The 55401-nt window shown below is 67.0% G+C and carries 54 protein-coding genes (2 of these 54 running past the window's edge); 38 read left to right on the top strand and 16 right to left on the bottom strand.

Features of this window, described 5'->3' with window-relative positions:
• The 7 genes from AC3FJ6_RS19900 to AC3FJ6_RS19930 all read left to right on the top strand — a co-directional run.
• On the top strand, nucleotides 1-384 hold the 3' end of the coding sequence (locus AC3FJ6_RS19900) for a tripartite tricarboxylate transporter substrate binding protein (protein ID WP_488773416.1). The gene continues 540 nt to the left of window position 1, outside the view; the window shows 384 of its 924 coding nt (coding positions 541-924); its start codon lies off the left edge, out of view; its stop codon occupies nucleotides 382-384.
• 48 nt (nucleotides 385-432) lie between these two features.
• A complete protein-coding gene (locus AC3FJ6_RS19905) occupies nucleotides 433-1131 on the top strand; it encodes an RraA family protein (protein ID WP_488773417.1) in 699 nt (232 codons plus the stop codon).
• The gene (locus AC3FJ6_RS19910; RefSeq protein WP_488773418.1) at nucleotides 1128-2072 is read left to right on the top strand and encodes a hydroxyacid dehydrogenase; all 945 of its coding nucleotides are present in this window, start codon (nucleotides 1128-1130) and stop codon (nucleotides 2070-2072) included. Before AC3FJ6_RS19905 ends, AC3FJ6_RS19910 begins: the two co-directional genes overlap by 4 nt.
• Nucleotides 2073-2198: 126 nt before the next feature.
• Nucleotides 2199-3203 (top strand): Bug family tripartite tricarboxylate transporter substrate binding protein, encoded by a 1005-nt coding sequence (locus tag AC3FJ6_RS19915; RefSeq protein WP_488773419.1) that lies wholly within the window; start codon nucleotides 2199-2201, stop codon nucleotides 3201-3203.
• A 9-nt stretch (nucleotides 3204-3212) separates the two neighbouring features.
• Nucleotides 3213-4136 carry an SMP-30/gluconolactonase/LRE family protein gene (locus AC3FJ6_RS19920; RefSeq protein WP_488773420.1) on the top strand — a complete coding sequence of 308 codons (924 nt, stop codon included), beginning with the start codon at nucleotides 3213-3215 and terminating at the stop codon, nucleotides 4134-4136.
• Entirely contained in the window at nucleotides 4133-4990 is an 858-nt protein-coding gene (locus AC3FJ6_RS19925) for an amidohydrolase family protein (protein WP_488773421.1), read from the top strand. Before AC3FJ6_RS19920 ends, AC3FJ6_RS19925 begins: the two co-directional genes overlap by 4 nt.
• Before the next feature lie 30 nt (nucleotides 4991-5020).
• Entirely contained in the window at nucleotides 5021-6025 is a 1005-nt protein-coding gene (locus AC3FJ6_RS19930; RefSeq protein WP_488773422.1) for a Bug family tripartite tricarboxylate transporter substrate binding protein, read from the top strand.
• Nucleotides 6026-6064: 39 nt separating this feature from the next.
• Here the strand turns inward: AC3FJ6_RS19930 and AC3FJ6_RS19935 are convergent, their stop codons facing one another.
• A complete protein-coding gene (locus tag AC3FJ6_RS19935; RefSeq protein ID WP_488773423.1) occupies nucleotides 6065-7627 on the bottom strand; it encodes a serine hydrolase in 1563 nt (520 codons plus the stop codon).
• Between the two features lie 305 nt (nucleotides 7628-7932).
• Here AC3FJ6_RS19935 and AC3FJ6_RS19940 point away from each other — a divergent pair, with 305 nt between their 5' ends.
• The 4 genes from AC3FJ6_RS19940 to AC3FJ6_RS19955 all read left to right on the top strand — a co-directional run bounded on the left by AC3FJ6_RS19940 (nucleotide 7933) and on the right by AC3FJ6_RS19955 (nucleotide 11128).
• Entirely contained in the window at nucleotides 7933-9078 is a 1146-nt protein-coding gene (locus AC3FJ6_RS19940) for a DUF4382 domain-containing protein (protein ID WP_488773476.1), read from the top strand.
• A gap of 28 nt (nucleotides 9079-9106) precedes the next feature.
• Nucleotides 9107-9268 carry a hypothetical protein gene (locus tag AC3FJ6_RS19945; RefSeq protein WP_488773479.1) on the top strand — a complete coding sequence of 54 codons (162 nt, stop codon included), beginning with the start codon at nucleotides 9107-9109 and terminating at the stop codon, nucleotides 9266-9268.
• Between the two features lie 373 nt (nucleotides 9269-9641).
• A complete protein-coding gene (locus AC3FJ6_RS19950; protein WP_488773424.1) occupies nucleotides 9642-10235 on the top strand; it encodes a tetratricopeptide repeat protein in 594 nt (197 codons plus the stop codon).
• A gap of 65 nt (nucleotides 10236-10300) precedes the next feature.
• A complete protein-coding gene (locus AC3FJ6_RS19955) occupies nucleotides 10301-11128 on the top strand; it encodes a CsgG/HfaB family protein (RefSeq protein WP_488773425.1) in 828 nt (275 codons plus the stop codon).
• Between the two features lie 61 nt (nucleotides 11129-11189).
• Here AC3FJ6_RS19955 and AC3FJ6_RS19960 read toward each other — a convergent pair whose 3' ends face one another.
• Nucleotides 11190-11924 (bottom strand): ABC transporter substrate-binding protein, encoded by a 735-nt coding sequence (locus AC3FJ6_RS19960; protein ID WP_488773426.1) that lies wholly within the window; start codon nucleotides 11922-11924, stop codon nucleotides 11190-11192.
• 258 nt (nucleotides 11925-12182) lie between these two features.
• Here AC3FJ6_RS19960 and AC3FJ6_RS19965 point away from each other — a divergent pair, with 258 nt between their 5' ends.
• Nucleotides 12183-12560, top strand: a complete 378-nt coding sequence (locus AC3FJ6_RS19965) for a hypothetical protein (RefSeq protein WP_488773427.1) — start codon at nucleotides 12183-12185, stop codon at nucleotides 12558-12560.
• On the opposite strand, the gene AC3FJ6_RS19970 is transcribed toward AC3FJ6_RS19965, so the two are convergent.
• Nucleotides 12554-13141, bottom strand: a complete 588-nt coding sequence (locus tag AC3FJ6_RS19970; protein ID WP_488773428.1) for a histidine phosphatase family protein — start codon at nucleotides 13139-13141, stop codon at nucleotides 12554-12556. The genes AC3FJ6_RS19965 and AC3FJ6_RS19970 overlap by 7 nt on opposite strands.
• A gap of 254 nt (nucleotides 13142-13395) precedes the next feature.
• On the opposite strand from AC3FJ6_RS19970, the gene AC3FJ6_RS19975 reads away from it, so the two are divergent.
• The 5 genes from AC3FJ6_RS19975 (at nucleotide 13396) to AC3FJ6_RS19995 (ending at nucleotide 17018) form a co-directional block, all read left to right on the top strand.
• Nucleotides 13396-13620, top strand: coding sequence for a CbtB domain-containing protein (locus AC3FJ6_RS19975; RefSeq protein ID WP_488773429.1), 225 nt, complete (start codon nucleotides 13396-13398; stop codon nucleotides 13618-13620).
• 12 nt (nucleotides 13621-13632) lie between these two features.
• Nucleotides 13633-14370 carry a CbtA family protein gene (locus tag AC3FJ6_RS19980; RefSeq protein ID WP_488773430.1) on the top strand — a complete coding sequence of 246 codons (738 nt, stop codon included), beginning with the start codon at nucleotides 13633-13635 and terminating at the stop codon, nucleotides 14368-14370.
• 127 nt (nucleotides 14371-14497) lie between these two features.
• Nucleotides 14498-15253, top strand: coding sequence for a bifunctional NADP-dependent 3-hydroxy acid dehydrogenase/3-hydroxypropionate dehydrogenase YdfG (gene ydfG / locus AC3FJ6_RS19985; RefSeq protein WP_153948318.1), 756 nt, complete (start codon nucleotides 14498-14500; stop codon nucleotides 15251-15253).
• 118 nt (nucleotides 15254-15371) lie between these two features.
• The gene (locus AC3FJ6_RS19990; protein WP_488773431.1) at nucleotides 15372-16454 is read left to right on the top strand and encodes a catalase family peroxidase; all 1083 of its coding nucleotides are present in this window, start codon (nucleotides 15372-15374) and stop codon (nucleotides 16452-16454) included.
• A gap of 12 nt (nucleotides 16455-16466) precedes the next feature.
• On the top strand, nucleotides 16467-17018 hold the full coding sequence (locus tag AC3FJ6_RS19995) for a cytochrome b (RefSeq protein ID WP_488773432.1): 552 nt from the start codon (nucleotides 16467-16469) through the stop codon (nucleotides 17016-17018).
• Nucleotides 17019-17054: 36 nt separating this feature from the next.
• Here AC3FJ6_RS19995 and AC3FJ6_RS20000 read toward each other — a convergent pair whose 3' ends face one another.
• Nucleotides 17055-17804: a creatininase family protein gene (locus tag AC3FJ6_RS20000; protein WP_488773433.1), complete on the bottom strand. Its 750-nt coding sequence runs from the start codon at nucleotides 17802-17804 to the stop codon at nucleotides 17055-17057.
• Nucleotides 17805-17861: 57 nt separating this feature from the next.
• Complete coding sequence (locus AC3FJ6_RS20005; RefSeq protein ID WP_488773434.1) at nucleotides 17862-19148, bottom strand: MFS transporter; 1287 nt, start codon at nucleotides 19146-19148, stop codon at nucleotides 17862-17864.
• Nucleotides 19149-19311: 163 nt separating this feature from the next.
• On the opposite strand from AC3FJ6_RS20005, the gene AC3FJ6_RS20010 reads away from it, so the two are divergent.
• Entirely contained in the window at nucleotides 19312-20229 is a 918-nt protein-coding gene (locus AC3FJ6_RS20010) for a LysR family transcriptional regulator (RefSeq protein ID WP_488773435.1), read from the top strand.
• Between the two features lie 36 nt (nucleotides 20230-20265).
• On the opposite strand, the gene AC3FJ6_RS20015 is transcribed toward AC3FJ6_RS20010, so the two are convergent.
• Nucleotides 20266-23394 carry an efflux RND transporter permease subunit gene (locus AC3FJ6_RS20015; protein ID WP_488773436.1) on the bottom strand — a complete coding sequence of 1043 codons (3129 nt, stop codon included), beginning with the start codon at nucleotides 23392-23394 and terminating at the stop codon, nucleotides 20266-20268.
• 408 nt (nucleotides 23395-23802) lie between these two features.
• Here AC3FJ6_RS20015 and AC3FJ6_RS20020 point away from each other — a divergent pair, with 408 nt between their 5' ends.
• The 6 genes from AC3FJ6_RS20020 to AC3FJ6_RS20045 all read left to right on the top strand — a co-directional run bounded on the left by AC3FJ6_RS20020 (nucleotide 23803) and on the right by AC3FJ6_RS20045 (nucleotide 31330).
• Nucleotides 23803-25107 carry a dicarboxylate/amino acid:cation symporter gene (locus AC3FJ6_RS20020; protein WP_488773437.1) on the top strand — a complete coding sequence of 435 codons (1305 nt, stop codon included), beginning with the start codon at nucleotides 23803-23805 and terminating at the stop codon, nucleotides 25105-25107.
• Between the two features lie 4 nt (nucleotides 25108-25111).
• Nucleotides 25112-26026: an amino acid ABC transporter substrate-binding protein gene (locus AC3FJ6_RS20025; protein ID WP_488773438.1), complete on the top strand. Its 915-nt coding sequence runs from the start codon at nucleotides 25112-25114 to the stop codon at nucleotides 26024-26026.
• 327 nt (nucleotides 26027-26353) lie between these two features.
• Nucleotides 26354-28666 (top strand): FdhF/YdeP family oxidoreductase, encoded by a 2313-nt coding sequence (locus AC3FJ6_RS20030; protein WP_400396113.1) that lies wholly within the window; start codon nucleotides 26354-26356, stop codon nucleotides 28664-28666.
• Nucleotides 28667-28688: 22 nt separating this feature from the next.
• Nucleotides 28689-29519, top strand: a complete 831-nt coding sequence (gene fdhD, locus AC3FJ6_RS20035) for a formate dehydrogenase accessory sulfurtransferase FdhD (RefSeq protein WP_488773439.1) — start codon at nucleotides 28689-28691, stop codon at nucleotides 29517-29519.
• Between the two features lie 51 nt (nucleotides 29520-29570).
• Nucleotides 29571-31007, top strand: coding sequence for an aminotransferase-like domain-containing protein (locus AC3FJ6_RS20040; protein ID WP_488773440.1), 1437 nt, complete (start codon nucleotides 29571-29573; stop codon nucleotides 31005-31007).
• The gene (locus tag AC3FJ6_RS20045) at nucleotides 31004-31330 is read left to right on the top strand and encodes an ArsR family transcriptional regulator (protein WP_488773441.1); all 327 of its coding nucleotides are present in this window, start codon (nucleotides 31004-31006) and stop codon (nucleotides 31328-31330) included. Before AC3FJ6_RS20040 ends, AC3FJ6_RS20045 begins: the two co-directional genes overlap by 4 nt.
• Before the next feature lie 55 nt (nucleotides 31331-31385).
• On the opposite strand, the gene AC3FJ6_RS20050 is transcribed toward AC3FJ6_RS20045, so the two are convergent.
• From AC3FJ6_RS20050 to wrbA, 3 genes are read right to left on the bottom strand one after another with little or no spacing between them, the layout of a single operon-like run.
• Entirely contained in the window at nucleotides 31386-32810 is a 1425-nt protein-coding gene (locus tag AC3FJ6_RS20050; RefSeq protein ID WP_488773477.1) for an FAD-binding oxidoreductase, read from the bottom strand.
• A gap of 14 nt (nucleotides 32811-32824) precedes the next feature.
• Nucleotides 32825-33223 (bottom strand): DUF2069 domain-containing protein, encoded by a 399-nt coding sequence (locus AC3FJ6_RS20055; protein WP_488773442.1) that lies wholly within the window; start codon nucleotides 33221-33223, stop codon nucleotides 32825-32827.
• Nucleotides 33220-33816 (bottom strand): NAD(P)H:quinone oxidoreductase, encoded by a 597-nt coding sequence (wrbA, locus tag AC3FJ6_RS20060; protein ID WP_488773443.1) that lies wholly within the window; start codon nucleotides 33814-33816, stop codon nucleotides 33220-33222. The genes AC3FJ6_RS20055 and wrbA overlap by 4 nt, the downstream gene beginning before the upstream one ends.
• Before the next feature lie 282 nt (nucleotides 33817-34098).
• Here wrbA and AC3FJ6_RS20065 point away from each other — a divergent pair, with 282 nt between their 5' ends.
• Nucleotides 34099-35430, top strand: coding sequence for a YihY family inner membrane protein (locus AC3FJ6_RS20065; RefSeq protein WP_488773444.1), 1332 nt, complete (start codon nucleotides 34099-34101; stop codon nucleotides 35428-35430).
• A gap of 34 nt (nucleotides 35431-35464) precedes the next feature.
• Here the strand turns inward: AC3FJ6_RS20065 and AC3FJ6_RS20070 are convergent, their stop codons facing one another.
• Genes AC3FJ6_RS20070 through AC3FJ6_RS20080 form a run of 3 tightly spaced genes read right to left on the bottom strand, consistent with a single transcriptional unit; the run spans nucleotide 35465 to nucleotide 37944 of the window.
• Nucleotides 35465-35782 (bottom strand): Mpo1-like protein, encoded by a 318-nt coding sequence (locus AC3FJ6_RS20070; RefSeq protein ID WP_488773445.1) that lies wholly within the window; start codon nucleotides 35780-35782, stop codon nucleotides 35465-35467.
• Between the two features lie 36 nt (nucleotides 35783-35818).
• Nucleotides 35819-36634 carry an alpha/beta fold hydrolase gene (locus tag AC3FJ6_RS20075; protein WP_488773446.1) on the bottom strand — a complete coding sequence of 272 codons (816 nt, stop codon included), beginning with the start codon at nucleotides 36632-36634 and terminating at the stop codon, nucleotides 35819-35821.
• On the bottom strand, nucleotides 36634-37944 hold the full coding sequence (locus AC3FJ6_RS20080) for an O-acetylhomoserine aminocarboxypropyltransferase (RefSeq protein ID WP_488773447.1): 1311 nt from the start codon (nucleotides 37942-37944) through the stop codon (nucleotides 36634-36636). Before AC3FJ6_RS20080 ends, AC3FJ6_RS20075 begins: the two co-directional genes overlap by 1 nt.
• A gap of 234 nt (nucleotides 37945-38178) precedes the next feature.
• Here AC3FJ6_RS20080 and AC3FJ6_RS20085 point away from each other — a divergent pair, with 234 nt between their 5' ends.
• The 5 genes from AC3FJ6_RS20085 (at nucleotide 38179) to AC3FJ6_RS20105 (ending at nucleotide 43913) form a co-directional block, all read left to right on the top strand.
• Complete coding sequence (locus AC3FJ6_RS20085; RefSeq protein ID WP_092595912.1) at nucleotides 38179-38634, top strand: CBS domain-containing protein; 456 nt, start codon at nucleotides 38179-38181, stop codon at nucleotides 38632-38634.
• Between the two features lie 160 nt (nucleotides 38635-38794).
• Nucleotides 38795-40699 (top strand): MFS transporter, encoded by a 1905-nt coding sequence (locus tag AC3FJ6_RS20090; protein ID WP_488773448.1) that lies wholly within the window; start codon nucleotides 38795-38797, stop codon nucleotides 40697-40699.
• Nucleotides 40700-40701: 2 nt separating this feature from the next.
• On the top strand, nucleotides 40702-41478 hold the full coding sequence (locus AC3FJ6_RS20095; RefSeq protein WP_488773449.1) for a glutathione S-transferase family protein: 777 nt from the start codon (nucleotides 40702-40704) through the stop codon (nucleotides 41476-41478).
• A gap of 120 nt (nucleotides 41479-41598) precedes the next feature.
• Nucleotides 41599-42702, top strand: coding sequence for a chorismate synthase (gene aroC, locus AC3FJ6_RS20100; protein WP_153948339.1), 1104 nt, complete (start codon nucleotides 41599-41601; stop codon nucleotides 42700-42702).
• Nucleotides 42648-43913: an MFS transporter gene (locus tag AC3FJ6_RS20105; RefSeq protein WP_488773450.1), complete on the top strand. Its 1266-nt coding sequence runs from the start codon at nucleotides 42648-42650 to the stop codon at nucleotides 43911-43913. The genes aroC and AC3FJ6_RS20105 overlap by 55 nt, the downstream gene beginning before the upstream one ends.
• On the opposite strand, the gene AC3FJ6_RS20110 is transcribed toward AC3FJ6_RS20105, so the two are convergent.
• Both AC3FJ6_RS20110 and AC3FJ6_RS20115 read right to left on the bottom strand, forming a co-directional pair.
• Entirely contained in the window at nucleotides 43910-45013 is a 1104-nt protein-coding gene (locus AC3FJ6_RS20110) for an NAD(P)/FAD-dependent oxidoreductase (RefSeq protein WP_488773451.1), read from the bottom strand. The two genes, AC3FJ6_RS20105 and AC3FJ6_RS20110, sit on opposite strands and share 4 nt — an antisense overlap.
• Before the next feature lie 39 nt (nucleotides 45014-45052).
• The gene (locus AC3FJ6_RS20115; protein WP_488773452.1) at nucleotides 45053-45754 is read right to left on the bottom strand and encodes a FadR/GntR family transcriptional regulator; all 702 of its coding nucleotides are present in this window, start codon (nucleotides 45752-45754) and stop codon (nucleotides 45053-45055) included.
• Between the two features lie 301 nt (nucleotides 45755-46055).
• On the opposite strand from AC3FJ6_RS20115, the gene AC3FJ6_RS20120 reads away from it, so the two are divergent.
• Entirely contained in the window at nucleotides 46056-47021 is a 966-nt protein-coding gene (locus AC3FJ6_RS20120) for a flagellar brake protein (RefSeq protein ID WP_488773453.1), read from the top strand.
• A gap of 71 nt (nucleotides 47022-47092) precedes the next feature.
• Here the strand turns inward: AC3FJ6_RS20120 and AC3FJ6_RS20125 are convergent, their stop codons facing one another.
• Nucleotides 47093-48772, bottom strand: coding sequence for an electron transfer flavoprotein-ubiquinone oxidoreductase (locus AC3FJ6_RS20125; RefSeq protein WP_153948345.1), 1680 nt, complete (start codon nucleotides 48770-48772; stop codon nucleotides 47093-47095).
• A 433-nt stretch (nucleotides 48773-49205) separates the two neighbouring features.
• On the opposite strand from AC3FJ6_RS20125, the gene AC3FJ6_RS20130 reads away from it, so the two are divergent.
• The 5 genes from AC3FJ6_RS20130 (at nucleotide 49206) to AC3FJ6_RS20150 (ending at nucleotide 53470) form a co-directional block, all read left to right on the top strand.
• Nucleotides 49206-49991, top strand: coding sequence for an SDR family oxidoreductase (locus tag AC3FJ6_RS20130; protein ID WP_488773454.1), 786 nt, complete (start codon nucleotides 49206-49208; stop codon nucleotides 49989-49991).
• A gap of 108 nt (nucleotides 49992-50099) precedes the next feature.
• Nucleotides 50100-50699: a TRAP transporter small permease gene (locus AC3FJ6_RS20135; RefSeq protein ID WP_488773455.1), complete on the top strand. Its 600-nt coding sequence runs from the start codon at nucleotides 50100-50102 to the stop codon at nucleotides 50697-50699.
• Entirely contained in the window at nucleotides 50696-52000 is a 1305-nt protein-coding gene (locus tag AC3FJ6_RS20140; RefSeq protein WP_194946531.1) for a TRAP transporter large permease, read from the top strand. Before AC3FJ6_RS20135 ends, AC3FJ6_RS20140 begins: the two co-directional genes overlap by 4 nt.
• Before the next feature lie 40 nt (nucleotides 52001-52040).
• Nucleotides 52041-53069 carry a DctP family TRAP transporter solute-binding subunit gene (locus tag AC3FJ6_RS20145; RefSeq protein WP_488773456.1) on the top strand — a complete coding sequence of 343 codons (1029 nt, stop codon included), beginning with the start codon at nucleotides 52041-52043 and terminating at the stop codon, nucleotides 53067-53069.
• Nucleotides 53069-53470, top strand: coding sequence for an acyl-CoA thioesterase (locus AC3FJ6_RS20150; protein WP_488773457.1), 402 nt, complete (start codon nucleotides 53069-53071; stop codon nucleotides 53468-53470). Before AC3FJ6_RS20145 ends, AC3FJ6_RS20150 begins: the two co-directional genes overlap by 1 nt.
• A 241-nt stretch (nucleotides 53471-53711) precedes the next feature.
• Here the strand turns inward: AC3FJ6_RS20150 and AC3FJ6_RS20155 are convergent, their stop codons facing one another.
• Entirely contained in the window at nucleotides 53712-54257 is a 546-nt protein-coding gene (locus AC3FJ6_RS20155; RefSeq protein ID WP_153948350.1) for a PAS and helix-turn-helix domain-containing protein, read from the bottom strand.
• Between the two features lie 157 nt (nucleotides 54258-54414).
• On the opposite strand from AC3FJ6_RS20155, the gene AC3FJ6_RS20160 reads away from it, so the two are divergent.
• Nucleotides 54415-55113 (top strand): CoA transferase subunit A, encoded by a 699-nt coding sequence (locus tag AC3FJ6_RS20160; RefSeq protein WP_488773458.1) that lies wholly within the window; start codon nucleotides 54415-54417, stop codon nucleotides 55111-55113.
• An 11-nt stretch (nucleotides 55114-55124) separates the two neighbouring features.
• Nucleotides 55125-55401 carry the 5' portion of a CoA transferase subunit B gene (locus AC3FJ6_RS20165; protein ID WP_153948352.1) on the top strand. The gene runs 362 nt beyond the window's last position, so only the first 277 of its 639 coding nucleotides appear in the window; its start codon is at nucleotides 55125-55127; its stop codon lies beyond the right edge, outside the window.

The following is a 55401-nucleotide window of genomic DNA, read 5'->3' on the forward strand; positions in this document are numbered from 1 at the left end:
GGCCACCACATCGACGTGATGGCCATGAGCACGACCGAATTCACCGAGGCCGACCGGGCGTCGAAGGACGTGAAGGTGCTGGCGCAACTGGGCACCGAGCGCCGCCCCGGTCTGCTGGCCGATGTGCCGACGGCCCGCGAGCAGAAGCTCGACATCACGATCTCGTCCGAGCGTGGCTTTGCGGCACCGCGCGGCCTGCCACCCGAGATCGCCAGGCGTCTGCAGGACGCCATCGAGGCCACGACGAAAGACCCCGAATTTCTGGCCCGCGCCGTCAACGAGGCGCGCGGCATCTCCTACCTGTCCGGCACGGCGTGGACCCAGCACATGGCCACGCAGCGCGGCAAGTTCGAAAGCCTGTGGAAGCTCGCTTCCACAAAGTAATCCCCCGAGTTGGACCCCCTTGTTTGTCCGTCATATCTGGAGTCGTACATGAGCACCCAAGCCAAAGCATCCCCCGCCATCCGCCGTGATTTCGAGCGCGTTTCGCCCGAACTGGTGGCGCGCGCGTCGAAGTTCCAGGCCGCCATCCTGGCCGATGTGGTGGGCCGTCGCGGCACGCTGAATGCCCGCGTGCAGGGCCTGTCGCCGGCCATGAAGGTGTGCGGCCCGGCACTGACCGTCGAAGTGCGTCCCGGCGACAACCTGATGTTCCACGTGGCGCTGGCGCTGGGCAAGCCCGGCGATGTGATCGTGGTGGACGGCAAGGGCGACCAGACGGCCGCGCTGTGCGGCGAGATCATGGCCACGCAGGCGCAGGCTTCGGGACTGGCCGGCTTCGTGATCGATGCCGCCGTGCGGGATTCGCACGAACTGGCCCATGGCAAGTTTCCGATCTTCTCGGCCGGCACCAATCCGTGCGGCCCCACCAAGGCCATTGGCGGCCTGGTGAACTGGCCCGCTTCGGTGGCGGGCGTGGCCGTCAATCCGGGCGACCTGATCGTGGGCGACGCCGACGGCGTGGTCGTCATCCCGCGCGAAGACGTGCCGGCCATCCTGGAACTGGCGCAGAAGAAGGTGGATGCCGAAGCCAAGCGCATTGCCGCCATCAAGGCCGGCGACCTGCGTCCGGGCTGGCTCGACAAGGAACTGCGCGCCGCTGGCGTGCTGGCCGAAGGGGAATCGCTGTGAGCATCGCGAAGAAACCCGTACTGCTGGTCACGGGCAATGACCTGGCGCCGCAGGCGCTGGAACTGCTCAAGGATTTCGAGGTGGTCTTCGCCGGCAAGCAATGCAGCGAGGAAACCGTGCTGGCGCTGGCCCTGGAAAAGGACCCCGTGGCCATCATCGTGCGCTACGGCAAGGTGGGCGCGACGGTCATGGATGCCGCGCCGTCGCTGAAAGTGATCTCCAAGCACGGCAGCGGCATCGACGTGATCGACCAGAACGCCGCCGCGCAGCGCGGCATCGCCGTGAAGGCGGCGGTGGGCGCCAACGCCGCCGCGGTGGCCGAGCACGCATGGGCACTGATCCTGGCCTGCGCCAAGGCCGTGCCGCACCTGAACGCGCGCATGCGCGCCGGGCATTGGGACAAGGCGATCCACAAGAGCATCGAGCTGAACGGCCGCACGCTGGGCATCGTGGGCCTGGGCGAGATTGGCCGTCGTGCCGCCGTGACCGGCGTGGCGCTGGGCATGCGCGTGATGGCGTTCGATCCCTATGCGAAGACGGTGCCCCAGGGCGTGACGCGGGTGGACAACCTGCCGCAGCTGTATCGCGAGGCCGATGTGGTGTCGCTGCATTGCCCGCTGACCGACGACAACCGTGGCATGCTGAACCGCGAGACGCTGGCCCAGTTCAAGGACGGCGCGATCCTGGTCAACACGGCGCGTGGCGGCCTGATCGACGAACCGGCGCTGGCCGAGGCGCTGGCCAGCGGCAAGCTGTATGCGGCCGGCCTGGACAGCTTCGCGGTGGAGCCGATGACCGTGCCGCATCCGTTCCAGCAGATCGAGAACCTGATCCTGTCGCCGCATATCGGCGGTGTCAGCGACGCGGCCTACGTGAACATGGGCGTGGGCGCGGCGAAGAACGTGCTGGCCGTGCTGCGGGACGCCGCCACGGCGGTATAACGGCGTAACGGTGTAACCGTGTAAGGGTGTCACGGTGTAAGGGAAGCCCCGGCTTCCACAGACAGAAACAGGCATCGCGGCGGGTTTGGCGTCAGCCATACCCGTCACAGTTGCCAGGAGACAACGATGTTGCATCGCGCATTTTTTCCCTCATTGTTCCGTTCGTGTGCCCGTCTGGCGGTACCGCTGGCCGCCGCCGCGACACTGGCCGGCCTGGGCGTGCCAGCGCTGGCGGCGTATCCCGACAAGCCGGTGCGGATCGTCGTGCCCAACCCCCCGGGCGGCGCCGTCGATGTGGTGACCCGCAAGGTGGCGCAGAAGCTGACCCAGCAGACGGGCCAGAGCTTCGTGGTCGAGAACAAGCCGGGTGCCTCGGGCACGATCGGCACCTCGCAGGTGGTGAACGCGCCGGCAGACGGCTACACGCTGCTGGCCAACGACAATTCGTACACCACGCTGCCCTATGTCTTCAGGAAGCTGAACTGGGACCATCAGACCGCGCTGGTGCCCATCGCACCGTTTGCGTTCTCGCCGGTGGTGGTGGGCGTGAAGGCCGATTCGCGCTTCAAGGACCTGCAGTCGCTGGTCAGCTACGCCAAGGCGCATCCGGGCGAAGTGACGTTCGGCTCGGGCGGCCCCGGCAGTTCTCCGCATTTTGCCGCCGAGGCGTTCCAGCAGGCCGCCGGCATCAAGCTGATGCACGTGCCGTACAAGGGTGCCGGCGAGGCCATGGTGGGCCTGCTGGGAGGCAGCGTCGACCTGCTGGTGGTGTCCACGCCAACCGCGCTGGCGCCGGTCAAGGGCAATCAGATGCGCTTGCTGGCCATCAGCGGCAAGAGCCGTGTCGATGTGTTCCCGAATGTGCCGACGTTTGCCGAAGCCGGCCTGCCGGCCTTCAGCCTGTTCAACTGGTCGGGCCTGGCCGCGCCGAAGGGCACGCCGAAGGAAGTCGTCGACCGCCTGCAGGCCGAAGTCCACAAGGCGCTGCAGTCGCCCGACATGAAGGACTTCCTGGCCAGGATGGGCTCGCAGCCGGGCAATCTGGACAGCCCCGCGTTTGCGCAGCTGATCCAGCGGGAAACTGCGCAATGGGCCACCGTTGCGCAGAAGGCCAATATCGAAAAGCAATAAGGGGTCGCGATGCTGCTGCTTCAGCCTCCCACCGTCCGTGACGCCGCAGTGCTCACCCGCCTGCCCGACGCGTTTCGCCGGCACGATCGGGACAACGCCTGGTCGCTGGCCAATCGCGGCGGCGCGGCCACCGATTCGTTCCTGGAAGGGCCCGTCTGGTCGGACGGCCATCTCTGGGTGACAGACATTCCCTACGGCCGGATTTTTCGCGTATCGCTGCAGGGCGACTGGGAACAGATTGCCGAGTACGACGGCGAGCCCAACGGCATGAAACGTCTGGCTGGCGGCGATTTCCTGATTACCGACTACCGCAATGGCTTGATGCGCCTGGATGCCCGTACCGGCACCGTCACGCCGTTCCTGGCGCGGCGCAATTCGGAGCGATTCCGGGGCGTCAACGATCTGACCTTCGATTCGGCCGGCAACCTGTATTTCACGGACCAGGGCCAGACCGGCATGCACGACCCCACGGGGCGCGTGTATCGGCTGGCGCCCGATGGCAGGCTGGATGTGCTGCTGGCCAACGCGCCCAGCCCCAACGGCCTGGTCCTGTCGCTGGACGAGAAGGTGCTGTACGTGGCCATGACGCGCGGCAATTGCGTGTGGCGCGTGCCGCTGCAGGCCGATGGCTCGGTCAGCAAGGTCGGCCAGTTCTTCACGTCGTACGGGCCGAGCGGCCCCGACGGGCTGGCCATGCGCGCCGATGGCTGCCTGCTGGTGGCCAATCCGGGGCTGGGCTATGTCTGGGTGCTCAACCACCGCGCCGAGCCGGTCGAAGTCATTCGCACGCCGATCGGGGCATCGCTGACCAACCTGTGCTTCGGCGGGGCCGACGGCAAGACGCTGTTGATGACCGAATCCACCACCGGTTCGATCCTGTGCGTGCCGATGCCGGAAGGCGGTGCCCCGGTGCATGGGGGACGTCTGGCATGAGCACCGGCGCAAGCCCCGCCGCCGCATTCGCAGGGGCCTGCGACTGCCATGTGCACGTCTATGACAGCCGCTATCCGGTGGCGCCGGGCGCGACGTTGCGGCCGCCCGATGCGTCGGCCGACGACTATCGCCAGGTCCAGCGCCGGCTGGGCACGCAGCGCGCGATCGTGGTGACGCCTTCGACCTATGGCACCGACAACGCCAGCACGACAGACGCCATCGCGGCACTGGGCCCGTGCGCACGGGGCGTGGCCGTGGTGGCCGCCAATGTCGCCGACGACGAACTGGCGCGGCTGCACCGGGCGGGCGTTCGCGGCATCCGGCTGAACCTGACGCTGGCCGCGCCCGTATCGCTCGACGATCTGCCCAAGCTGGCCGCGCGGATTGCCGCATACGGATGGCATGTCCAGCTCAACCTGCCACCCCAGTGGCTGCCCGACGCGGCCGGCATGCTCGCTGCGCTGCCGGTGCCGATGGTGTTTGATCACTACGGCCACTTGCCGCCTGGCAAGCCGGAGGCAGAGCCGGCCTTCCGCGTGATCGCCGGCCTGGTGGCGGCCGGCAAGGCGTGGGTGAAGCTGTCCGGGCCCTATATCGAATCGCTGGAAGGCGCGCCGCACTACGGCGACATGCGGCCGCTGGCTGCGCGCTTCCTGAAGCTGGCGCCCGAGCGCATGCTTTGGGGGTCGGACTGGCCGCACCCCACGGCGCAGGCCAGAGGCAGTCGTCCGATCGACGATGCCGCCGTGCTGCACACATTCGTGGATTGGTGTGGATCGTCCGATACGGCGCAGCAGGTGCTGGTTCGCAATCCGCAATCGCTTTACGGGTTCGGGGACATGGCCCCAGCCTGAGTCGTACCGCAAAAAAGAACTGGAGACATGATGTTCACATCGCTTTGCCTGTCGGCCCGCATGCGCAAGCTGGGCCTGTCGGTCTGCCTGACCGCCGCATCGTTCGCTGCTGGCGCGGTCCATGCGCAGACCGACTGGCCTGCCGGCAAGGTCATCAACTACATCGTGCCGTACCCGGCCGGTGGCACGACAGACATCCTGGCGCGCCTGGTCGCGCAGAAGGTGGGCCAGGCGCTGCACACCACGATCGTGGTCGAGAACCGGCCCGGTGCCACCGGCGCCATCGGCTCGGCCTTCGTGGCCCGCGCCGCGCCGGACGGCTACACGCTGCTCGGGGCATCGACGGCCTCGCACGCGATCCACCCGGCGCTCAATCCCAAGCTGCCGTATGACGCGGTGAAGTCGTTCACGCCGGTGGCGCTGCTGGGCACCATCCCCAGCGTGCTGATCGTCGGACCGAACAGCCCGTACAAGAGCGTCAAGGACCTGGTGGCAGCCGCCAAGGCCAAGCCCGGCACCGTGAGCTATGCGTCGGGCGGCAACGGCACGATCCTGCAGATGTCGGCGGAACTGCTGCAGCAGCAGGAAAACGTGCGCATGAACCACGTACCGTACAAGGGTGACGTCCCGGCGATCCAGGACGTGATGGCCGGCCACGTCGATTTCATGTTCGCGCCCACGGCGCCGATCCTGCCGCATGTGCAGGCCGGCAAGCTGCGTGCGCTGGCCGTGGCTACCGCAGCGCGGGTGCCAAGCCTGCCAGCCGTGCCGACGATGGCCGAAGCCGGCGTGGCGAACTTCGAGGCCGAGCAATGGCAGGGCATTTTCGCGCCGGCCGGCACGCCGCCCGCCGTCGTCCAGCGGCTCAACGCCGAGATCAACCGCGCGCTGCAGGACCCGGACGTCAAGGCGCAACTGGCCAAACTGGGGATCAAGGTGGTGGGCGGCGCGCCCGAGCGGCTGGCCGAAATCCAGAAGACCGATATCGCCAAATGGAGCCGCGTGGGCAAGGCCGCCAACATCACGCTCGAATAACGCCGCGCGCGCCGTAGGGCCTGGCGGCGTGTCTTCCCCTCACCGCGAAAACACCCCTAGCCCCTCGTGATCGTAGTACTCCAGCCACACCCGGTCGCTGCCAAAGACGGCTTGCGAGATCGTGCCGGGTGTGGCGTTTTCGTTGTGGAGGGTGAACGTGAAGTTGTCGCCGTCCCAGTGCGTGAGCGGCAGCGTCAGCGGCCGGGCGCCAAGCGTCATCACCAGTGCGCCGCCTTGCTCGGTGACCTGCAGCGACCCGTAATAGTCGTTGCGATAGGTGCCGGTGTAGGTTGACAGGGCCCGTGCCGGCAGCGGGCTGGCTGGCGGCGGCTGGCCGACCAGGCGGCCCTCCGGCAGCAGCAGTGACGCCAGGGCATCGGTGAAGATGGCGCCCCAGTCGCGGCGGAAGGCGCCGTATTGCACCAGGTCGAAGAACTGCGCGTTCAGTGTCTCGGGGATGCCGATGGGGTAGCCGTTGGTCAGCGTGACGATGGCCAGGTTCAGCGACGGCACGGCCGTAAAGGCGGTGGCCGCGCCCACCGCGAAGGCGCCCGAATGGCTGTAGGACGTCAGGCCCAGCTCGGTGGTGCCGACATTGAAGCCATAGCCGTACCAGCTTGCCGGCCGGCCGTTGACGGGCGGGCCGCTTTGCATCTGCTGGTCCAGCGCGGGCGCCAGCGCAGCGGCATCGACGATGCGCTGGCCGCCGAACTCGCCCCTGGCCAGCAGCATGATCAGCCATTTCGCGAGGTCGTTGACCGACGAACTGACGCCGCCGGCCGGCGATTGGGCATCGGGCATGGTTCCCAGCCCCTGCACCCAGGCGCCGTTCACCTTGACGTGGCCAAGCGCACGGTTGTCGCGGGCGGCAAAGTCGGCGTAGCGCGAACTGGTGCGTGTCATGCCCAGCGGCTGGTAGATGGCCTGTTCCGACAGCGTGGCCCAGTCGATGCCGGCGGCGGTTGCCACGGCTTCGGCCCCGGCCGTCATGCCGAAGTTGGTGTACGCGTAGGCGGTGCGCAGTGGGTGGACGGGCAGGAAGCGCAGGCGTGTCAGTACCTGGCGGCGGTCGTAGCCCATGTCTTCGAGCCGGTCGCCGGCATGGTCGGGCAGGCCCGACCGATGCGCGTAGCAGTCGCCGACGGTCACGGCCTGGGTGGAATCGGCATCGGACAGGGCAAACCACGGCAATTGCGCGATGACGGGCGTGTCCCAATGGATGCTGCCGCGCCCCACCTGCCGTGCCACCACCGTGGCGCCGATCGGCTTGGAAACCGATGCCAGCTGGAACACGGTATCGGCATCAACGGGCGCGGGGTCGGTCACCAGCCGCCGGCCGAATCCCCTGGCATACACCGTCTGGCCGCCGTGCACCACGGCGACGGCCATGCCGGGCACGCCGGAGCTGGTCATCAGGTTGGTCGCCAGCGTATCGACCTGGGCGATGGCCCGCGTGATCTGCGCATCGGGAACGGGAGAGGGCGCTGGCGCAGGCGCGGGGGCCGGGGCGGAATCGCCGCCGCCGCAGGCGGGCAGGGCGGGGATCAGCACGCCGCCCAGCGCGGCACCTAGGAAGCGGCGACGATCTCGCAGTGTGCCCACGGCGGTTCTCCTGGCTGGAAATGCTGATAACGCTGCAAAAGGGGGCGCGGCTCGCGCACGTGGATAAGCATCACTGTAGGCGAGCCGGTCGGTGGCGAACGTGCTGTGGCCCACTTAGGGCCTGCGGGCGATGCCGATCTGTTTCATTTTCGTTACGAATCGTTGCAAAAGCAGGTCCGCGCTGGCGTGCGCCGAGCCTATGCTTTGGGCACCACCGCGCCCTGAGGAGAGGCCCTGTCATGACAATCAGAAGCCAGCAGCTCGATCTGCCCAAATTCCTGGCCCGTAGCCTGGCCATATTGCCGATGCCGTTCCTGGTCGTCGCGTGCGGCGGCGGCGACGGCGGCAACGACAACACAACGTCCACCAACGGCACGTTGCATGTGGCGATGACCGATGCCCCGGCCTGCGGCTTCGACCACGTCTTTGTCACGGTCAGCAAGGTGCGGGTCAACGCCAGCAATGCGGCAGGCGACAACGACAGCGGCTGGACGGACATCGCCCTTGCCACGCCGCAGCGGGTCGATCTGCTGTCCCTGAGAAACGGCGTGCTGTTCGACCTTGGGCGGGCGCCGCTGCCCGCCGGGCAGTACCAGCAGGTGCGGCTGGTGCTGAGCGCGAACCAGGGCAATTCGTTGGCCAATGCGGTGGTGGTGTCCGGCACGACGGCCGAACTGCCGCTGGCCACGCCCAGCGCCACGCAGAGCGGGTACAAGATCATCCAGCCCTTCACTGTGCCGGCCAACACGCTGGTCGACCTGATTCTGGACTTCAACGCTTGCAAGTCGATCGTCCAGCAGGGCAATGGCGGATACAGCCTGAAGCCTGTGGTCACGGCCACGCCGATGACCGTCAGCGGGTCGATTACCGGCTTTGTGGCGCCCGCGCAGGCTGGCGCCACCGTCTACGCGGAGCAAAACGGCAAGATCGTTCGCGGCACCGTGGCCGATGCCAGCGGGAAGTTCGTGCTGACGCCGCTGGTGCAGAGCAGCACAGGCGGCAACTACGACGTGGTCATCGTCGACAACAGGCTGCCGTCCGGCCATGCCACCGGCATCATCGGCGCGGTGCCGGTGACGGCCAGTGCCACGACATCGGTCGCCACGGCCGGGTCGCCGATCACGCTGCCGGCTTCGACGACCAACACGGTGTCCGGCAAGGCCACGGCTTCGGCGCAGGCTGACGTGCGCGCACTGCAGTCCATTGGCTCGGCGTCCTACGAGATTGCATCGACCAACGCCAACCTCGATACCGGCGCGTACTCGCTGGCCTTGCCGGCCGCGGCGCCGCTCGCCGGCACCTACAGCACGACGCTGCCGATTGCGTTGTCGGCCGTGTCGTCGGCCGCCGGCCAGTACTCGGTGCAGGCCACCAGCGCGGGCGGCGCGACGCAGACCAGTCCTGTCAACGTGTTCAACGGCGGCCAGTCCGGCGTCAACTTCAGTTTTTAAACCCGGTGACTGACAGGCTCAGTCGCCCATGCAAACCATGAAAACCATCCTCATCATGCTTGTTACCAGCGCCACACTACTCGGCGGCTGCGCCTACTACGCGCCAGACAGCGGGCCGGCGGCCCGTCCGCAAGGCGGCCCCGGCAACGGATTCTGTCCGCCGGGCCAGGCGAAGAAAGGCAACTGCTGATCCGCGGCAAGGCCCGGACGCAACGGCAGGCCGGTCACTCGACCGGCCTTTTTGTTTTGCCGCGCAGCAGCGTAGTGCAAACGAGAAGCGGCGGCCGCAGTGCAACCATACATAAGCGCCGCTCGACCAGGCAGGGGCGCGCGCCGGAGCGTTACCCACAGGGTGGGTAGACGGCTGGCTACATGTTCCCTGGATGCAAAAGCGAATGATTACTGTTGCGTATTGGGCACGCCCGTCTGCTCCGGGTGCTGGCAATGGGTACAAAGTATTGCAATCGCTACATGTACTATGGTTACAATCTAAACGTTTGCTTACAATGTGCTGTTGTAGCAAAACGAATAAAAACTAAACAAATCTTCGGGGTGGTCGTTTCATGCGTTTCTTTACTCATTTGGTATTTACGGCAATTGTCGGCCTGGCCGCCTGTGCCCAGACGCCGGAATCGCAGTTGTCGCGGTCGCCCACCGTACGCCTGTGCAACGGCAACGCCTGCGCCGAGCAGGACCGCCGTGTCGCCACTTTCACCCCGGCAGGCCCGACCGAATCGGACCGGCGCATGCAGGCGCTGGCGGAAAAGGCGGAAGGTAATCCCAACGCCGCCTACGACCTGGGACTGCGCCTGCTGCGCGGCGACGGCGTGGAGCGCAACACCTACCAGGCGCTGGAATGGATGCGCAAGGCTGGCGACAACGGCCATGTGCAGGCGCAACTTGCGCTGGGCCGCCTCTATCTGATGGGCTTCGAGGAAATGGGCGCCGACCCGGCCGAAGCCGAGGCATGGCTGACCCGTGCCGCTTCCAAGGGCAACAAGGAAGCCGCGGCGCTGATTCCGCAGGCCCAGGCCGCCAAGAAGGATGAACAGGCCCTGTACCGGGTGCGCGAAGCCTATCGCACGTCGTGGTACGCGTGGTACAGCAGCTATCCGTATTACTGGGTCTGGGGCCCCTCCGGCTGGTACCAGCGTTAAGCGCCGGTCGCCATTTCTTCCCTTCCCGATTTTTCCCTTACTTCCGTCAACAGGAACGCGATTTCATGTCCAAGACAATCTCTCTGCGCGCGGCCGCACTGGCCGCGTCGATGGTGCTGGCCGGCTGCGCCAACATGGGTGGTGGCTCGATCAGCACCGGCACGGCGCCTACGGCGGCCACCGGCGCAGCAGGCGGCGCAACCAGCGTGAACGCCAACCCGACGCTGGAGCGTTGCGACACGCCGCTGGGCACGCTGGCCGTTGACGATGGCCGGGGCAAGGAATGGTATGCAAGCTTTGGCGCCGCCACGAAGATCACGACCATCGAGCCGCTGATCCGCCTCGCCGTGCAGCAGTCGAACTGCTTCGTGATCACGTCGGTGGGCAACAACCGCACGGAAAGCAAGCTGTCGAACATCACCGACAAGCAGCGCAACTCGGGTGAATTCCGCGCCGGCTCGAAGCAGCAGAAGGGTCAGCGCGTGGCCGCCGACTACTACATGGAGCCGGCCATCATCATCGACAACGACGCCACGGGCCAGCTTGCCGCCGGCGTGGGCAGCCTGTTCGGCGGCGTTGGCGCGCTGGTGGGTGGCGCCATGGCCAGCAAGGCTTCGGTGGTGACGCTGACCATGTTCGACATCCGCTCGGGCGTGCAGCTGTCGATCTCGGAAGGCAATGCCACGGCGACGAACTTTGGCGCGGCGATGGGCGCGTTCGGCGGCGGTGCGGCCGGCGGGCTGGGCGGTTTCTCGCGCACGCCGGAAGGCAAGGCCACCGTGGCCGCGTTCATGGACGCCTACAACAACATGGTGGTGTCGCTGCGCAACTACAAGGCACAGGAAGTCAAGGGCGGCCTGGGTCGCGGCGGCCAGCTGAAGGTCGGCTCGTAATCCTGCCGGCGCGGGAAGCCAGGGCCACCCAGCTTTCCGCATCCCGCTCCTGGCGGCGGTTTCAGCCTTCCGCCGGGGCCACGTTGGCACCCTGGATGTTGTGCTTCTGCAAGGCGGCGGCCACCTGGCCCGACGCCTTCATCTCCTCGACGAATTTCGCCAGATAGGCCGCAGCGGCCTCGCCGCGCGACTTGTGCACGCCCATCGCCTGGCGGATCACCATGAACCGCTCGTCCAGCAGGCGCAGGCCCGTCATGCCGGCGGTGTCGGCCTCCAATTGCTGCTTCACGCCGGCAGCCACATCAAGCCGCTCTTCCAGGAAGGTCTTGACGACCGCCTGCGACGACGGTGCGCGCACGATTTCGGCGTGTTGCAGTTCGCGGGTCAGGTAGAGGTCGTAGGCGCTGCCCTTGCCAACCACCACGCGGGTGCCGGCACGGTCCACGTCGGCGTTGGCGCGTACCGGCGAGTCGTCGCGCACCATGTAGTAGCCTTCGATCAGCACGTACGGCGCCGTGAACGCAATGGTCGCGCCGCGCTTGGGGTCGATGGCGAAGAAGCCGATGTCGGCTTCCTCGTTCGATACCACGTCGACGGACTTGCCCGCCGTTTCCACCACCACCAGTTCCAGCTTCACGCCAAGCCGTGCAGCCAGCGCCGTGGCCAGGTCCACGGAGACGCCGCCGGCACTGTTGCCATCCTTGCGATGCGCCAGCACAGGGTTGCCCAGATTGATCGACGCACGCAGCACGCCGGTCGGCGCGAAGGCATCGAGAATGGCCTTGTCAGCAGTCATGTCGTTCCTGTCGATCGTCGCTTTCAACGGATGCGTCCGAGGTGTCGTGCATCACCACGCGGCCCGGCAAACATACCGAAGTGATGTTGTAGGCGCAAAACGGGCCTTCGGGAGCGGGGGGACGTCGTTTGCATCGCGCGATATTGCATAGCCATTGATAAAAACGCAATGAAGGTTGGCCTTCAGGCCAATGGAGCGCCGCCCGGGTGGGCAGTAGAGTGCATCGCATCAAAGGCGCCCAACGTGCGGGAGATATCGATGATCCGGCCCTTGCGCTTCACCATCCTGGCGTGTCTGGCTCCCGTGCTGCTCGCGGCGTGCAATACCGCGCCGATTCCACCTGGCAAGTCGGTATCCGTGCAGGCGGCGCTCGACAACATTACGCGCGACATGTGCGCGTTCCGCCAGAAGTTCGCGCAATCGCCACAGGGCACCGCGATCGATAGCTATACCGTCGAACTGGTGCTGACCGTCGATGCCGAGCGGCAGCCGCCGGTGGCCGTGGCGCCCGATATCGCGTTCATGCCGACCGTGACCTACGGCAACACGCTGATGATGGCCAAGGACAGCCGGCTGGTGGTGACCTTCCGCAATACCGACCAGGGCGGGGCGGCGAACTGTCCGCCGACTCAGTAACGGGGCGCGTCGGGCTGTGCCACGACCGGTACGGCGACCGACGTCAGGCGCCACGCATCGCCATGGCCTGACAGCGTCGTCAGCGTCAGCGGCGCGATATCGATTTGCATGATGGCCCGCGCCGGCGCGCCGAGGGCGTGCGCGACGACGGCCCGGATCACGCTGGCGTGGGTCACGGCCAGCGTATGGCCAGGGGCGCGGCGCGACAGCCACAGGCCGGCACGTTCGTAGACACCGGCCAGCGATTCGCCACCGTGCGCGTGCATGTCCGGATCGGATAGCCATGCCGCCAGCGCGTCGGGCTCGGCGGCGCCGATATCCTTGAGCGACTGGCCGCGCCAGCGGCCGTAGTCCACTTCCCGCAACGCGTCTTCCGCTGTCACGGCCAGGCCGAGGGCCCGCACGGTGTCGCGGGCACAGGCCATCGGGCTGCACAGCACGCGGTCAGGCTGCCCGAGCTTGCCCGCCCTGCGGGCGATCTGCACGGCGGCGCCTTCCTCCAGCGCGTCGTCGGCCGGAAAGCGTCCGGCGCGCAGGGCGGCCGTGGCGGGTACGCAGAGCAGGGTGAGGCGGCGGGTCATGTTGGCTGGCAATGGTCTGGCTGATGCGGATGGCTGACGGCTGATGCGCAAGGGCGGCAACGATTAGGTGGATCGGCAGCCCCTCGACTAGAATGCACGGATTCCGAAGAGAGGAAGCCGGTGAGATGCCGGCACGGTCGCGCCACTGTATCCCGGGCTGCCCGCGTGTGATCGCGGGGGGTGCCGGCAAGTCAGACCTTCTCCTCGGGCACAACCATCCGTCTCGGGACGCGTCATCCTCAAGGAGAATCCTCATGCACGCAAGCGCCACTCTCGCGCCGGCCATCGCGCCGACCATCGCGCCGGTCACGATCCCTGTTCGCGAACTGCTGCCCTGGGCCATCTTCGGCGGCATGCTGCTGCTCCTGGCCATCTATTTCGTGGGCGTGGAAGAGGGCGCCGCCGCCATCTTCAACACCATGTACGTGCATGAGTTCGTGCACGACGGTCGCCATCTGCTTGGCTTTCCCTGCCACTGACAAGGCCCCCTCATGGTGAGAAGTCTGCTGGTCCGCGGCATGATCGCGGGCTTTCTGGCCAGCCTGCTGGCCTTTGCGTTCGCGCGCGTGGTGGGTGAGCCGCAGGTGGAGGCGGCCATTGCCTTCGAGGAACAGGCGACCCACGCGATGGGCGGCAGCCATGCGCACGAGATGCCGGAACTGGTCAGCCGCGACACGCAGTCGGGCGTCGGCCTGTTTGTCGGGCTGGGTGTGTTCGGCGCCGCGCTGGGCGGCCTGTTCGCGCTGGTCTTCGCGTTTGTCCACGGCCGTCTGGGCGCCCTGGGCGTGCGGGCCACCTCGGGCCTGCTGGCGCTGCTGGGCTATATCGCAATCGTGCTGGTGCCATTCTTCAAGTACCCGCCGAATCCGCCGGCCATCGGCGATCCGTCCACCATCGGCCTGCGTACGGCGCTGTTCTTCACGATGATCGGCGTGTCATTGGCGGCCATGGTGGTGTCGGTGGTGGCGGCACGCCGGCTGGGCGCGCACCGCGACGGCTGGACGGTGAGCCTTGCGGCCGGCGCGATCTTCGCGGTGCTGGCCACGCTGGCGCATGCGCTGCTGCCGGGCATCGACGAGGTGCCTGCGCATTTCCCGGCCACGCTGCTGTGGCAGTACCGCGTGGCGGCGTTCGGCATCCAGGCGGTGCTGTGGGCGGCGCTGGGGCTGTTGTTCGCCCGTCTGGCCGATCCGGTCATGGCGCCGGGCCGCCGCGCGTCGCGCGCGTAAGGTCGGCCCGCCCCCGGGGTCATCCTGCCGCGCGCCGCGTAATATCGATCTGCATCCGCTGACACGCGGGTTTGCGGGCAACGGTGTAGTATCCGGGGCCCAACCTGATTCAAGCTGGAGAGCCAACATGATCGTATTCGTCACCGGAGCCACTGCCGGATTCGGCGCCGCCATCGCCCGCCGCTTCGTCAACGCCGGCCATCGCGTCGTCGCCGCCGGCCGCCGTGAAGACCGGCTGCAGGCCCTTGTCGACGAGCTGGGTCGCGACAACGTGCTGCCGCTGGTGCTGGACGTGCGCGACCGTGATGCCGTATTCGCCGCCGTGGCGGGCCTGCCGGCCGACTATGCCCAGATAGACCTGCTGGTGAACAACGCCGGCCTGGCCCTGGGCCTGGAGCCCGCGCACCGGGCCGACCTGGACCAGTGGGAAACGATGATCGACACCAACGTCACGGGCCTGGTGACCATGACCCGCGCGGTGCTGCCGGGCATGGTCGAGCGTAACCGTGGCCACGTGATCAACATCGGTTCGGTGGCGGGTGCCTATTCGTACCCGGGCGGCAACGTCTACGGCGCCACCAAGGCCTTCGTGCACCAGTTCTCGTTGAACCTGCGTGCCGACCTGACCGGCACCCGCGTGCGCGTGACCGATGTGGCCCCGGGGCTGGTCGGCGGCACGGAGTTCTCCAATGTGCGCTTCAGCGGCGACCAATCGCGCGTGGACAAGGTCTACGAAGGCGCCGACGCGCTGACCCCCGAGGATATCGCCGAGACCGTGTTCTGGGCCGCCACGCTGCCGGCGCGCGTCAATATCAACTACCTCGAAGTGATGCCGGTGACACAGTCGTTCAGCGCCCTGTCGATTACCCGCGAGAAACCGTAAGCGGTTTCGGATTCGCCCGGCCTCGTCAGGCTGCCGGGCGATTTTTTTTCGGGCGGGGGGAATAGCCGCCTGGTGTTGCGCGTATACCGGATGAGTTCTCACACATCGGGAGTACGCATTGACCGACAACACCCCCCCATCACCATCGCGCACGCGCATCTGCGTGCCGTGCCGCCTGGGCGCCATCGGCGCCGTGGTGCTCGTCCTGGCCGGCGGCTTCGCCTATACCGGCGGGTGGATCGCGCCGCACCGGCTGTCCTCCCAGGCCATCGTCAACCAGTTCCAGCGCAACGACGGCGTGCACGAAGGGTTTCGGCGCAATCACGCCAAGGGCGTCTGCGTCGAAGGCTATTTCGACAGCACGGGCGCGGCCGCGCAACTGTCGAAGGCCGGCGTGTTTGCCCAGGGCCGCACGCCCGTGATCGGGCGCCTGGCCATTCCGGGCGGCAATCCGCAGGCGCCCGACGGCAGCGTGCCGATCCGCAGCTTCGCGCTGATGTTCAAGCAGGCGGACGGCCAGCAGTGGCGTACCGGCATGAATTCGGTGCCACTGTTCCCGGTGCATACACCCGAGCAGTTCTATGGGCTGCTGCAGGCCAGCCAGCCCGATCCGGCCACGCACAAGCCCGATCCCGCCCGCATCAAGGCCTTCGCCGAAGCCAATCCGGCGCTTGGCGCGTTCCAGGGCTGGATCAAGAGCCATCCGCCGTCATCGAGCTTCGCCAATGGCGCCTACTACAGCGTCAACGCGTTCTATCTGGTCGATGCGGCCGGCAAGCGGCAGGCCGTGCGCTGGTCGGTGCAGCCCGAGCTGCCTTATGCACCGGTCACCGACGCCGCGAAGGGCGAGGCATCGTTCCTGGCCGCCGATCTGACGCAGAAGCTGGCCGCCGGCCCGTTGCGCTGGCGTCTGATGCTGACGCTGGGCGAGCCCGGCGACCCCGCCGACGATGCCACGCAGGCCTGGCCCGATGACCGCCGGCAGGTGGACGCCGGCACGCTCGTGATCGAGCGCGCCAGTTCGCAGGCCGATGGTGGCGTTTGCCGCGACGTCAATTTCGATCCCACCGTGCTGCCGTCGGGCATTGCCGCGTCGAACGATCCGCTGCTGGCGGCGCGCTCGGCGGCCTATGCGGTGTCCTACCAGCGCCGCACACGCGAGGAAGCCCTCGACGCGCACGGACAGCAGGCATCCCGATAAAAGGAACCAGGCATGAAGGCTACGCATACACAATTCAGCGGCTTGCAGAAGCTGTTGCACTGGCTGATGGCCGTGCTGATCCTGTCGATGCTGTTTGTCGGGGTCGGGATGGTCTTTACCGTTTCGCGCGCGCACGACACGCTGGTGGCGCTGCACCGGCCGCTGGGCATCGCCTTGCTGCTGCTGGTGATCGTCCGCCTGGCGGTGCGCCTGCGGCGTGGCGCGCCGCCGCTGCCGGACAGCATTCCCGCCGCGCAGCGCGTCGTCGCCAAGGCATCGCACTACGTGCTTTACGCGCTGATGCTGGCCATGCCGCTGATCGGCTGGGGCATGCTGTCGGCCGGCGGCTATCCGGTGACGATGGCCGGCGGCTTCCACCTGCCGCCGATCCTGCCGGCCAACGTGACGCTGTTCGCGTGGCTGCGGACCTTGCACACGTGGCTGGGGCTGACGCTGTTCGCGGTGGTGCTGCTGCACCTGGCCGCCGCGCTGCTGCATGCGCTGGTGCTGCGCGACGGCGTGTTCCAGGCCATGGCCCCGGGCGGACGCCGGCAGTATCGATGATCGGGCTGTTGGCTTCCGAAGCCACCGGGGATCCCATCAACCCGGCACGGCTTCGGTCCCGAACGCCGCCAGTTCCTTGACCAGGCTGCTGGCCGCCAGCTCCACCAGGGCGCGGCCTTTTTCCGGCGTGGCCTGGTTCGGGTCCGAACCCATGCGGCCGTCGGGGAAGCGGGCGCGGAAGTCCAGCGCCTCGCGGATCGGGCCGGACGGCGCGATGCGCGGCGAATAGTCGGCGTGCTTGATCGCATGCGCGTACGCGTACTGCGTGACGGCGATCTCCGATGGCGTCGCGTGCGCGCCGTGGCCGGTCGGGAACATCTGCCTGGCCAGTTCGTTCACGCCTTCCAGGTCCCACCAGTTGGTGAGCTTCATCGCAAAGCCGGCACGGCGCCCGGCGAAGCTGGACTCGGCATAGATCTCGGAAAACGCGGCTTCCACCGACGCGATATTGCCGCCATGGCCGTTCAGGAACAGGATTTTCTCGAAGCCGTGGCGGGCCAGCGAGCGGGTCCAGTCCACGATGGCCGCAATGAACGTCGTCGGGCGCAGCGAGATGGTGCCGGCAAAGCCCAGATGATGCTGGGCCATGCCGATGTTGAAGGTGGGGGCCACCAGGATGTCGGCCTGCTGCTCGGCCGCGCGGCAGATGATCTCCGGACACATCCAGTCGGTGCCCAGCAGGCCAGTGGGCCCGTGCTGCTCGTTGGAGCCGATCGGGATGACGATGGTCCGGCTGCGCTTCAGGTATTGCTCGATTTCAGACCAGGTGGACAGGTACAGCAGCATGTTTGACTCCTTGTCGTACGTGGGGTGTGGCGGGGAGGGCTTCGGATTGGGTGGGGCTCAGTGTCGTGCGGGCAGCCGGTTGGCCAGGATGATCAGCGCGGCGGCGAGCGGCATGGCGGCGATGATCAGCACGCCCGGATGCAGGCTGCCGCTGGCCGACTTGGCCCAGCCGATGATGGCGGGGCCCCAGAAGCCGCCGGACAGCCCGATGGTGTTGATCAGCGCGATGCCGCCGGCAGCCGCCGGCCCCTTGATGTATTCGGACGGCATGGCCCAGAACACCGTGTAGGTCATCCACAGCGTGGTGGTGCCCAGCGTCAGCAGTGCGATGGTGGCCGCCAGGTTGCCGTCGGCCAGGGTCGAGCCGGCCAGCAGCGCGGCGCCGGCCAGCGCCGGCACGGCGGCGTGGTAGCGGCGCTCGCGCTTGCGGTCCGAGCGGCGCCCCATGTAGAGCATGCCGATGGCACCGCCCACATAGGGCAGGGCCGTGTACCACCCCAGCCGCACGGTGTCGTTGACGCCCTGTGCCTTGATCAGCGTCGGCAGCCAGAAGCTCAGCGCATAGATGGCGGCGATCACGCAGAAGTACGCAAACGCCAGCACATAGACCCTGGGGTCGCGCGCCACGGCGCCAAACGCATGCTTGTGCGCGGCGGGCACGGCCAGTTCCTGTTCGAGCCGGCGCTTTTCGTCGGCGGTGAGCCAGTTCGCGTCGGCGGGCCGATCGGGCACCAGCTTCCAGGCCAGCACGCCCAGCACCAGGCAGGGCAGGCCCTCGACCAGGAACATCCATTGCCAGCCGGCCAGCCCGGCATGGCCAGCCAGCGCGGTCATCAGCCATGCCGACAGCGGACCGCCGACGATGCCGCCGATCGGACCGGCCAGGAACACGATGGCGATGGCGCGTGCCATGCGCTGCGGGCCGTACCAGCACGACAGGTAATAGATCATGCCCGGCGCAAAGCCCGCTTCGAACACGCCAAGCAGGAAGCGCATGGCGTAGAACGTGGGCACGTCGCGCACGAACAGCATGCAGGCCGACGTAATGCCCCAGAGCACCAGGATGCGGCTGAACGTCTTGCGCGCGCCAATGCGCGGCAGCATCAGGTTGCTCGGGATCTCGAACAGCACGTAGCCGATGAAGAAGATGCCGGCGCCCACGCCGTAGGCGGCATCGGAAAAGCCCAGGTCGCCCTGCATCTGGAGCTTGGCAAAGCCGACATTGACGCGGTCCAGGTACGCAAACAGGTAGCAGACCAGCAGGAACGGCAGCAGCCGCAGGTTGATCTTCTGGTACAGCGCGGCGGTGCCGTCTACGGCGGCGGGGTTCGACATCACTAACATTTGCCAGTCTCCAGAGCGTTGTGATGGTTGTGGGATTGGCTTCGATAGTGGCAGCCGCGTAGACTGACACCAACAGCAACAAAGTTCACACTTCGTTCTTCTGAAGGCAACGCAGAGGCGCTTCGCGCACTGAAAGTGGCGTTCGGATAACAAAAGGCAAGCGATGCGCGAAATCAATCAGCAGCGGCTGCGATATTTCCGGGAAGTGCTGGCGCACGGCACGATCCGGGGCGCGGCCGAGAGCCTCAATACGTCGCCGTCGGTCATCACGCGCCAGATCCGGCTGCTGGAAGAGGAACTGGGCACCACGCTATTCGAGCGGCAGGCGCGCGGCGTGCGGCCCACCGAGGCGGCCGCGCACCTGCTGGAGTTCTGGCGCGGCTACCGCTCGCACCAGGAAAAGCTCGAAGACCAGCTGCATGCGCTGATGGGGCTGCAGCAGGGCATGGTGCAGATCGTGCTGAGCGAGGGCTATGTCGATGCACTGGTCAACGAGGTGGTGGCGCCGTTCTGCGCGCAGTACCCGATGGTCGATATCCGCATGGAGATCCTGCCCGTGGACGACGTGCTCAACGAGGTGGCCGAAAGCCGCGCCCATATCGGCCTGGCCTACAACCCGCCGCTGCACCCGCGCATCGAATACCGGGCCAGCTCGGCGCAGCCCATCGTGCTGCTGACGCGTCACGACCACCCGCTGGCGCTGCGGGGCGGGCCGGCCACCATCCACGACGTGATGGACTATCCGCTGGCGCTGATGCCCGAGTCCTACGGCATCGGGCACGCGGCCAGGATGCTGGAATTCGCCGAGAACATCCGCATCCGGCCCACGCTGGTCACCAATTCGCTGTCGGCGCTCAAGCAGTTCGTGGCCTGCGACGATTTCGTGACGCTGATCGGCCAGTTCGCCGCCTACCGCGAGGTGGCCGCCGGCAGCCTGGCCACCGTGCCGATCGACCATCCGCTGTTCCGGGGCACGCAGGCCCGGCTGCTGGTCAAAGCCGGCCGCCCGCTGCCGGCGGCGGCGCTGGAGGTGCTGGCCTTTATCCAGCAGCGCATGGGCATCTTCGCCGAAGGGGGCTGAGCGGGGCCGCGGAAACGCTGGCCAGCCCGCACGGCGTCAGGCGCCGGTGGTGTCGGCCGTCGGGGCGGTTGTCGCCTTCCTGGCCGCCGACCATCGCGCAATCCACGCATACAGCAGCGGAATCACCAGCGTGCCCAGCAGCGTGGCGCCCAGCATGCCGCCCAGCACGCCGGTGCCCACCGCGCGCTGCGCGCCGGCGCCGGGCCCCGTGCTGATGGCCAGCGGCACCACGCCCAGGATGAACGCCAGCGACGTCATGACCACGGGCCGCAGCCGCTGACGGGCCGCCTGGGTCGCGGCCTGCACGCGCTCCATGCCGCCGCGCCGCAACTGCTCGGCGTACTCCACCACCAGGATCGCGTTCTTGGCCGCCAGTCCCATGATGACGACCACGCCCACCTTGAAGTAGACGTCGTTGGGCAGCCCGCGCAGCCAGACGGCGGCGGCCGCGCCCATCAGGCCCGTGGGCACGATGGCCAGCACGGCCAGCGGCAGCGTCCAGCTTTCATAGAGCGCCACCAGGCACAGGAAGATGAACAGCAGCGACAGCGCGAACAGCCACGGCGCCTGCGTGCCGCTTTGCTGCTGCTCGAACGCGCGGCCGTTCCAGCGTACCTCGTAGTCGGCGCCCAGTTCCCGGACCATGGTTTCGAGTCTGGCCATCGCCGCGCCAGTGCTGACGCCGGGTGCCGTATCGGCGTTGATCCGCACCGATGTCAGGCCGTTGTAGCGTTCCAGCGTCGATTCGCTGTTGCCCCATTCCAGCGTGGCGAATGCGCCCAGCGACACCATCTGGCCGCTGGCGTTGCGTACGTGCACGCGCGCCAGGTGGGCCGCCTGCATGCGGAACGGCGCATCGGCCTGCAGGATCACCCGGCGCACGCGGCCTTCGCGGGCCAGTTCGTCGATATAGCGCGAGCCGATCGTGGCCGACAACGCGTGATGGATCGCCTCGGCGTCCACGCCGAAGCTCTCGGCCTTGCGATAGTCGATGGCCAGGTCCAGCGCCGGCGTGGGCTGGCCGGCGGTGGCGCGGACCTCCGCAAACAGGGGATCGGCCTTGGCGCGCGCGATCAGCTTGTCGCGGGCGGCGTAAAGGTCCTGCCGGCCACCTTCGCGGCGCGTCACCAGGCGCATGTCGAGGCCGCTGGTGCTGCCCAGTTCGGGCAGGGCGGTGCCGTTGTACGGATAGAGCTGGGCTTCGCCCCGGCCGGGCCACGCTTCCAGGCCCTTGCTCAGGCGCGCCAGCACCACGTCGGCCGCATTGGCGCGGCCACGCTGCTGCCAGTCGTCGAGCGACAGGAACACGCTCGCGCGCTGTTCACCGGAACCGCCATTGTTCCAGCCCAGCAGCGAGAACGTGGTCTTGATCGGGAATTTCTCCTGCGTCATCCACTGTTCCAGCCGGGCGATGGTCTCGCGCGTCTGGGCCTGGGTGCTGCCCGGCGGCAGTTCCACGTCGATCACCAGCTCGCCGGTGTCTTCCTCGGGCAGGAAGCCGCCCGGCAGCTGCCAGAGCACCAGCGCGCAGGCCGCCGTCATGGCCAGGTAGACCGCCAGCCAGCGCAGGCGCCGTTGCTGCAGCCGGTGGACCCAGCCGGCATAGCGCGTGGTAAAGGCGGCGAAGCGGGCCTCGAACCAGGCCAGCGGGCCGCGCGCGGGGGCGGCGCCGTGGCGCAGCAGCGTGGCGCACATGGCGGGCGCCAGCGTCAGCGCAAAGAACAGCGAGAACGCGATCGAGATGGCCAGCGTCATGGCGAAATGGCGGTAGATCACGCCCACGGCGCAGTCCATGAACGTCATCGGCACGAACACGGCGCACAGCACCAGCGTGACGGCCAGCAGCGCGCCCGAGACCTCGCGCATCGAGCTCGACGCGGCCGTGAAGGCATCCACGCCGTCCTCGCGCATGATGCGCTCGACGTTTTCCACGACCACGATGGCGTCATCCACCAGGATGCCGATGGCCAGCACCACGCCAAACAGCGTGATCACATTCAAGGACAGCCCGAACGCCTGCAGGCAGGCCACCGTGCCCAGCAGCGACACCGGCACCACGACGCACGGGATCAGCGTGGCGCGCAGGTTGCCCAGGAACAGCCACAGGATCAGGAACACCAGCACCGTGGCCTCGCCCAGCGTCACCAGCACGCGGGTGATCGAGTTCTGCACGAAGTGGGCGGTGTCATAGGAGATGTCGTACGCCACGCCGGCCGGAAAACCCCGCGCGGCCTCGTCCAGCGCCGCGCGCACGGTGCGCGAAGTGGCCAGCACGTTGGCGCCATCGGCCAGTTTGAGGCCCATCGATGCGGCTTCGCGGCCATTGAGCGACGAGGTGTAGCGGAAGTCGGCGGCGGCCATTTCCACGCGCGCCACGTCGCGTAGCAGCACCGCCGAACCGTCCCTGGCTGGCCGCAGCACGATCCGTTCGAACGATTCCGCGTTGGCCAGCGGCGCGGGGGGACGCACGATGGCCTGGAACGGTTGCCCGGGCGCGGCGGGCGCGCCGCCAAGCTGGCCGGGCGTGACGCTGCCGTTACGGGCGCGGATGGCAGTCTCGACATCGGCGGTGGTCAGGCCGTAGGCGTGCAGCTGGTCGGGGTTGAACCAGACACGCAGCGCGTATTCGGCGCTGTACGGCTCCACCTTGCCGATGCCGGGCAGGCGACGCAGCATGGGCAGCACCGTGCCGGCCGCATAGTCGGCCAGCGCGGTCTCCGACATCGTGCCGGTCTTCGAGATCAGCGACACGTACATGAACGGGCTGGCGCTGGCCTGGTCGACGTAGACGCCGCTGCGGCGCACCACCTCGGGCAGCAGCGGCTCGGCCTGCGCCACGCGGTTGCGCACGTTGACCTGCGCCAGTTGCGGATCGGTGCCCTGTTTGAACCCGATGGTGACCGTGGCCGTGCCGGCCTCGCTGTTCGAGTCGATGTAGAGCAGCCCCGGAATGCCGTGCATCTGCTGCTCCAGCACGGCGGTCACGCGGTCTTCCACGGTGCGCGCGGTGGCACCCGGGTAGTCGGCGTACAGGATCACCATGGGCGGGGCCACCGCCGGGTATTGCGCCACCGGGATGCGGTTCAGCGCGACCAGGCCCGCGACCATGGTCAGGATGGCCAGCACCCACGCAAACGCGGGCCGGCGGAGGAAGAAATGCGCCATAGATGACGAACGACTGCTAACACCGTGCATCGCGCCCGGCCATGCGGCGGCGCGCCGAGACTCGGCGGGGGTTGGGTGGGTATCGCAATATCTGCCGCCGCTGGGCGGATGGGGGCCGGGCGGTCGGTGGGCCGGTGAGGCCCGGGGGCACGGTCAGCGCGGCCCGATGGCTCGGTCGGGCGGCGCAGCGCGCGCTTTTGGGTATGACGCTCCGGCCGCATCGGGCCGGTGGCGAGTGTGGCGAATTATAAACATCGCCCTGTGTTGGTGCAATCAAAGGAAATGCGATGCGCAGGCAGGCGGCGGCATGGGCTGTTTCAGGATTTGCCCATGGCACACCCGCGACCTATCGTTACAGGTGCAGACCTCGGCGCAGGACTTCCATACGGCCGCCCCCAAGGAGACGTCATGAGCAAGAAGTCGAATATCACGACCTGGATCCTGATCGCGATGATCCTGGGCGCAGTGGTTGGCTATGCCTGCAACACGGCGTTTCCCGATCCGAAGGTGGCCAAGGATATCGCCGGGTATATCTCGATCATCACCGACGTCTTCCTGCGGCTGATCAAGATGATCATCGCGCCACTGGTCTTTTCCACGCTGGTGATCGGTATCGCGCACATGGGCGATGCCAGCACGGTAGGGCGCGTCGGGGTCAAGGCGCTGGGGTGGTTCATTACCGCGTCGCTGGTATCGCTGACGCTGGGCCTGATCATGGCCACGCTGCTGCATCCGGGCGTGAACATCGGCCTGCCGCTGCCCGACGTGGGTGCCGCCACCAACCTGAAAACCAACGCGTTCACGCTCAAGGATTTCGTGGCCCACCTGGTGCCCAAATCGGTGGCCGAGGCCATGGCCAACAACGAGATCCTGCAGATCGTGGTGTTTTCAATCTTCTTCGGCACGGCGATTGCCACGCTGGGCGAGCGCGGCGCGCGCATGGCCGCCGTGATCGAGGATCTGGCGCAGATCATGCTGAAGATCACCGGCGCGGTGATGTGGCTGGCCCCGGTCGCGGTGTTCGCGGCGATTGCATCGACGGTCACCACGCAGGGGCTGGGCATCCTGATCACGTTTGCCAAGTTCATGGGCAGCTTCTACCTGGCGCTGTTCGTGCTCTGGGGGCTGCTGACGCTGGCCGGCTTCGTGTTCCTGGGCAAGCGCGTGTTCGAACTGGTGCGGCTAATCCGCGAGCCGTTCCTGCTGTCATTCTCGACGGCCAGTTCCGAAGCCGCCTATCCGAAGCTGCTCGACTCGCTCGACCGCTTCGGCGTGAATCGCAAAATCTCCAGTTTTGTACTGCCGCTGGGCTACTCGTTCAATCTGGACGGCTCGATGATGTACTGCACGTTCGCGGTGCTGTTCATCGCCCAGGCCTATGACATCCACCTGCCGATGGGCACGCAGATCACCATGCTGCTGTTGCTGATGCTGACCTCGAAGGGCATGGCGGGCGTGCCGCGCGCGTCGCTGGTGGTGATCGCGGCGACGCTGAACCAGTTTGGCATCCCCGAGGCCGGGCTGCTGCTGATCATGGGCGTGGACCAGTTCCTGGACATGGGCCGCTCGGCCACCAACGCCGTGGGCAATTCGATTGCGGCGGCCGTGGTGGCCAAGTGGGAGGGGCAACTGACCACCGGGCCGGTGCCCGAGACCGAGAAGGACATTCCGGGCGAGGAACCCCGCGTCAAGCCCGGCACGGCGGAGGCCTGACACCATGCGCGCCCCTGTCTGGAAGGTGGCGGCAAGGCGCCTGGCCGCGCTGGTGCTGCTGGGCTGCGGCGCGCTGGCCGCCCACGCGCAGGATGCCGTAGCGCTGTCCGGCACGCTGAAGAAGGCCAGGGACACGGGCGTGCTGACCATCGGCTACCGGGAATCGTCGCTGCCGTTCTCGTATCTGAACCAGGCCAGGCGGCCGATCGGCTATTCGATCGATATCTGCCAGGCCATTGTCGAGGCCGCCGCGGCCGAGATCAGCCGCAACCTGACCGTGCAATGGGTGCCGGTGACGTCCGAAAATCGCTTCGACGCCATCACGTCGGGCAAGGCCGACCTGGAGTGCGGATCGACCACGCGCAATGCCGAACGCATGCGCACGGTGGCGTTCTCGCCGGTCATCTTCGTGGCCGGCACCAAGCTGATGGTGCCGCGCAATTCCCCGGTGAAGACGTTCCGCGACCTCAAGGGGAAGACCGTGGTGGCCACGGCCGGCACCACCAACGCCAGCGCCATCGAGGATCTGTCCACGCGCTTCAACCTGGGCATCAAGCTGATCCGCGCTCGCGACCACGCCGATGCCTTCGAGGTCATGCGCCACGGCGGCGCCGATGCCTACGCCGGCGACGACGTGCTGCTGTACGGCTTCCTGGCCCACTACAACGCCGGCAAGCAGTTCATCGTGACCAGCGAATTCCTGTCCTACGACCCCTACGGCATCATGCTGCGCCGGGGCGACCCGCAGTTCGCCGCCGTGGTCGACAAGGCCGTGCGCGACCTGATTACGTCGGGCGAGCTGGGCCGCCTCTACAAGCAGTGGTTCCTGAACCGGCTACCCACCGGCGAGCGCCTGGGCATCCCGATGAGCGCCCAGCTGGAGGACATCATCGACGCCACGCCGCAGCAGCCGGAGTAGGGGATGAGCGTGGCATAAGCAGCAGTAATCGCCATAACGCTTCCTATAACAAGCATATCGAGCGGGTGTAATCGATAACGCACACGTCTTTGGCGGCTCAAAATGATGAGGAATCGGCGTGAATGCCCCCCTCTCATGCCAAATCGATAAGCACAGTTTCGGGTTTGTGCACTGCGATGGCGCAAACTGTACTCTTCCGGCTGTGCCTGTTCTGTACGTCCCCCGCGTCACATTCCGGGCCTAGTCTGCAAGCATCGCAGCGAGCGCCCGGACATCACACGGAAAACCGGGCCGGGCACTCGGGCCATTGTTCTGGAAGTCGCCCCCATGAGTACTCCCACGCCCGAAAAGGGGCATATCGCCCCCTATACGCACCCGGCCGCCGGCTGGGGTGCGCTCAAGCAGGTCGCCATCAATCTGGTCAAGGAAAAGGTGGCCGGCGGCAAATACCGGACGCTGTTCAAGCAGAACCAGCCGGATGGTTTCGACTGCCCGGGCTGCGCCTGGCCCGACCGCCAGCACGCGTCCACGTTCGAGTTTTGCGAGAACGGCGTCAAGGCCGTGGCCGCCGAGGCCACCAGCAAGCGTGTGACCAACGCGTTTTTCGCGCAGTACACGGTCACCGAACTGATGCAGCAGTCGGACTACGAACTGGAACAGCACGGCCGCCTGACCCATCCCGTGCGCTACGACGCCGCCACCGACAAGTACGTGCCGGTGGCCTGGGATGACGCGTTCCGCCTGATTGCCGATCACCTGCGCCGCCTGGACACCCCCGACGCCGCCACGTTCTACACCTCGGGCCGCGCCAGCAACGAAGCCGCGTTCCTGTTCCAGCTGTTCGTGCGCATGTACGGCACCAACAACTTCCCGGACTGCTCGAACATGTGCCACGAGGCCACCAGCCGGGGCCTGCCGGTGACGGTGGGCGTGGGCAAGGCCACCGTGCTGCTCGACGACTTCCAGCTGGCCGACACGATCATGGTGTGGGGCCAGAACCCGGCCACCAACCATCCGCGCATGCTCAACGAACTGCGCGATGCGTCCAGGCGCGGCGCGAAGATCGTGTCGATCAACCCGCTCAAGGAGCGTGGCCTGGAGCGTTTTGTCAGCCCGCAGCATGTGACGGAGATGCTCGGCGGCAGCGGCACGCAGATCGCGTCGATGTTCGTGCGGCCCAGGCTGGCCGGCGACTTCGCGCTGCTCAAGGGCATCGGCAAGCGCGTGATCGAGCTTGACGACGCGGCCGTGGCCACGGGCGGCAAGCGCGTGGTCGATATCGCCTTCGTCAACGAACATACGGCCGGCTACGAGGCATTCGCCGCCGACCTGCGCGCCGAAAGCTGGGCCGACATCGTGGCCGAATCGGGCGTGACGCGCGAGGATATCGACGCGCTGGCCGACGTCTACGTGAACAGCGAGCGCACCATCATGTGCTGGGGCATGGGCCTGACGCAGCACAAGGAAAGCGTGCGCACGATCCAGTTGCTGTCCAACGTGATGATGCTGCGCGGCAATATCGGCCGGCCCGGGGCGGGCCTGATGCCGGTGCGCGGCCATTCGAACGTGCAGGGCGACCGCACGATGGGCATCGAGGAACAGCCCGACGATGCCTTCCTGGACCGCCTGGGCGCCACGTTCGGCTTCGAGCCGCCGCGCCACCATGGCCAGGATGTGGTGGCCGCCATCAACGCGATGCTCGAAGGCAAGGTCAAGGTGTTCGTGGGCCTGGGCGGCAATTTCTCGATCGCCACCCCGGATACCCCGCGTACCTGGCAGGCGCTGCGCCAGTGCGACCTGACCGTCAATATCGCCACCAAGCTGAACCGCAGCCACCTGGTGATCGGGCGCGATGCGCTGCTGCTGCCGACGCTGGGCCGCACCGAGGTGGACGAGCAGGGCGGCGTGCCGCAGGGCGTGACCGTGGAAGACTCGGTCTGCATGGTGCATATCTCGTATGGCATGAACAAGCCGGCGTCGCCGCACCTGCTGTCGGAAACCATGATCGTGGCGAAGATGGCCGACGCCACGCTGGGGTCGAACAAGGTGGACTGGCTGTGGTTCGCGCAGGATTACGCACGCATCCGCGACGCCATCGAAAAGGTGATTCCGGGCTTCGAGCGCTACAACGAGCGCGTGGCGCAGCCGGGCGGCTTCCACCTGACGCCGGCCTCGCGCAACCGCGTGTGGCGCACGGCCTCGGGCAAGGCCGAATTCCTGGTGCACGCCATCGACCGCGACACGCCGATCAAGCGTGCCCGGGCCAGGTACGGCGACGACCTGCTGGTCATGATGACCACGCGCTCCCACGACCAGTACAACACCACGATCTATGGCCTGGACGACCGTTATCGCGGCGTGTTCGGCCTGCGCCGCGTGGTGTTCATCAACCGGGCCGACCGCGAGCGGCTGGGGTTTGCAGAGGGCGAACGCGTCAATATCACCAGTGTCTGGGAAGACGACGTGACGCGCCATGTGCAAGACTTCCTGCTCGTCGACTACGACATTCCGGCCGGCTGCCTGGGCGCCTACTATCCGGAGACCAATCCGCTGGTGCCGCTGGAAAGCATCGGCGACCGGTCGGGTACGCCCACGTCGAAGTCGATTCCGGTGCTGCTGCAGCGCGCCGGCCAGGGCTGAAGACCACCGCAGGGGGAAGTACATGGCCGAACGCGGCTATATCGCGCGCGAGATCCGCCGCCACCAGGGCGACGCCGTCGCGCTGGAGATCGACAACGTGGCCGAGGAAGTACCGGTCGCGCTGGTCTACAACGACATCTCGCACGCGGTGATGATGGCCACGCCGCTGGACCTGGAGGCGTTCGCGGTCGGCTTCTCGCTGACCGAGGGCATCGTCGACAGCGTCCGCGAGATCTACGACGTCGAGGTGCAGCCCGGCTGCGATGGCATCGAGGTCCGCCTGCGGATCAGCCAGCGTGCCTTCATGGCCATGAAGGCACGGCGCCGCACGCTGGCCGGCCGTACCGGCTGCGGCGTCTGCGGCATCGAGAGCCTGGCCTTGCTCGACCTGGTGCCCGAGCCGCTGGCGGCAGTGCGCACCATCGCGCCGACGGCGGCCATGATCCGGCACGCGGCCGATGCGCTGCGTGCCCGCCAGCAGTTGATGGCGGCCACCGGCGGCGTCCACGCCGCGGCGTGGTGCGCGCCCGACGGCCAGTTGCGTGCCGTGTTCGAGGACGTGGGGCGCCACAACGCGCTGGACAAGCTGATCGGCCATCTGGCCCGGGCGCACGAAACCTTCGGCGACGGGTTCGTGTTCCTGTCCAGCCGGGCCAGCTACGAACTGGTGCGCAAGGCCGCCCGCATGCAGATTCCGATGCTGGCGACGATCTCGGCGCCGACCTCGCTGGCCATCCGCATCGCGGAACAGGCCGGCGTGCGGCTGCTGAGCTTTTGCCGCCAGGATGGCTTCGTCGAATACACTTCGCCTGAATCCGTATTAGCATCCGATTCGCTGGTGGCCGCAGGCTGACGCCTGGGTTGTCCGGCGCCCCCCGGACCCTCCAGTAAAGGCGAAGACCCGTTGGCAACCGCAACCCTGTACGAAAAGCTCGCGGCCGATATCGAGGCCCTGGTGCAGCAGGGCGTGCTGCTGCCCGGCGAAAAGATCCCGTCAGTGCGCCAGGCGGCCCAGCACCACCGGCTGAGCATCACCACGGTCATCCGCGCCTATCTGCTGCTGGAATCGCGCGGCATCCTGGAAAGCCGGCCCCAGTCGGGCTACTTTGTGCGCGCCCGGCCCGGCGAGCCGGCCATCGACCTGCAGCCCTCGCGGCCGGCCGCGCGGCCGTCGGCTGTCGATGTCAGCGCGCTGGTGCTGTCCACGCTGCGCTCGATCCGCGCCGACGACGCCGTGCCGCTGGGCTCGCCATACCCCGACCCGAAGCTGTATCCGTGGCAGCGCATCATCCAGTACGCCAACGCCATCGGCAAACGCTATGACACCTGGAGCGTGCTCGATGACCTGCCGCCGGGGTCGCCCGAGCTGATCCGGCAGATCACGCGCCGCTACCTGGAAAACGGCTACACGGTCGATCCGAACGAGGTTGTCGTGACGATTGGCGCGACCGAGGCCATCAACCTGTGCCTGCAGGCCGTGGCCAGGCCGGGCGACACGATTGCCGTGGAGTCGCCCACCTACTACGCGATGCTGCACGCCATCGAACGGCTGGGCATGCGCGCCGTGGAGGTGGCCACCGATCCCGTGGAAGGCATCGACGTCCAGGCGCTGGCCCGGCTGATCGACGAGCGGCCCGTGGCCGCCTGCATGGTCATGCCGAACTTCCAGAATCCGCTGGGCTTCCAGATGTCCGACGCGCGCAAGCAGGCGCTGGTGGCCCTGCTGACCGAGCGCGACATCCCCGTCATCGAGAACGACGTCTATGGCGAGCTGTACTACGGCGACGCCCATCCAACTTCGCTGAAATCCTATGACACGGCCGGCATCGTGCTGCACTGCTCGTCGTTCTCGAAGACGCTGACCAACGCCTACCGCATTGGCTGGGCACTGCCCGGGCGCTACAGGGAGAAGGTGGAGCGGCTCAAGTTCCTGAACACGCTGACCACCTCGACGATTCCGCAACTGGCCATCGCCGAGTTCCTGCGCCGCGATGGCTACGACTATCACCTGCGCCGCGTGCGCAAGGCCTACGCCCAGCAGGCCAACATCATGGCGGCCGCCGTGCGGCGCTTTTTCCCGGCAGGCACGCGCGTGTCGCGCCCGGCCGGCGGCTATGTGCTGTGGGTGGAACTGCCCGAAGAGGTGGACGCCATGGCGCTGTACCACGCCGCGCTGGAGCGGCGCATCACGGTGGCGCCGGGGCATATCTTCTCGCCCGTGCCCACCTACACGAACTGCATCCGCCTGAACTACAGCGGCGCGTGGTCCGAAGCCATGGAATCCGCCGTGATCACGCTGGGCAAGCTCGTGGCGACATTACAAGAAAGGGAGACGACATGACCAACGACGCAGCAGACGACATGCCGGAAGGCGAGGACGATGCCCTGGACCCCGTGGTGGGGGCGATCCTCAAGACGCTGTGGGACCACGGCCAGCGCGGCGCGGACAAGGATCTGTCCCTGGCCCGGCTGAGCAAGCGCGCCAGCGTGCAGATGAGCGTACTGCGGCGCGTGCTGACCCAGCTGGGCGCCGCCGAACTGGTCGACACGGTCATCGAGGAAGACGGGCGCGGCACGGCACGGCTGACCGAGGAAGGCCAGGCGGTGTGCGCGCAGCTGTTTGGCGAGCCGGATGGGGACGGCGCGGCACCGGTGCTGCATTGAAGCCGGCGATGTCTCCCCCCTCCCGTTGGAGGGAGAAAGGGGCGCCGATCTCCCCTCACACGACCTTGCCCGGATTCATCAGTCCCTGCGGGTCCAGCGCCTGCTTGATCGCGCGCATCATGGCCAGTTCGACGTCGCTCTTGTAGCGGCGGTTTTCCTCCAGCTTCAGCTGGCCCAGGCCGTGTTCGGCCGAGATCGAGCCGTTGTGGGCGTGGACGCTGTTGTGGACGATCAGGTTGATGGCGTCCTGATGCTTGAGGAACTGGTCGTTGTCCACACCGACCGGCGGCGACACGTTGTAGTGCAGGTTCCCGTCGCCCAGGTGCCCGAACGTGACCATGCGCGATCCGGGGAAGGCGTCCTGCAGCAGCGCGTCGGTGGTCTCGATGAAATCGGCCACGCGCGAGATCGGCACGGCGATGTCATGCTTGACGTTCTTGCCTTCCTCCACCTGGGCCAGCGGAATATGCTCGCGCAGGTTCCAGAAATCGCGCGACTGCTGCACCGATTCCGCCACCACCGCGTCGGTCACCACGCCGGCGTCGAAGGCCGCTTCCATCATGGTCTCGAAGATGTGCCGGGCGTGGTCTTCGCTCTCGCTGTCGGACAGTTCCAGCAGCACCAGTTGCGGATGGTGCTCGCTGAACGGATAGCGCAGCTGCGGAAAGTGCCGGGTCACCAGGTCGATACACAGGGCCGACATCAGTTCGAAGCCGGTAAGCATGGCGCTGGCGTGCGACTGGGCGATGGCCAGCAGGGCCAGCGCGGCGCGCGGGCTCTTGACCGCGGCCAGCGCCGTCACGCGGGCGCGCGGCGCCGGGAACAGCTTCATCACGGCGGCGGTGATGACGCCCAGCGTGCCTTCGGCGCCGATGAACAGGTCGCGCAGGTCGTAGCCGGTATTGTCCTTGCGCAGGCCGCGCAGGCCGTCCCAGACCTCGCCGCGCACGTTGACCACCTCCAGCCCCAGGCACAGTTCGCGCGTATTGCCATAGCGCAGCACGGCCGTGCCACCCGCGTTGGTCGACAGGTTGCCGCCGATCGTGCAGCTGCCCTCGGCCGCCAGCGACAGCGGAAACAGCCGCCCATGCTCGCGCGCCACGTCCTGCAACTGCTGCAGGATCACGCCGGCTTCCACGGTGATGGTGTTGTTGAGCGGGTCCACCTGGCGCACGCGGTTCATGCGCTGCAGCGACAGCACCACCACGCCCTGCGCGGCGGATTCGCCAGCTCCGGGCGTGGCGCCGCCGCACAGGCCCGTATTGCCCCCCTGCGGCACCACGGCCAGCCGGTGCGCGTGGCAGGCGTGCATCACGGCGGCCACTTCCTCGGTGGTCCCGGGGCGCAGCACGGCCAGCGCGTCGCCGGTATAGCGGCGGCGCCAGTCGGTCAGGTATGGCGCCTTGTCGGCCGCATCGGTCAGCACGTTTTGCGGACCGATGGCGGCGCGGCAGAGATCGAGGAACGAGTCGGAATGCACGGCGGTCATGGCAGTCAGGAGGGTTGGGACGTTTTGGCGATGGCCTTGGCGCGGCGCTTGTAGGGCCGCAGGTACAGGATCGTGGCGACAAAGAACACCAGCGTCAGGGCCACCTCGCCCCAGGCCAGCCACGACGACGGGGCGCGGTCGCTGGTGGCGCGCACGATGCCCTCGGTGAAGTACAGCAGGATCAGCATCGACGACCACTGCATGGTGTAGCGGTTGCGTGTCCAGACGCCGCGCAGCACCGGCAGCAGCAGCACGCACTTCAGGACCAGCCACGATCCGCCCGGGCGCAGCGGCGCCAGGAACCATTCCCAGGCAATGCACAGCGCGATCAGCGCGATCAGGCTGGCCAGGCTCAGGCGCCAGAGCGGCTGGCTGTGCAGCGCGCGATCGTCGGGCGTCTTCATCGTGCGGCCAGCTTCAGGGCCGTCTGCGCCAGCCGGCGGCCCATGGCCGTGGCCAGCGCGGCTTCCTGGTCGGTGACCGGGCCGTGGTTGTCGACGTGCGCGTGGTGGCTGGGGCCGTAGGGCGTGCCGCCGGCCGTGGTGGTCATCAGGCCGGGCTCGGAATAGGGCAGGCCGACGATCACCATGCCGTGGTGCAGCAACGGCAGCATCATCGACAGCAGCGTGGTTTCCTGGCCGCCATGCAGGCTGCCGGTCGACGTGAACACGCAGGCCGGCTTGCCCGTCAGCGCGCCCGACAGCCACTGGGCGACCGTGCCATCAAGGAAATACTTCATCGGCGCGGCCATGTTGCCGAAGCGGGTGGGGCTGCCCAGCGCCAGGCCGGCGCATTCCTCCAGGTCGCGCAGTTCCGCATAGGGCGCGCCTTCGGGCGGAATGTCGGGCGCGGTGGCCTCGCAGACGGTGGATACGGGCGGCACGGTACGCAGGCGGGCCTGTGCGCCGGAGACGCTCTCGATGCCGGTGGCGATCAGTTCGGCGAGTCTGCGGGTGGCGCCGTGGCGGCTGTAGTAAAGGACGAGGATGTCGGTCATGAGCGGGACAGGCGCGCCGGGCAGGGACCGGCAGGGGCCGGCGCCATGGATAAGGGTGGAGAACGGCGCAAACGGCGCAAACGGTGGAATCAGCGTGAATCGGCGTGAATCGGCGTGAATCAGCGGAATCGGCGCCGCGGGACGATCCGCGTATTATAGTTGGGGCGCCGCCGGAAGTGACGCCCCCGATGCCGTGCCGGCCATGCCGGCGCCCCTGGCCCGGCGCGCAAGCGATGGACCGGCGTCGCATCCTTATTTGAAATCCACGGAGAAAGCCCCCGCATGTCCGCCGTCCGCATTGCCCGCCTGCGCAGGGAATGGAACCTGCAGAAGGTGCGCGCACTGGCCCGCTACGCGCTGCGCCGCGCCGGCGAAAACCGGCTGCCCCAGGTGGCCGCCAGCCTGACATTTACAACGTTCCTGTCCGTGGTGCCCGTGCTGACCGTGGCATTCGCGCTGCTGGCCGCGTTCCCGGTGTTTCGCGAGTTTCGCGGCCAGATCGAGGGCTTCCTGTTCCAGAACCTGATCCCGGGCGGCAATATCAGCGATTCGGTGTCGCGCTACCTTGGGCAGTTTTCCAAGAGCGCGCGCGGGCTCACCGCCCTGGGCCTGGGCGGCCTGATGGTGACGTCGGTACTGACCATGCTGACCGTGGAAGACGCGCTCAACGCCATCTGGCGCGTCAAGCGGCGCCGCCCGCTGGCGCAGCGGGTACTGGTGTTCTGGGCGGTGCTGACGCTGGGGCCGGTGCTGATCGGCGGCAGCCTGTCGGTCAGTTCGTACCTGATTTCGGTCTCGATGGGCTACGTCGGCAACCTGCCCTTCGGCATGAGCCTGCTGGTCGGGCTGATACCGATCGGCCTGACCGCGCTGGCCTTTGCCTTCCTCTACATGGCGGTGCCGTATGCCTACGTGGACTGGCGCGACGCGATCTTCGCCGGCATCGTGGCCGCCGTGGCCTTCGAAGTGGCCAAGCGCGCCTTTGGCTATTTCATTACCCATATTCCGACCTACACGGCCGTCTACGGCACGTTTGCCGTGCTGCCGCTGTTCCTGCTGTGGATGTATGTGAGCTGGCTGGTGACGCTGCTGGGCGCAACCATCGCGGCGAACCTGCCGGTGATCCGCGAAGGCCACTGGCGCCGCCGCACGTTCGCGGGCAGCGAGTTCTTCGACGCGCTGGGCGTGCTCTACGTGCTGTACCGCGCCCGCGAGGAAGTGCCGCGCAGCGTGGGAGAACTGGACATGGGGCGCAAGCTGCGGGTGGAGGCCGACTACCTGGCCGGGCTGCTGGCCAAGCTCAAGGCGCTGCACCTGGTGGGCAAGCTGCAGCAGGACCATGGCCAGGCGCACTGGGCGCTGCTGTGCGATCCGTCGCAGGTCACGCTGCGCACGCTGCACGACCGGCTGGTGCTGAACATGGCGCGCCTGCCGCGCACGGCGCTGGCGCAGCAGATGCAGGGCGTGGAAGTGCTGCGCGGCATCCTGGACAACCCGCAGCTGGACCAGCCGCTGGAAGCCGTGTTTCGCCAGCAGACCGCAAATGCGGCCGCCAACGAAGCGGCCGGCCCGGCAATCCAGGCGGTGCCGCCCGGCCGGCACGGGCAGGGCTGAGCGCGCCGCCGACGCCCCGCGTGCAGGCCCGGATTCAGAACGGGATCTTGCCGCGCAGGATATCGGCGTACATGACCCAGTCGCCCATCAGGCTGTAGAACGGGTGCCGGAAGGTGGCCGGGCGGTTCTTCTCGAAGCCGAAATGCCCGACCCAGGCAAAGGCATAGCCCGATACCAGCGCCGCCAGCAGCCACCAGGCGTTGCCGGTGACCACCAGCGTGACCAGGCAGGCCAGCGCCAGCGTGGAACCCGCGAAATGCAGCCGCCGGCAGGTGCGGTCGCGGTGCTCGCTCAGGTAGTACGGATAGAAATCGGCAAAGCTGGCGAATTCCTTGGCATGGACCTGGGCCATCGCAGTCTCCTGATTTTTGGTCTTTTTCCCATCTTTCTACAGTGTAGACCTTGCAAACGCGGCCAGCGCGTCGAGCACCTCGTCCGGTCTTTCGCCCATCATCGCGTGGCCGCTCGGCACCGTCACGACGCGGGCCTTGGGCATCTTGCCGGCCAGCGCCTGGGCCGCCTTCGGCGAGGTCATCATGTCCTTGCTGCCGACGATGAACAGCGCCGGGCAGGTCACGGCCGCGGCGGCTTCGTCGCCGTGGGCATAGCCATTGCAGGCCGAGAAATCGGTGTGGAACACATGGGCGCCGGGGTTGCGGGCGCTGACGCGCTCCATCAGCCGCTGGCTGCCGCCATGCATCCACGCGCCGGGCCCCGGCGACGACGGCTTGCTGGCCAGGCTGGAAATGGACCACTGGTTGACCATCGCGATGGCATCGCCTTCGCGGTGCAGCGCGGCGTCGAGCAGGGCGTCGGATACCTTCATCGGATACGCGGTGGCCAGCAGCCCGATGCCGCGCACGGCCTGTGGATGGCGGGCCGCGCATTCAAGCGCGATCAGCGACCCCATGCTGTGGCCGAACACCAGCGCCGGGGCCGTGACGCCGGCCGCGCCGGCCAATGCCATGACCCAGTCGGCCATGTCTTCGACGGTGGTCAGCGGCGCGCCCGCGCTGCGGTTGTGGCCGGGCAGGTCCACGGCCAGCACCGAGAAGCCGTGATTGGCGAACCAGCGCGTCTGCAGCCCCCAGACGCTGTGATCGTTCTGGGCGCCGTGGACGAAGATGGCACAGGGCAGGGCAGGGTCGAACGGCTTGCCGCCCGTGTAGGCATAGGCCGGGTGGCCGGAGACGGTCAGTTTCATTACGCCTTGCCCCCCATGGCCTTTTCGGCGGCCTTGAGACCGCGTTTCAGATCGTCGATCAGGTCGTCCGGATCTTCCAGGCCGATCGACAGCCGGATCGTACCTTCGCCAATGCCGGCGGCTTTCAGCGCGGCGGCGTCCATGCGGAAGTGCGTGGTCGATGCCGGATGGATCACCAGCGAGCGGGCATCGCCCACGTTGGCCAGGTGCGAGAACAACGCCAGGCTTTCGATAAAGCGTTGCCCGGCCTTGCGGTCGGCCTTCAGGTTGAAGCTGAAGACCGCGCCGCAGCCGCGTGGCAGTAGCCGTTTCGCCAATTCATGGTCGGGGTGCGATTCGAGTTCGGGGTAGGCCACCGATTCCACCATCGGGTGTCCGGCCAGGAACTGCACCACGCGGCGCGTGTTGTCGACGTGGCGGCTCATGCGCAGCGGCAGCGTCTCGATGCCCTGCAGCAGTTGCCAGGCGGCCATCGGATTCATGCACGCGCCAAAGTCGCGCAGCCCTTCGCGGCGGGCGCGCAGCAGGAACGGCGCCACCGTGCTTTCCTCGGTGAACACCATGTTATGGAAGCCCTCGTACGGCTCGGACAGTTCCGGGAATTTGCCCGAGGCCTCGAAATCGAACGTGCCGCCTTCGGCCAGCACGCCGCCGATGGTGGTGCCGTGGCCGCCCAGGAACTTGGTGGCCGAGTGGTAGAGCAGGCCGGCGCCATGGTCGAACGGGCGCAGCAGGTAGGGCGTGGTGAACGTGGAATCCACCAGCAGCGGAATGCGGTGGTCCTGGCCGATCTGGGCCACGGTGGCGATATCGAGCACGTCCAGGCCCGGATTGCCCAGCGTCTCGCCGAACAGCAGCTTCGTCTGCGGACGGATGGCGGCGCGCCAGGCGTCGATATCGCGCGGATTGACGAAGGTGGTCTCGATGCCGAAACGGCGCAGCGTGTAGTGCAACAGATTGTGCGAGCCGCCAAACAGCGCGGTGGACGCGACGATATGCGAGCCGGCCCCCATCAGCGTGGCCACGGCCAGGTGGAGCGCAGCCTGGCCAGAGGCCGTGCCGATGGCCCCGGCGCCGTTTTCCAGCGCGGCCACGCGTTCCTCGAACACGGCGACGGTGGGGTTGCTGATGCGCGAATAGACGTGACCGGCGCGTTCCATGTTGAACAGCGACGCCGCGTGCTCGCTGTCGCGGAACACGAACGACGTAGTCAGGTGGATCGGTGTGGCGCGGGCCCCGGTGGCGGGGTCGGGCGCGGCGCCGGCGTGCAGGGCCAGCGTGTCGAAGCGGCTGCCAGACGATGTGGACATGGCGGGAAGGGGCCCGGTTGGCCGGACCGCGGGTGGTTGTCTCCGACCGGCATCCTAGCACCATGCGCCACACGGGGCAGCCCGGGTTTTTCCCGCCGCCCGGCGGCCACGGGCCCGCCTGGCAGGCCTCTGGAGGCCGCGCTCGCTTTACTTGAGACGGCGGTTTGGGCTAGCATCGGCCATCAAACCTGCGCCACAGACCCTGCAATACAAGGCAGCCCCGGAGACACCATCATGAAAGTCAGCGACATCCTGCAGATCAAGGGCAACACGCTCTTTACCGTCACGCCGGATACGCCGCTGCAGCAGGCGATCCAGACCATGGCCGAGCACGACATCGGCTCGCTGGTGGTCATGGAGTACGGCGACCTCGTCGGCATGCTGACCTTCCGCGAAATCATCGAGGTGCTGGCCGCCAACAACGGCACGCTGGGCCCCGTGGGCATCCGCAAGGTCATGGACGACGCGCCGCTGACCTGCACGCCCGAAACCGACGTGAACGAGGTGCGCCGCATGATGCTCGAGCGCCACACCCGCTACCTGCCGGTACTCGAAAAACGCACGCTGATGGGCGTGATCTCGTTCTACGACGTGGCCAAGGCCGTGGTCGAAGAGCAGAGCTTCGAGAACAAGATGCTCAAGGCGTACATCCGCGACTGGCCGGAAGAAAAGGAACAGCCCGCGCGCTGAGCCCATGCCCGGTCCGGTGCCGCCCTGGCATCGGACTTCCTTCGGCGTGAGACTTGTCTGATTTAAGCGTCTCCCCATAGCCGATCCTGCCCGCTGCTGGCATGATGGCGGCGAACTGATGCCCCGGCGGGTCACCGGGGTCAACTCCTGTTTGCCATTGATGAGCCAACAAAGCCAGTTTCGCCTGCTTGGCGTGCGCCGTTTCGCCCCGTTTTTCTGGACGCAGTTCCTGGGGGCCATGAACGACAACGTCTTCAAGGTCGCCTTCACCTCGCTGGTCACCTATCACGCCGCGCTGTTCGACGGCGTCGATCCACATAGCGCCGCCTTTCTGATCTCCGCCATCTTCATCGCGCCGTTCGTGCTGTTTTCGGCCACCAGCGGGCAGATCGCCGACAAGATCGAGAAATCGCGGCTGATCCGGCTGGTGAAGTCGCTGGAGATCGGCATCATGCTGCTGGGGCTGGCCGGCTTCTACCTGCACAGCGCCACGCTGCTCTACATGGGCACGTTCCTGATGGGGCTGCACTCGACGCTGTTCGGGCCCGTCAAGTTCGCCTATCTGCCCCAGCATCTGGACCAGACCGAACTGGTGGGCGGCAACGGGCTGGTGGAAATGGGCACCTTCGTCGCCATCCTGCTGGGCACGCTGCTGGGGGGCGAACTGGCCGGCCTGACCGGCGCCGACGGCAAGGTGGTCGGGCCGCTCTACGTGGGCATGGTCTGCGTGGTCATCGCGCTGGCCGGGCGGGCCGTGTCGCAGGGTGTGCCGCTGTCTCTTGCGCCGCAGCCGGACCTGCGCATCAACTGGAACCCGTTTACCGAGACGTGGCGCAACCTGATCCTGGCGCGCCAGAGCCGTGTGGTGTTCCAGAGCCTGCTGGGCATTTCCTGGCTCTGGTTCCTGGGCGCCACGTTCCTGACCTCGTTCTTCAGCTTCGCCAAGGATGTGCTGGGCGGCGACCAGAACGTGGTCACGCTGCTGCTGGCCGTGTTCTCGGTCGGCATCGGCATCGGGTCGCTGCTGTGCGAGCGGCTGTCGGGGCGCCATGTGGAAATCGGCCTTGTGCCGTTCGGGTCGATCGGCATGACGGTGTTCGCGGTGGATCTCTATTTCGCCACGCATGGCCATGCCACGAGCGGCACGCTCAGCGGCGTGGGCGGCTTCCTGGCGCAGCCGGGCCACTGGCGGGTTCTGATGGACCTGTTCTGCGTGGCGATGTTCGGCGGCTTCTACAGCGTGCCGCTCTATGCGTTGATCCAGAGCCGCTCGGCGCCGACGCACCGGGCACGTATCATCGCCGCCAACAACATCCTGAACAGCTTCTTCATGATCGCCGCGTCGCTGCTGGGCGTGTTCATGACGCAGGCCGGCTATTCGATCCCGCAGCTGTTCCTGGTGGTGGGGCTGCTCAATGCCGTGGTGGCCATCTATATCTATACGCTGGTGCCCGAGTTCCTGCTGCGCTTCATCGCCTGGCTGCTCGTGCATACGATCTACCGGCTGCGCCGCGTGAATGCCGAGCGGATTCCGGAAGCGGGCGCCGCCGTACTGGTCTGCAATCACGTGAGCTTTGCCGATGCCGTGGTGCTGATGGCGGCCAGTCCGCGTCCGGTGCGCTTCGTGATGGATCACAATATATTCAAGGTGCCGGGGCTGTCGTGGTTTTTCCGCCAGGCCAAGGCCATTCCAATTGCGCCGGCGCGCGAGAACCCCGCACTGCTGGCGCGCGCCTACGACGCCGTGGCAGCCGCGCTGGAAGACGGCGAACTGGTCTGCATCTTCCCTGAGGGCAAGATCACGGCCACGGGCGAGATCAACCCGTTCAAGACCGGGGTCACGCAGATCATCCAGCGCACGCCGGTGCCGGTGGTGCCGATGGCGCTGCGTGGTCTGTGGGGCAGCTTCTTCTCGCGCAAGGGCGCGCCGGCCATGACCCGGCCGTTCCGGCGCGGCCTGCTGAGCAAGCTCGAACTGGTGGTAGGCGAGCCGGTGCCACCGGAGTCAGCCACCCCCGAAAGTCTGCAACAGATGGTGCTTGCCCTGCGCGGCGACTGGAAATAACGATGATCACCCTGTTCACGTTTGGTCCCGCGTTTGGGTTGCCCGACGCCAGCCCGTTCGTCATCAAGGCCGAGATGCTGCTGAAGCTGGCCGGTCTGCCCTACCAGACACGGCGCGGCAACGTGCGCCGGGCGCCCAAGGGCAAGCTGCCGTACCTGGACGACATGGGGCGGCAGGTGGCCGATTCGACGCTGATCCGCTGGCATATCGAAAAGACCTACCACGTGGATTTCGACGAGGGGCTGACGCCGGCCGAGCGCGGCGCGGCCTGGGCGGTGGAAAAGCTGCTCGAGGACAACCTCTACTGGGCCGTGGCGCGCGTGCGCTGGCTGGAAGGCGACAACTTCGAGCGCGGGCCGGCGCAATTCTTCAACGTGGTGCCCGGGCCGCTGCGCGGCATGGTCAAGGCGCTGGTCAAGCGCCGCGTGCGCCAGATGCTGTGGTCGCAGGGCCTGGGGCGCCATAGCGTGGACGACATGACCGCGATCGCGGTGCAGGGCGTGCAGGCCGTGGTCGACATCCTGGGCGACAAGCCGTATCTGATGGGCGACCGGCCATGCGGCGCCGACGCCACCCTGTTCGCGTTTGCGGCCAGCCTCCAGTCGCCGGTGTTCGAGACCCCGATCCGGGCCGCCGCGCAGTCGCACGCCAACCTGCAGGCCTACCTGGCACGCATGCGGGCGCAGTTTTATCCCGATTTCGTGGGCAGCGGCGTGTTCGCACCGGATTTCGGCCAGCCGGCGGCCGGCATTGGGGCCACCGCCGCCGCAAGCGCGTGAGTTGGCGTCGGGACCGGCGTCAGGCCGGCGTCCGGCGCCGCATGCCGCCGCCGAGGCGTCTGTCCGGACGCTAATGGCCGTACAATGTAGCCCGTCCCCCAATTCCTGCGCATTTCAACCATGTCTGGCAATACCCTCGGCCTGCTTTTCACAGTCACCACGTTCGGCGAATCGCACGGACCGGCCATTGGCGCGGTTGTGGATGGCTGCCCGCCGGGCATGTCGCTGACCGAAGCCGACATCCAGATCGATCTGGACCGCCGCAAGCCCGGCACGTCGCGCCATGTGACGCAGCGCCAGGAGCCGGACCAGGTGGAAATCCTGTCGGGGGTGTTCGAAGGCAAGACCACGGGCACGCCGATCTGCCTGCTGATCCGCAATACCGATCAGCGCAGCAAGGACTACGGCAATATCGTCGAGACGTTCCGCCCGGGCCACGCCGACTACACCTACTGGCACAAGTACGGCATCCGCGACTATCGCGGCGGCGGCCGTTCGTCGGCGCGCCTGACGGCGCCGGTGGTGGCCGCGGCGGCCATCGCCAGGAAGTGGCTGCGCGAGCAGTACGGCACCGAGATCCGGGGCTACATGTCGCAGCTCGGCGAAATCGAGGTGCCCTTCACTGACTGGAAGCATGTGCCGGAGAACCCGTTCTTCGCGCCGAATGCCGACATCGTGCCCGAGCTGGAAACCTATATGGATGCGCTGCGCCGCGATGGCGATTCCGTCGGCGCGCGCATCGAGGTCGTGGCCAGCGGCGTGCCGGTGGGCCTGGGGGAGCCGTTGTTCGACAAGCTCGACGCCGATATCGCGCACGCGATGATGGGCATCAACGCGGTCAAGGGCGTGGAGATTGGCGCCGGCTTCGACAGCGTGGCGCAGCGCGGCACCGTGCATGGCGACGAACTGACGCCAGAGGGCTTCCGCACCAACAATGCGGGCGGCGTGCTGGGTGGCATCTCCACCGGGCAGGACGTGACCGTGTCGCTGGCGATCAAGCCGACGTCGAGCATCCGCACCGCGCGGGAATCGATCGACAAGGCCGGCCAGTCGGCCAGCGTCGAGACGTTCGGCCGCCACGACCCGTGCGTGGGCATCCGTGCCACGCCGATTGCCGAAGCGATGCTGGCGCTGGTGCTGATGGATCACGCGCTGCGCCACCGCGCCCAGTGCGGCGACGTGCGCGTGGAGACCCCGCGCATCGCGGCGCAGGCCAAATCCTGAGTACCGCCTCATACCGGCCGCGGTCGATCGACCCGGCCACCTATCTCCGTTTCGGACTTTTCTACCTCGGCTACTACGGCTACGTCGGCGTCATCTCGCCGTATGTCAGCCTGTTCTTCGCCGATCGCGGCTTCTCGCCGGTGCAGATCGGCGTGCTGATGGCCTGCTTCCAGCTAAGCCGCATCGTCGGGCCGTATCTGTGGGGCTGGCTGTCGGACGTTACCCATACGCGCGTGAAGCTGCTGCGGCTGGCGGCCGTCGCGTCGCTGCTGGCGTTTCTGGCCGTGCCCGGCGTCCACAGTTATGGCGGCATGATGGCGATGATGATCGGGCTCAACCTGATTACCAGTGCCATGTCGCCATTGGGCGATGCGCTGACGATTTCCACGCTGCGCCGCCATGGCGCGTTCGACCACCGCTATGGCCGCGTGCGCATGTTCGGCTCGGTGGGGTTTATCGCGGCCGTGCTGCTGGGCGGCGCGCTGTTCGAACACTTCGGCATGCCGGCTTTCCCATGGCTGGCCAGTGCGATGCTGGCGCTGTTCGCCGTGGTGGTCTTCGGGCTGCGCGATGCCGAAGACGAAGGTCCGCGCGTGAAGCCGCCCCCGGCGTTGCCGCTGCTGCGCCGCCCCGACGTGGCGTGGTTCCTGGCGTCGGCCTTCCTGATGATGTTCGCCCACGCGGCGCTCTACGTGTTCTATTCGCTGTACCTGGAGCAACTGGGCTATAGCAAGATCGCCATTGGCGTGATGTGGACCATCGGCGTGGTGGCCGAGATCGTGTTCTTTTTCTATCAGGGGCGGCTGTTTGGCGCGCTGGCACTGCGCACGATCCTGGCGGGCACCTTCGTGCTGGCGGCATTGCGTTTCGGGGTGACCGGATACTTCGCGCAGTACGCCTGGCTGATGGCGGCCGTGCAGGTCCTGCATGCGGCCACGTTTGCCGCGCACCACAGCGCCAGCCTCAAGCGGCTGCAGCGTTGGTTCGCCGGGCCGCTGCAAGGGCGCGGGCAGGCACTCTATACAGGCATTTCCTACGGTCTGGGAGGCACGCTCGGCGGCCTGGTCATGGGGTGGACGTGGAAGACGCTGGCGCCGATGCACACGTTCGGCCTGGCGGCGCTGGCCGCGGCCCTTGGGGCCGGCTGCGCCGCGATGAGCTTCCGGGATGAACGCCCGGAGGCCCACCCGGAAGCTGCGACGCAGGCCTAGGCCAGCAATCCGGCCACTTTCTCGGCAATCGCCAGCGACGACGTCAGCCCTGGCGATTCGATCCCGAACAGATTGACCAGTCCCGGTACGCCATGCACCTGTGGGCCGTCGATGCGGAAATCGGCGGCGGTCTCGCCCGGGCCGCTGATCTTCGGGCGGATACCAGCGTAGCCCGGCTGCAGGGCGCCATCGGCCAGGGCCGGCCAGTAGCGGCGCACCTCGTCATAGAAGCTGTCGGCGTCGTGCGGTGGCACGCTGTATTCGATCTCGTCGATCCAGCGCACATTGGGGCCAAAGCGCGCCTGACCGCCCAGGTCCAGCGTCAGGTGTACACCCAGGCCGGCGGCTTCGGGCACCGGGTAGATCAGGCGCGAGAACGGCGCCCGGCCAGCCAACGTGAAATAGCAGCCCTTGGCGTAGAACTGGCCAGGAATGTGCTCGGGCGGAATGCCGTCGATGCGGCGCGCCAGTTCGGGCGCGGTCAGGCCCGCCGAGTTGACCACCGTGCGGGCCAGCAGCGTCGTTTCGCCATCTTCTCCGGCCACTTCCAGCCGAATGCCATCGGGCGTGACGGCGCCCGATGCCACGGGCGACTGCACGGCCAGCATCGCGCCGGCCTGTTCGGCATCGCCCAGCAGGGCGGTCATCAGGCCGTGGCTGTCGATGATGCCGGTCGATGGCGACAGCAGGGCGGCATGGCATTCGAGCTGGGGCTCCAGGGCGCGCGCTTCGTCGCGCGTCAGCAGGTGCAGGTCATGCACGCCATTGGCCTCGGCCTTGGCACGGATGCCGGCCAGCGTGGCCACCTGGGCCTCGCTGGTGGCGACGATCAGCTTGCCGCAACGCTGGTGCGTCACGTGGTGGCTGGCGCAATAGTCATACAGCATGGCTTTGCCGCGCACGCATAGCTCGGCCTTGAGCGAGCCGGCGGGATAGTAGATGCCGGCATGAATGACTTCGCTGTTGCGGGCGCTGGTGATCGTGCCGAACGCGTTTTCGGCTTCGAGGATGATGACCTCGCGGCCCTGCTGCGCCAGCGCGCGTGCCACGGCCAGGCCCACCACACCGGCGCCAATCACGACGCAATCCACGTTTTCCATCTGTCTGCTCCTTGTTCGGTCTTTTCCGATGTCTGGTGTTCAGTCGAGGCCCATCCGTTGCGCAGCGGCGCTTAGGTGGGCGGATGCGGCGGCGCGCGCGGCTTCGGGGTTGCTGGCGGCGATGGCATCGACCAGTGCCGCATGTTCGGCGTCGGCGGCACGCGGCGCCCCCTGGGCAGCGTGGAGCCGGGCGCTGTTTTCCCATGCGTGCTGGCGCGCCACCAGCAGCTGCTGGCTGACGAAGTCGGTCAGGCCCGTGAAACACGGGTTATGGGCGGCCTGCGCGATGGCGTGATGAAACGCGATGTCGGCCGCCGCCGCACTGGGGAAATCGGCGCCGTGGCGCTGCATGCTGGCCAGGGCGTCGCGGATCCGCCGCAAATCGGCGTCGGTCCGGCGCAGCGCCGCCATTTCAGCGCAGGCCGTTTCCACGACCCGCCGCAGTTCGAACAGTTGCGCCAGGGTGGGGCCGCCGTCCGGCGTGCTGGCCACGCGCCAGACCTGGCCGCCGGGCGTCTCGGACACATAGGCGCCGGAGCCCTTGCGCGTGATCAGCACGCCGTCGGCCTTGAGCAGGGCAATGGCCTCGCGCACGATGGGCCGGCTGACATCGAATGCATCGGCCAGCGCCGCCTCGGCTGGCAGGCGCGCGCCGGCGGCAAAGCGTCCGGCGGCAATGTCGTCGCGCAAGGTCTGGGCGATGCGGCTGGCAAGCGAAGCGGGGCGAGGCAGGCGATCCATGTTGATCCGGTATGCTGTCAGGCTGTCTGACAGCTTTTCGTCGAACGCTGATTCTGCAAGGTCGAATGACGGCCGTCAAGCGGCGATTCACCTGCCGGTGGCCGAATGACGGTGACGGCACATAAACGGTCTCGAAAGCGAACGCCCCCAAGGTGGGGGTCAAGGTTCTGTCACATTGGTCGATAGCTGACGCATCAGGATCGGTGTGTCCGTCACAGGTGATGGCAGGCAACGGTCCGTCACGATTTCCTCGCGTCGGCGCACCGTGTGCCGGCGCGTTTCATGGAGAGTCCGCTACGCCATGATTCCGCTTACGCCGCAAGACCTGCCCGTTGGGCAGCCGCTTCCCTGGTCCTTGCTGGACGGACAGGGCAACCTGATGCTGGGCAGCGGCAGCATCATTCCAGATGCCCGCGATCTGGCGCTGATGTTCCGGCACGGCACGGTTTGCCGGCCTGACGACATGCCCGAAGCCGGCAACGAGCCCGACGCCCTGGCCGGCACGCGCCTGAGCGCAGGACCGCTGGGCCTGCAGGTGGGAACGCTGCTGCACGTGAAGACCCCGGGAGAGCAGTCGCGGGCCGCCGCAAGCCGCCTGATCGGCTTTATCGAACAGGGGCTGTTTGTCACCTGGCCGACGCTGGGCGGGCGCGAACTGGCCGTGCGTGCCGGCGAAGACCTGCTGCTGCGCGGATTCTCCGGGCACGCCATCCACAGTTTCACGTCGACGGTCACGGCGGTATGCCGCAGCCCGTTCCGATACCTGGTTCTGTCGGCGCCGGCCCAGACGGAGCAGATGCCGGTGCGCCGCGCCGCGCGCGTCCCCACGCGGCTGGCGGCCTATCTGGTCGATGCCGATGAGGCGGGTGCCGAGGCGGACGAAGGTGGCCACGGCGGCGACGCTGGCAACGGTATCGACAACGCCCCCGGCCAGACCGTCCCCGATCTGACCGTCGACCAGCGCATGGGCGAGGGCCTGGCGCGGCTGGGACTGCTGTCCGACCTCAGCACCGGCGGCGCGCTGGTGCAGACGTCGTCCCCAGCCCCAGCGGTGGGACAGAAGGTGCGGCTGCGCTTCCAGTTGCGCACCGGCGCGCTGGACGCCGAAGTCCTGATCGATGCCACGGTGCGCAGTGCGCCGGGGCAGGAAGATGAGGAGTTCCCCGCGTTCGGCGTGGCGTTCGACGCGCTGGGCGAGCGCGAGCTGACGCTGCTGCAGTGCTTTATCTACGAGCAGCTGCTGGCCACGACCTGCATGCCGGTCTGATCCGGCGGTGCGCAAAGCGAAACGCCGGCCACTGGCCGGCGTTCTCCGTGACTGCGCGGGGGCGCAGCGGCTTACATGCCCACGTAGTTCGGGCCGCCACCACCTTCCGGCGTGACCCAGACGATGTTCTGCGTCGGGTCCTTGATGTCGCAGGTCTTGCAGTGCACGCAGTTCTGCGCGTTGATCTGCAGGCGTTCCTTGCCATCGTCGTTCTGCACGAATTCGTACACGCCGGCCGGGCAGTAGCGCGACTCGGGGCCGGCAAACTTGTCCCAGTTGACGTTCACCGGCACGCTGGCGTCCTTGAGCGTCAGGTGAGCGGGCTGGTTTTCTTCGTGGTTAGTGTTGCTGATGAACACCGACGACAGGCGGTCGAACGTGAGCTTGCCGTCCGGCTTCGGATACTCGATCTTCTGGCACTCGGCGGCCGGCTTCAGGTACACGTGGTCCGGCTTGGTGCGGTGGATGGTCCAGGGCGGGTTGCGGATGCCGAGCTTCGGCAGCAGCCACTGCTCGATGCCGGTCATCAGCGTGGCCGTGGTGCGGCCCTTCTTGAACCATTGCTTGAAGTTCTTGGCCTGCAGCAGTTCCTTGTGCAGCCAGCTCTGCTCGAAAGCCGCCGGATAGGCCGTCAGTTCGTCGTGCTGGCGGCCGGCTTGCAGCGCGTCATAGGCGGCTTCGGCGGCCATCATGCCGGTCTTGATCGCGGCGTGGCTGCCCTTGATGCGCGATGCGTTCAGATAGCCGGCATCGCAGCCAACCAGCGCGCCACCCGGGAACACGGTCTTGGGCAGCGACAGCAGGCCGCCAGCCGTGATGGCACGGGCGCCATAGCCGATGCGCTTGCCGCCTTCGAAATACTGGCGGATTTCCGGATGGGTCTTGAATCGCTGGAATTCCTCGAACGGCGACAGCCACGGGTTGGTGTAGTCCAGACCCACCACGAAGCCGACGGCGACCTTGCCATCTTCCATGTGATAGAGGAACGAACCGCCGTACGTGGCCGGATCGAGCGGCCAGCCGGCCGTGTGCACCACCAGACCGGGCTTGTGCTTGGCCGGATCGATTTCCCACAGTTCCTTCAGGCCGATGCCGTAGCTCTGCGGATCGCGGCCGGCGTCGAGCTGGTACTTCGCGATGAGCTGCTTGCCCAGGTGGCCACGCGCGCCTTCGGCGAAGATCGTGTACCTGGCATGCAGTTCCATGCCAAGCTGGAAGTTCTCGGTAGGCTCGCCTTCCTTGTTGATGCCCATGTTGCCGGTGGCCACGCCCTTGACCGAACCGTCGTCGTTGTAGAGCACCTCGGCTGCCGGAAAGCCCGGGAAGATTTCCACGCCCAGCGATTCGGCCTGCTGGCCCAGCCAGCGCACGAAGTTCGACAGGCTGACGATGTAGTTGCCTTCGTTGTGGAAGCACTCGGGCAGCAGCGGGGCAGCCTTGGAGCCGGATTCGTCCAGGAACAGGAACTTGTCCTCGGTGACGGGCTGGTTCAGCGGGGCGCCCAGTTCCTTCCAGTTCGGGATCAGCTCGTTCAGCGCGATCGGGTCCATGATCGCGCCCGACAGGATATGCGCGCCGGGCTCCGAGCCCTTTTCCAGCACGCACACATTGACGTCGCCGCCTTTTTCCGCGGCAAGCTGCTTCAGGCGGATGGCGGTGGCCAGGCCGGCGGGACCGCCGCCGACGATGACCACGTCATATTCCATGGCTTCGCGCGGGCCGAACTGCTCGACGAGCTGTTGCTGATCCATTGTCTCTTACCCTCAGTTTCTTCTGGGCGGCAATACTGCCGCATGGTGCAGCCCTCTCCAGGCGTGCGGATTGTGGGATGCGGTAATCGTGGCTCTGCGGAACCTGGGCCGTCCGGGGGTGCGAGGCGGGTTCGACGTATGGCGGCACGCGCCTGCCCGATGCGGGCGCGGCGCGGCATGCGCGCTGACCTGGCTATCGGCGGGTGACCGGGCCGGATCTAGGCGTTTTTCCTCTTTCCCTTTGGGGACCAAGTTCTTAGAATCTCCGGCATTGTCCGGGACTCGACACCCTCAGGCAAGACATTTTTTTGAACGACCGTTCTTTTTTTTGATAAGCTGCGGCCGTATATCGGCAGGTGCCTTGCCAGGCGCCCGCGATGCGGAACAGCGGGCCGTGCCGGGCCGGCGCGGCTGCTCCCACACCGAGGTAACTATGGGTTTGTCGATCAATCTGGAAGGCAAGGTCGCGCTGGTGACCGGGGCGTCGAGCGGACTGGGTACGCGGTTTTCCCATGTTCTGGCTGCGGCCGGTGCCAAGGTCATCCTGGCCTCGCGCCGCGTGGAGCGACTCAAGGAGTTGCGGGCAGCGATCGAGGCCGATGGCGGCAGCGCGCACGTGGTGCGGCTGGACGTGACCGACCCCGACAGCATCCGCGCCGCCGTGGCGCACGCCGAAACCGAGGCCGGCTCCATCGATATCCTGGTGAACAACTCGGGCGTGTCCACCACGCAGAAGCTCACCGATGTCACGGCCGACGACTTCGATTTCGTCTTCGATACCAACACGCGCGGTGCGTTCTTCGTGGCCCAGGAAGTGGCCAAGCGCATGATCGCGCGGGCCAAGGGCGCCGAGAAGACGGGCAATCCGCTGCCGCAGGCACGCATTATCAATATTGCGTCAGTGGCCGGTCTCAAGGTACTGTCGCAGATTGGTGTCTACTGCATGAGCAAGGCCGCCGTGGTCCACATGACCAAGGCCATGGCTCTGGAGTGGGCGCGTCACGGTATCAACGTGAACGCGATCTGCCCGGGCTATATCGACACCGAAATCAACCACCACCACTGGGATACCGACGCGGGGCAGAAGCTGATCCAGATGCTGCCGCGCAAGCGCCTGGGCCAACCCGAAGACCTCGATGGCCTCTTGCTGCTGCTGGCGTCCGATGCATCGCGCTTTATCAATGGCGCGGTGGTCACTGCCGACGATGGCATGGTCTGACCGCTGACCCTTTTGGGGCGGGGGTGGGCCTAGAAGAATAAGCAACAGGAGAAACGTCTCGGACGGCCAACTGGCCAGAGGCGGCCCGGAACCGGAGGCCGGGTTTTGATGGCTCAAGAAGAACAGGCACGGCGCGACGCCGGGCCGCAGCACGTCGTCGATTCGGTGATCGTTCCCGAAGCCGCCGACGAGGCGCGCGACAGCGAATTCCGCATTTCACCGCGTATCGAGGACTGGGTTGGCGTCATGGTGATGGTGTTGCTGGTGGCCATCACGTTTGCCAACGTGGTGGTCCGCTATTTCACCGACGAATCGTTCGCGTGGACCGAGGAATTCTCGGTCTTCCTGATGATCGTGCTGGCGCTGGTGGCCGGCAGCGCCGCCGTGGCGCGCGACCGCAATATCCGTATCGAGTATTTCTTCGAGCGGGGCAGCGCGGCGCGCCAGAAGCGGCTCGCCGTCCTGTCGGCCCTGGCCGTGGCGGTGATGTTCCTGGCGCTGGCGGTGCTCGGCGCGCGGATTACCTGGGATGAATACGCGTTCGGCGAGACCTCGCCGGGCATCGGCGTGCCAAGCTGGTGGTATTCGATCTGGCTGCCCGTGCTGTCGGGCGCCATCGCGCTGCGCGCGCTGGCGCTGGCCCTGCGCAACGTGCGCGCGCTGAAGGCCCTCCATGCAGCGAACAAGGATGGAGGCCAGCCGCAATGACGCTGGTTGCCATCATTCTCTTCGTGGTGTTCATCGGCCTGATGCTGTTGGGCGTGCCGATCGGCGTGTCGCTGGGGCTGGGCGGCCTGGTGGCCATCGGCCTGTCGAACCTGGACACGCAGATGTTCGGCCTGCTGGCCGTGCCGCAGAACTTCTATGCCGGGCTGGCCAAGTATCCGCTGCTGGCGATTCCGATGTTCGTGCTGGTGGGGTCGATCTTCGACCGCTCCGGCGTGGCGCAGCGGCTGGTGACCTTTGCCATCGCCATCGTCGGGCGTGGGCCGGGCATGCTGCCGCTGGTGGCCATCCTGGTGGCGATGTTCCTGGGCGGGATTTCCGGCTCGGGCCCCGCCAACGCGGCCGCCGTGGGCGGCGTGATGATCGCGGCGATGTCGCGCGCCGGGTATCCGGGTTCGTACAGCGCGGCGGTGGTGGGCGCGGCGGCGGCCACGGACATCCTGATTCCGCCTTCGGTGGCCTTCATCATCTATAGCGTGCTGGTGCCGGGCGCGTCGGTGCCGGCGCTGTTCGCGGCCGGCATGGTCCCGGGCATCCTGGCCGGCGTGGCGCTGATCGTGCCGGCCGTGTGGCTGGCGCGCAAGCACAACATGGGGCATATCGAGGCTGCGCTGCCGCGCCCGCCGTTCTGGAAGAGCCTGCGCGAGGCCGCGTGGGGGCTGGTGGCGCCGTTCCTGATCCTGGGTGGCATGCGCGCGGGCTGGTTCACGCCCACCGAGGCCGCCGTGGTGGCGGTGGTGTACGGCCTGTTCGTCGGCATGGTGATCTACCGCAGCATTGGCATGCGCGACCTGTTCACCATCTTCCAGGAAGCGGCCGAAACGTCGGCCGTGATCCTTCTGGTGGTGGCGCTGGCCGGCATCTTTGCCTACGCGCTGTCCACGCTGGGCGTGATCGACCCGCTGGCCAACGCCATTGCGCATTCTGGCCTGGGCGAATACGGCGTGCTGGCGCTGATCGTGCTGCTGCTGATGACGGTGGGCATGTTCCTGGACGGCATCTCGATCTTCCTGATCTTCGTGCCGCTGCTGCTGCCCATCGCCAATGCCTTCCACTGGAACCCGGTATGGTTTGGCGTGGTGCTGACGCTGAAAGTGGCGCTGGGCCAGTTCACGCCGCCGCTGGCCGTGAACCTGATGGTGTCGTGCCGTATCGCCCGCGTGCGCATGGAAGAAACGGTGCCCTGGGTGATCTGGATGCTGCTGGCGATGTTCATCGCCATGCTGATGGTGCTGGCTTATCCGCCGCTGGCCACCTGGCTGCCCGACTACCTGGGCTACTGATTTGAACGACAAGACGAAGATGAAACGAGGAGATTCCCGCATGAAACGCCGTGCCCTGATGCTGTCCGTTGCCGCCTCGATCGCCGCTGCTGCCTTTGCCGCGCCGGCCGCCATGGCCCAGACCTACAAGCCCGAATACAAGATGTCGCTGGTGCTGGGCCCCGCGTTCCCGTGGGGCAAGGGCGGCGAGATCTGGGCAGACCTGGTGCGCCAGCGCACCAGCGGCCGCATCAATATCAAGCTGTATCCGGGTACGTCGCTGGTGGCCGGCGACCAGACGCGCGAATTTTCGGCCATCCGCCAGGGCGTGATCGACATGGCTGTGGGCTCGACCATCAACTGGTCGCCGCAGGTCAAGGAGCTGAACCTGTTCTCGCTGCCGTTCCTGATGCCCGACTACAAGGCGCTGGACTCGCTGACGCAGGGCGAAGTTGGCAAGTCGATCTTCGGCACGCTGGAAAAGGCAGGCGTGGTGCCGCTGGCCTGGGGCGAGAACGGCTTCCGCGAAGTGTCGAATTCGAAACACGAGATCCGCAAGCCCGAAGACCTCAAGGGCCTGAAGCTGCGCGTGGTGGGTTCGCCGCTGTACATCGAGACCTTCAACGCGCTGGGCGCCAACCCGACGCAGATGAGCTGGGCCGATGCGCAGCCGGCCATGGCGTCGGGCGCGGTGGACGGCCAGGAGAATCCGCAGAGCGTGTTTGCCGCGGCCAAGCTCTATACGGTCGGCCAGAAGTACGTGACGACCTGGGGTTACGTGGCCGATCCACTGATCTTCGTCGTCAACAAGCAGATCTGGGAAAGCTGGACCCCGGCTGACCGCGAGATCGTGAAGCAGGCCGCCATCGACGCCGGCAAGCAGGAAATCGCGCTGGCCCGCAAGGGTCTGGTGGAGCCCGGTGCGCCGGCCTGGAAGGACATGGAGCAGCACGGCGTGAAGGTGGTCTCGCTGACCCCGGCCGAGCACGACGCGTTCAAGAAGGCCACGGCCAAGGTCTACGACAAGTGGAAGAAGCAGATTGGCGCCGACCTGGTGACCAAGGCCGAAGCGTCGATCGCCAAGCGTTGATGAAGCACGTCTTCACCTGCGTGATGCCAATCCGGTGGGGTGACATGGACGCCATGGGCCATGTCAACAACACCGTCTACTTCCGCTACCTGGAGCAGGCGCGGATCGAGTGGTTCGCGTCGATCGGCCGCAATGGCCGGGACGGCAACGGCCACGGGCCCGTGCTGATCAACGCCCACATGACGTTCCTGAAGCAGCTGCGTTACCCCGGCGATATCGAATGCCGGGTGTACGCGGGCCAGTTGGGACGGTCGAGCTTCGAGACGAAGATCGAAATCCGCCGGACCGACCTGCCCGATGTGGTCTGGGCGGAAGGCGGCGCCAAGGTGGTGTGGTGCGACTACGCGGTGGAGAAGAGCGTGCCGGTGCCGGCGGAGATACGGATGCTGATTGCCGAGTAACGACAGGCGCAAGCAAGGCTGCCGGTTGTTTGACAGCCAACGCCGCGAGTCACCCCCAAGTGGCGTCAGAGGGTAGTGTCCTGGCTTTCTCTCCCCTCATGGGGAGAGAGTGGGAGAGAGGGGTGGTACAGCAGGGAGCCACATCGAGCGAAGCTGTCGGTGTGTTCCAGCACGGCAGCATCTGATACGCCTGCCCTCTCCCCCGGCCCCTCTCCCGCTCGCGGGAGAGGGGAGCACACCCTCAGTGGTTCACCAGCCGCTGCACCAGATCGACTGCGGTATGCGCCCCATACTTCTTCATCAGCCGCGCCCGGTAGATATCCACGGTGCGCGGGCTGATGGCCAGCAGCTTGCCGATCTGCTTGCTGGTCTTGCCTTCCACCAGCTGCGCGGCGATGTCGCGTTCCCGGGCGGTCAGCTCGGCCGTGACCGGCCGCTTTTGCGACAGGTCCTCGAACGTCCAGATGCCGGCGCCGAGCGGATCGTTGCGGTCCAGTGCGCGGCCCGTGACATGGCACCAGAACAGCTCGCCGCTGGCGCGCTTCATGATCCGTTCGTCGGAATACAGTCCCTTGGTGTTCATGACCGGCACGATGCGCGCGCCGGTGCGCTCGAATTCGTCGGCGGTGGGGTAGAGCACCTGGAACGACTGCCCCATCAGGGCTTCGCGCGTGGTGCCGAAGATCCGGCAGACCTCGCTGTTGCAATCCTCGATCATCCGGGCGCGCGAGAGCACCAGGCCGACCGGAGCCAGCTGGAATGCGGTCTGGTAGTCGATGGCCGGCATTATCCCTTATGTACTTTTACGTAATGGCGTTCGCGGCATCCGTTGACGTATCCTTTGGGTCGTCAACGGCGGCGCCTGACCGCCGATTGTACCGTTACAATTTCCGCGTGTGGCCAACCGGCCGCGCAAGAGCGGGACTACCGAGGAAGGAGCGAACATGAACAAGGTCTACGCCAGCGCCGCCGAGGCGCTCGCGGGCGTCGTACGCGACGGCCAGACGATCGCCGTGGGCGGTTTCGGTCTGTGCGGCATCCCCGAGGCACTGATCGCCGCACTGCGCGACAGCGGCGTCAAGCAGCTCACCTGCATCTCGAACAACGCCGGCGTGGACGGGTTCGGCCTGGGGCAGCTGCTGGCCACCCGCCAGATCAAGAAGATGATCTCGTCGTACGTCGGCGAGAACAAGGAGTTCGAACGCCAGTACCTGGCCGGCGAACTCGAGCTCGAATTCACGCCGCAGGGCACGCTGGCCGAAAAGCTGCGTGCCGGTGGCTCGGGCATTCCGGCATTCTTTACGAAGACCGGCGTGGGCACGATCGTCGCGGAAGGCAAGGAAACGCGTGAATTCAACGGCGATACCTACGTGATGGAGCAGTCGCTGGTGTCCGACGTGGCCATCGTCAAGGCCCAGAAGGCCGACAAGGCCGGCAACCTGGTGTTCCGCCGTACCGCGCGCAACTTCAACCCGGTGTGTGCCATGTCCGGCAAGATCACCATCGCTGAAGTGGAAGAGATCGTCGAAACCGGCGAGATCGACCCGGATGATGTTCACCTGCCCGGCATTTTTGTGCACCGCATCGTGCTGAACACCAGCCCCGAGAAACGCATTGAACAGCGCACCGTGCGTGCCAAGTAAGGAGACAGATCATGGCATGGACACGTGATGAAATGGCCGCACGCGCGGCCGCCGAGCTGCAGGATGGCTTCTATGTCAACCTGGGCATCGGCCTGCCGACGCTGGTGGCCAACCATGTGCCGCAAGGCATGGAAGTGTGGCTGCAGTCGGAAAACGGCCTGCTCGGCATCGGCCCGTTCCCGACCGAGGACGAAGTGGATGCCGACATGATCAACGCCGGCAAGCAGACCGTGACCACGCTGCCGGGCTCGTCGATCTTCTCGTCGGCCGATTCGTTCGCGATGATCC

This window comes from Cupriavidus sp. 94F1 (assembly GCF_057798875.1).

Coding starts and splice junctions, on each gene's coding strand:
- AC3FJ6_RS20155 (WP_153948350.1), bottom strand. CDS start 54,257: ATGCCGGCCATCGACTACCAGACCGCATTCCAGCTGGCTCCGGTCGGC.
- fdhD (WP_488773439.1), top strand. CDS start 28,689: ATGGCCGAACGCGGCTATATCGCGCGCGAGATCCGCCGCCACCAGGGC.
- AC3FJ6_RS19960 (WP_488773426.1), bottom strand. CDS start 11,924: ATGACTGCTGACAAGGCCATTCTCGATGCCTTCGCGCCGACCGGCGTG.
- AC3FJ6_RS20115 (WP_488773452.1), bottom strand. CDS start 45,754: ATGGATCGCCTGCCTCGCCCCGCTTCGCTTGCCAGCCGCATCGCCCAG.
- AC3FJ6_RS19925 (WP_488773421.1), top strand. CDS start 4,133: ATGAGCACCGGCGCAAGCCCCGCCGCCGCATTCGCAGGGGCCTGCGAC.
- AC3FJ6_RS20055 (WP_488773442.1), bottom strand. CDS start 33,223: ATGAAGACGCCCGACGATCGCGCGCTGCACAGCCAGCCGCTCTGGCGC.
- AC3FJ6_RS20125 (WP_153948345.1), bottom strand. CDS start 48,772: ATGGATCAGCAACAGCTCGTCGAGCAGTTCGGCCCGCGCGAAGCCATG.
- AC3FJ6_RS20075 (WP_488773446.1), bottom strand. CDS start 36,634: ATGAAACTGACCGTCTCCGGCCACCCGGCCTATGCCTACACGGGCGGC.
- AC3FJ6_RS20000 (WP_488773433.1), bottom strand. CDS start 17,804: ATGCTGCTGTACCTGTCCACCTGGTCTGAAATCGAGCAATACCTGAAG.
- AC3FJ6_RS20130 (WP_488773454.1), top strand. CDS start 49,206: ATGGGTTTGTCGATCAATCTGGAAGGCAAGGTCGCGCTGGTGACCGGG.
- AC3FJ6_RS19920 (WP_488773420.1), top strand. CDS start 3,213: ATGCTGCTGCTTCAGCCTCCCACCGTCCGTGACGCCGCAGTGCTCACC.
- AC3FJ6_RS20015 (WP_488773436.1), bottom strand. CDS start 23,394: ATGGCGCATTTCTTCCTCCGCCGGCCCGCGTTTGCGTGGGTGCTGGCC.
- AC3FJ6_RS19930 (WP_488773422.1), top strand. CDS start 5,021: ATGTTCACATCGCTTTGCCTGTCGGCCCGCATGCGCAAGCTGGGCCTG.
- AC3FJ6_RS20150 (WP_488773457.1), top strand. CDS start 53,069: ATGAAGCACGTCTTCACCTGCGTGATGCCAATCCGGTGGGGTGACATG.
- AC3FJ6_RS20010 (WP_488773435.1), top strand. CDS start 19,312: ATGCGCGAAATCAATCAGCAGCGGCTGCGATATTTCCGGGAAGTGCTG.
- AC3FJ6_RS19995 (WP_488773432.1), top strand. CDS start 16,467: ATGAAGGCTACGCATACACAATTCAGCGGCTTGCAGAAGCTGTTGCAC.
- AC3FJ6_RS20095 (WP_488773449.1), top strand. CDS start 40,702: ATGATCACCCTGTTCACGTTTGGTCCCGCGTTTGGGTTGCCCGACGCC.
- AC3FJ6_RS19905 (WP_488773417.1), top strand. CDS start 433: ATGAGCACCCAAGCCAAAGCATCCCCCGCCATCCGCCGTGATTTCGAG.
- AC3FJ6_RS19940 (WP_488773476.1), top strand. CDS start 7,933: ATGCCGTTCCTGGTCGTCGCGTGCGGCGGCGGCGACGGCGGCAACGAC.
- wrbA (WP_488773443.1), bottom strand. CDS start 33,816: ATGACCGACATCCTCGTCCTTTACTACAGCCGCCACGGCGCCACCCGC.
- AC3FJ6_RS20070 (WP_488773445.1), bottom strand. CDS start 35,782: ATGGCCCAGGTCCATGCCAAGGAATTCGCCAGCTTTGCCGATTTCTAT.
- AC3FJ6_RS20110 (WP_488773451.1), bottom strand. CDS start 45,013: ATGGAAAACGTGGATTGCGTCGTGATTGGCGCCGGTGTGGTGGGCCTG.
- AC3FJ6_RS20085 (WP_092595912.1), top strand. CDS start 38,179: ATGAAAGTCAGCGACATCCTGCAGATCAAGGGCAACACGCTCTTTACC.
- aroC (WP_153948339.1), top strand. CDS start 41,599: ATGTCTGGCAATACCCTCGGCCTGCTTTTCACAGTCACCACGTTCGGC.
- AC3FJ6_RS20080 (WP_488773447.1), bottom strand. CDS start 37,944: ATGTCCACATCGTCTGGCAGCCGCTTCGACACGCTGGCCCTGCACGCC.
- AC3FJ6_RS19980 (WP_488773430.1), top strand. CDS start 13,633: ATGGTGAGAAGTCTGCTGGTCCGCGGCATGATCGCGGGCTTTCTGGCC.
- AC3FJ6_RS19965 (WP_488773427.1), top strand. CDS start 12,183: ATGATCCGGCCCTTGCGCTTCACCATCCTGGCGTGTCTGGCTCCCGTG.
- AC3FJ6_RS20160 (WP_488773458.1), top strand. CDS start 54,415: ATGAACAAGGTCTACGCCAGCGCCGCCGAGGCGCTCGCGGGCGTCGTA.
- AC3FJ6_RS19945 (WP_488773479.1), top strand. CDS start 9,107: ATGCAAACCATGAAAACCATCCTCATCATGCTTGTTACCAGCGCCACA.
- AC3FJ6_RS19975 (WP_488773429.1), top strand. CDS start 13,396: ATGCACGCAAGCGCCACTCTCGCGCCGGCCATCGCGCCGACCATCGCG.
- AC3FJ6_RS19970 (WP_488773428.1), bottom strand. CDS start 13,141: ATGACCCGCCGCCTCACCCTGCTCTGCGTACCCGCCACGGCCGCCCTG.
- AC3FJ6_RS20025 (WP_488773438.1), top strand. CDS start 25,112: ATGCGCGCCCCTGTCTGGAAGGTGGCGGCAAGGCGCCTGGCCGCGCTG.
- ydfG (WP_153948318.1), top strand. CDS start 14,498: ATGATCGTATTCGTCACCGGAGCCACTGCCGGATTCGGCGCCGCCATC.
- AC3FJ6_RS19950 (WP_488773424.1), top strand. CDS start 9,642: ATGCGTTTCTTTACTCATTTGGTATTTACGGCAATTGTCGGCCTGGCC.
- AC3FJ6_RS20065 (WP_488773444.1), top strand. CDS start 34,099: ATGTCCGCCGTCCGCATTGCCCGCCTGCGCAGGGAATGGAACCTGCAG.
- AC3FJ6_RS20135 (WP_488773455.1), top strand. CDS start 50,100: ATGGCTCAAGAAGAACAGGCACGGCGCGACGCCGGGCCGCAGCACGTC.
- AC3FJ6_RS19915 (WP_488773419.1), top strand. CDS start 2,199: ATGTTGCATCGCGCATTTTTTCCCTCATTGTTCCGTTCGTGTGCCCGT.
- AC3FJ6_RS20090 (WP_488773448.1), top strand. CDS start 38,795: ATGAGCCAACAAAGCCAGTTTCGCCTGCTTGGCGTGCGCCGTTTCGCC.
- AC3FJ6_RS20140 (WP_194946531.1), top strand. CDS start 50,696: ATGACGCTGGTTGCCATCATTCTCTTCGTGGTGTTCATCGGCCTGATG.
- AC3FJ6_RS20045 (WP_488773441.1), top strand. CDS start 31,004: ATGACCAACGACGCAGCAGACGACATGCCGGAAGGCGAGGACGATGCC.
- AC3FJ6_RS20020 (WP_488773437.1), top strand. CDS start 23,803: ATGAGCAAGAAGTCGAATATCACGACCTGGATCCTGATCGCGATGATC.
- AC3FJ6_RS19955 (WP_488773425.1), top strand. CDS start 10,301: ATGTCCAAGACAATCTCTCTGCGCGCGGCCGCACTGGCCGCGTCGATG.
- AC3FJ6_RS20145 (WP_488773456.1), top strand. CDS start 52,041: ATGAAACGCCGTGCCCTGATGCTGTCCGTTGCCGCCTCGATCGCCGCT.
- AC3FJ6_RS20005 (WP_488773434.1), bottom strand. CDS start 19,148: ATGTTAGTGATGTCGAACCCCGCCGCCGTAGACGGCACCGCCGCGCTG.
- AC3FJ6_RS20030 (WP_400396113.1), top strand. CDS start 26,354: ATGAGTACTCCCACGCCCGAAAAGGGGCATATCGCCCCCTATACGCAC.
- AC3FJ6_RS20120 (WP_488773453.1), top strand. CDS start 46,056: ATGATTCCGCTTACGCCGCAAGACCTGCCCGTTGGGCAGCCGCTTCCC.